This window comes from Mycolicibacter acidiphilus (genome assembly GCF_018455725.1).
Lineage (GTDB): Bacteria > Actinomycetota > Actinomycetes > Mycobacteriales > Mycobacteriaceae > Mycobacterium > Mycobacterium acidiphilum.
On record NZ_JAHCLR010000037.1, the window covers coordinates 1 to 57671 of the forward strand.

The 57671-nt window shown below is 69.5% G+C and carries 51 protein-coding genes and 1 pseudogene (1 of these 52 running past the window's edge); 22 read left to right on the forward strand and 30 right to left on the reverse strand.

All coding sequences use genetic code 11. The features are described 5' to 3' along the window. The 3 genes from KIH27_RS16185 to KIH27_RS16195 form a co-directional block, all read left to right on the forward strand. A partial coding sequence (locus KIH27_RS16185; RefSeq protein ID WP_284144762.1) for an FAD-linked oxidase C-terminal domain-containing protein occupies window positions 1-575 on the forward strand: 575 nt, incomplete at its 5' end. 142 nt (window positions 576-717) lie between these two features. Beyond that, entirely contained in the window at window positions 718-1908 is a 1191-nt protein-coding gene (locus KIH27_RS16190; protein ID WP_284144763.1) for a cytochrome P450, read from the forward strand. Next, the gene (locus KIH27_RS16195; protein ID WP_214093991.1) at window positions 1908-2504 is read left to right on the forward strand and encodes a TetR/AcrR family transcriptional regulator; all 597 of its coding nucleotides are present in this window, start codon (window positions 1908-1910) and stop codon (window positions 2502-2504) included. The genes KIH27_RS16190 and KIH27_RS16195 overlap by 1 nt, the downstream gene beginning before the upstream one ends. Here the strand turns inward: KIH27_RS16195 and KIH27_RS16200 are convergent. The 5 genes from KIH27_RS16200 to KIH27_RS16220 all read right to left on the reverse strand — a co-directional run bounded on the left by KIH27_RS16200 (window position 2476) and on the right by KIH27_RS16220 (window position 8751). After that, window positions 2476-3192: a siderophore-interacting protein gene (locus KIH27_RS16200; RefSeq protein ID WP_214093992.1), complete on the reverse strand. Its 717-nt coding sequence runs from the start codon at window positions 3190-3192 to the stop codon at window positions 2476-2478. The two genes, KIH27_RS16195 and KIH27_RS16200, sit on opposite strands and share 29 nt — an antisense overlap. A 51-nt stretch (window positions 3193-3243) precedes the next feature. Next, on the reverse strand, window positions 3244-4386 hold the full coding sequence (locus KIH27_RS16205; protein ID WP_214093993.1) for an acyltransferase family protein: 1143 nt from the start codon (window positions 4384-4386) through the stop codon (window positions 3244-3246). Continuing rightward, window positions 4383-6125, reverse strand: coding sequence for a DEAD/DEAH box helicase (locus KIH27_RS16210; protein WP_214093994.1), 1743 nt, complete (start codon window positions 6123-6125; stop codon window positions 4383-4385). Before KIH27_RS16210 ends, KIH27_RS16205 begins: the two co-directional genes overlap by 4 nt. 101 nt (window positions 6126-6226) lie before the next feature. Further along, entirely contained in the window at window positions 6227-7039 is an 813-nt protein-coding gene (locus KIH27_RS16215) for a hypothetical protein (protein ID WP_214093995.1), read from the reverse strand. Beyond that, window positions 7036-8751 (reverse strand): vWA domain-containing protein, encoded by a 1716-nt coding sequence (locus KIH27_RS16220; protein WP_250150245.1) that lies wholly within the window; start codon window positions 8749-8751, stop codon window positions 7036-7038. Before KIH27_RS16220 ends, KIH27_RS16215 begins: the two co-directional genes overlap by 4 nt. A gap of 109 nt (window positions 8752-8860) precedes the next feature. On the opposite strand from KIH27_RS16220, the gene KIH27_RS16225 reads away from it, so the two are divergent. Beyond that, entirely contained in the window at window positions 8861-9424 is a 564-nt protein-coding gene (locus tag KIH27_RS16225; RefSeq protein WP_214093996.1) for an LppP/LprE family lipoprotein, read from the forward strand. Window positions 9425-9491: 67 nt separating this feature from the next. Here KIH27_RS16225 and KIH27_RS16230 read toward each other — a convergent pair whose 3' ends face one another. Next, on the reverse strand, window positions 9492-11441 hold the full coding sequence (locus KIH27_RS16230) for an MFS transporter (RefSeq protein ID WP_214094037.1): 1950 nt from the start codon (window positions 11439-11441) through the stop codon (window positions 9492-9494). 348 nt (window positions 11442-11789) lie between these two features. Here KIH27_RS16230 and KIH27_RS16235 point away from each other — a divergent pair, with 348 nt between their 5' ends. From KIH27_RS16235 to KIH27_RS16245, 3 genes are all read left to right on the forward strand, one after another. Then, window positions 11790-12569: a hypothetical protein gene (locus KIH27_RS16235; RefSeq protein WP_214093997.1), complete on the forward strand. Its 780-nt coding sequence runs from the start codon at window positions 11790-11792 to the stop codon at window positions 12567-12569. 232 nt (window positions 12570-12801) lie between these two features. Continuing rightward, complete coding sequence (locus KIH27_RS16240; protein WP_250150248.1) at window positions 12802-16461, forward strand: multifunctional oxoglutarate decarboxylase/oxoglutarate dehydrogenase thiamine pyrophosphate-binding subunit/dihydrolipoyllysine-residue succinyltransferase subunit; 3660 nt, start codon at window positions 12802-12804, stop codon at window positions 16459-16461. Between the two features lie 279 nt (window positions 16462-16740). Beyond that, the gene (locus KIH27_RS16245; RefSeq protein WP_214093999.1) at window positions 16741-17571 is read left to right on the forward strand and encodes an SDR family NAD(P)-dependent oxidoreductase; all 831 of its coding nucleotides are present in this window, start codon (window positions 16741-16743) and stop codon (window positions 17569-17571) included. A gap of 36 nt (window positions 17572-17607) precedes the next feature. On the opposite strand, the gene KIH27_RS16250 is transcribed toward KIH27_RS16245, so the two are convergent. After that, the gene (locus KIH27_RS16250; RefSeq protein ID WP_307856905.1) at window positions 17608-18462 is read right to left on the reverse strand and encodes a glycine betaine ABC transporter substrate-binding protein; all 855 of its coding nucleotides are present in this window, start codon (window positions 18460-18462) and stop codon (window positions 17608-17610) included. A gap of 4 nt (window positions 18463-18466) precedes the next feature. Then, complete coding sequence (locus KIH27_RS16255) at window positions 18467-19654, reverse strand: NAD(P)-dependent malic enzyme (protein WP_214094000.1); 1188 nt, start codon at window positions 19652-19654, stop codon at window positions 18467-18469. 209 nt (window positions 19655-19863) lie between these two features. Here KIH27_RS16255 and KIH27_RS16260 point away from each other — a divergent pair. After that, window positions 19864-23072: pseudogene (locus KIH27_RS16260) on the forward strand (LuxR C-terminal-related transcriptional regulator). Between the two features lie 20 nt (window positions 23073-23092). Here the strand turns inward: KIH27_RS16260 and KIH27_RS16265 are convergent. Both KIH27_RS16265 and KIH27_RS16270 read right to left on the reverse strand, forming a co-directional pair. Further along, on the reverse strand, window positions 23093-23497 hold the full coding sequence (locus KIH27_RS16265; protein ID WP_214094001.1) for a hypothetical protein: 405 nt from the start codon (window positions 23495-23497) through the stop codon (window positions 23093-23095). A 209-nt stretch (window positions 23498-23706) separates the two neighbouring features. After that, window positions 23707-24696, reverse strand: a complete 990-nt coding sequence (locus KIH27_RS16270; RefSeq protein WP_214094002.1) for a malate dehydrogenase — start codon at window positions 24694-24696, stop codon at window positions 23707-23709. A 224-nt stretch (window positions 24697-24920) separates the two neighbouring features. Here KIH27_RS16270 and KIH27_RS16275 point away from each other — a divergent pair, with 224 nt between their 5' ends. From KIH27_RS16275 to KIH27_RS16285, 3 genes are all read left to right on the forward strand, one after another. Next, window positions 24921-26420: a PQQ-binding-like beta-propeller repeat protein gene (locus KIH27_RS16275; protein WP_214094003.1), complete on the forward strand. Its 1500-nt coding sequence runs from the start codon at window positions 24921-24923 to the stop codon at window positions 26418-26420. A 102-nt stretch (window positions 26421-26522) separates the two neighbouring features. Further along, on the forward strand, window positions 26523-27587 hold the full coding sequence (gene corA / locus KIH27_RS16280) for a magnesium/cobalt transporter CorA (protein ID WP_214094004.1): 1065 nt from the start codon (window positions 26523-26525) through the stop codon (window positions 27585-27587). Window positions 27588-27739: 152 nt separating this feature from the next. Beyond that, a complete protein-coding gene (locus tag KIH27_RS16285; RefSeq protein WP_214094005.1) occupies window positions 27740-28162 on the forward strand; it encodes a hypothetical protein in 423 nt (140 codons plus the stop codon). 104 nt (window positions 28163-28266) lie between these two features. Here KIH27_RS16285 and KIH27_RS16290 read toward each other — a convergent pair whose 3' ends face one another. The 6 genes from KIH27_RS16290 to KIH27_RS16315 are packed head-to-tail and all read right to left on the reverse strand — an operon-like array spanning window position 28267 to window position 33681. Next, on the reverse strand, window positions 28267-28875 hold the full coding sequence (locus KIH27_RS16290; protein ID WP_214094006.1) for a suppressor of fused domain protein: 609 nt from the start codon (window positions 28873-28875) through the stop codon (window positions 28267-28269). Further along, entirely contained in the window at window positions 28872-30020 is a 1149-nt protein-coding gene (locus tag KIH27_RS16295) for an ABC transporter ATP-binding protein (RefSeq protein WP_214094007.1), read from the reverse strand. Before KIH27_RS16295 ends, KIH27_RS16290 begins: the two co-directional genes overlap by 4 nt. A 4-nt stretch (window positions 30021-30024) precedes the next feature. Then, the gene (locus KIH27_RS16300; RefSeq protein WP_214094008.1) at window positions 30025-30876 is read right to left on the reverse strand and encodes a carbohydrate ABC transporter permease; all 852 of its coding nucleotides are present in this window, start codon (window positions 30874-30876) and stop codon (window positions 30025-30027) included. After that, entirely contained in the window at window positions 30873-31754 is an 882-nt protein-coding gene (locus tag KIH27_RS16305; RefSeq protein WP_307856906.1) for a carbohydrate ABC transporter permease, read from the reverse strand. The genes KIH27_RS16300 and KIH27_RS16305 overlap by 4 nt, the downstream gene beginning before the upstream one ends. Then, the gene (locus tag KIH27_RS16310; protein WP_214094009.1) at window positions 31751-33154 is read right to left on the reverse strand and encodes an extracellular solute-binding protein; all 1404 of its coding nucleotides are present in this window, start codon (window positions 33152-33154) and stop codon (window positions 31751-31753) included. The genes KIH27_RS16305 and KIH27_RS16310 overlap by 4 nt, the downstream gene beginning before the upstream one ends. Then, entirely contained in the window at window positions 33151-33681 is a 531-nt protein-coding gene (locus KIH27_RS16315; RefSeq protein WP_214094010.1) for a YflT domain-containing protein, read from the reverse strand. The genes KIH27_RS16310 and KIH27_RS16315 overlap by 4 nt, the downstream gene beginning before the upstream one ends. A gap of 150 nt (window positions 33682-33831) precedes the next feature. On the opposite strand from KIH27_RS16315, the gene KIH27_RS16320 reads away from it, so the two are divergent. Continuing rightward, a complete protein-coding gene (locus KIH27_RS16320) occupies window positions 33832-34368 on the forward strand; it encodes a DUF4190 domain-containing protein (protein WP_214094011.1) in 537 nt (178 codons plus the stop codon). 17 nt (window positions 34369-34385) lie between these two features. Here KIH27_RS16320 and KIH27_RS16325 read toward each other — a convergent pair whose 3' ends face one another. Then, window positions 34386-35354 (reverse strand): HpcH/HpaI aldolase/citrate lyase family protein, encoded by a 969-nt coding sequence (locus KIH27_RS16325; protein WP_214094012.1) that lies wholly within the window; start codon window positions 35352-35354, stop codon window positions 34386-34388. Window positions 35355-35378: 24 nt separating this feature from the next. Here KIH27_RS16325 and KIH27_RS16330 point away from each other — a divergent pair, with 24 nt between their 5' ends. From KIH27_RS16330 to KIH27_RS16345, 4 genes are all read left to right on the forward strand, one after another. After that, window positions 35379-36677, forward strand: coding sequence for a magnesium transporter MgtE N-terminal domain-containing protein (locus KIH27_RS16330; protein ID WP_214094013.1), 1299 nt, complete (start codon window positions 35379-35381; stop codon window positions 36675-36677). Beyond that, a complete protein-coding gene (locus tag KIH27_RS16335; protein ID WP_214094014.1) occupies window positions 36674-37213 on the forward strand; it encodes a DUF1003 domain-containing protein in 540 nt (179 codons plus the stop codon). The genes KIH27_RS16330 and KIH27_RS16335 overlap by 4 nt, the downstream gene beginning before the upstream one ends. A gap of 134 nt (window positions 37214-37347) precedes the next feature. Further along, complete coding sequence (locus KIH27_RS16340) at window positions 37348-38679, forward strand: lytic transglycosylase domain-containing protein (protein WP_214094040.1); 1332 nt, start codon at window positions 37348-37350, stop codon at window positions 38677-38679. A 76-nt stretch (window positions 38680-38755) separates the two neighbouring features. After that, on the forward strand, window positions 38756-39913 hold the full coding sequence (locus KIH27_RS16345) for an Mrp/NBP35 family ATP-binding protein (RefSeq protein ID WP_214094015.1): 1158 nt from the start codon (window positions 38756-38758) through the stop codon (window positions 39911-39913). A gap of 27 nt (window positions 39914-39940) precedes the next feature. On the opposite strand, the gene tatB is transcribed toward KIH27_RS16345, so the two are convergent. From tatB to sigE, 4 genes are all read right to left on the reverse strand, one after another. Then, entirely contained in the window at window positions 39941-40330 is a 390-nt protein-coding gene (tatB, locus tag KIH27_RS16350; RefSeq protein ID WP_214094016.1) for a Sec-independent protein translocase protein TatB, read from the reverse strand. Beyond that, window positions 40331-41818 (reverse strand): serine protease HtrA, encoded by a 1488-nt coding sequence (gene htrA, locus KIH27_RS16355; RefSeq protein WP_214094017.1) that lies wholly within the window; start codon window positions 41816-41818, stop codon window positions 40331-40333. It abuts the gene before it with no gap. A gap of 90 nt (window positions 41819-41908) precedes the next feature. Then, window positions 41909-42304 carry an anti-sigma E factor RseA gene (gene rseA / locus KIH27_RS16360; protein WP_214094018.1) on the reverse strand — a complete coding sequence of 132 codons (396 nt, stop codon included), beginning with the start codon at window positions 42302-42304 and terminating at the stop codon, window positions 41909-41911. A gap of 103 nt (window positions 42305-42407) precedes the next feature. Then, entirely contained in the window at window positions 42408-43199 is a 792-nt protein-coding gene (sigE, locus tag KIH27_RS16365; RefSeq protein WP_372451405.1) for an RNA polymerase sigma factor SigE, read from the reverse strand. Between the two features lie 189 nt (window positions 43200-43388). On the opposite strand from sigE, the gene KIH27_RS16370 reads away from it, so the two are divergent. From KIH27_RS16370 to KIH27_RS16390, 5 genes are all read left to right on the forward strand, one after another. Then, on the forward strand, window positions 43389-44051 hold the full coding sequence (locus KIH27_RS16370) for an O-methyltransferase (protein WP_214094019.1): 663 nt from the start codon (window positions 43389-43391) through the stop codon (window positions 44049-44051). 174 nt (window positions 44052-44225) lie between these two features. Beyond that, window positions 44226-44864: a TetR/AcrR family transcriptional regulator gene (locus KIH27_RS16375; RefSeq protein WP_214094020.1), complete on the forward strand. Its 639-nt coding sequence runs from the start codon at window positions 44226-44228 to the stop codon at window positions 44862-44864. Next, complete coding sequence (locus KIH27_RS16380; protein ID WP_214094021.1) at window positions 44854-45759, forward strand: ABC transporter ATP-binding protein; 906 nt, start codon at window positions 44854-44856, stop codon at window positions 45757-45759. The genes KIH27_RS16375 and KIH27_RS16380 overlap by 11 nt, the downstream gene beginning before the upstream one ends. After that, window positions 45756-47396, forward strand: coding sequence for an ABC transporter permease (locus KIH27_RS16385; RefSeq protein ID WP_214094022.1), 1641 nt, complete (start codon window positions 45756-45758; stop codon window positions 47394-47396). The genes KIH27_RS16380 and KIH27_RS16385 overlap by 4 nt, the downstream gene beginning before the upstream one ends. A gap of 9 nt (window positions 47397-47405) precedes the next feature. Then, on the forward strand, window positions 47406-48080 hold the full coding sequence (locus KIH27_RS16390; RefSeq protein ID WP_214094023.1) for a methyltransferase family protein: 675 nt from the start codon (window positions 47406-47408) through the stop codon (window positions 48078-48080). 12 nt (window positions 48081-48092) lie between these two features. Here the strand turns inward: KIH27_RS16390 and glgC are convergent, their stop codons facing one another. From glgC to log, 9 genes are all read right to left on the reverse strand, one after another. Continuing rightward, window positions 48093-49307, reverse strand: coding sequence for a glucose-1-phosphate adenylyltransferase (gene glgC / locus KIH27_RS16395; protein ID WP_214094024.1), 1215 nt, complete (start codon window positions 49305-49307; stop codon window positions 48093-48095). A 99-nt stretch (window positions 49308-49406) separates the two neighbouring features. Continuing rightward, window positions 49407-49574: a DUF3117 domain-containing protein gene (locus KIH27_RS16400; protein ID WP_003406247.1), complete on the reverse strand. Its 168-nt coding sequence runs from the start codon at window positions 49572-49574 to the stop codon at window positions 49407-49409. 160 nt (window positions 49575-49734) lie between these two features. Continuing rightward, the gene (locus tag KIH27_RS16405; protein ID WP_214094025.1) at window positions 49735-50340 is read right to left on the reverse strand and encodes a DNA-3-methyladenine glycosylase I; all 606 of its coding nucleotides are present in this window, start codon (window positions 50338-50340) and stop codon (window positions 49735-49737) included. Beyond that, on the reverse strand, window positions 50340-50645 hold the full coding sequence (locus KIH27_RS16410) for a DivIVA domain-containing protein (RefSeq protein WP_214094026.1): 306 nt from the start codon (window positions 50643-50645) through the stop codon (window positions 50340-50342). The genes KIH27_RS16405 and KIH27_RS16410 overlap by 1 nt, the downstream gene beginning before the upstream one ends. A 42-nt stretch (window positions 50646-50687) precedes the next feature. Continuing rightward, complete coding sequence (locus KIH27_RS16415; RefSeq protein ID WP_214094027.1) at window positions 50688-51635, reverse strand: glucosyl-3-phosphoglycerate synthase; 948 nt, start codon at window positions 51633-51635, stop codon at window positions 50688-50690. A gap of 61 nt (window positions 51636-51696) precedes the next feature. Continuing rightward, window positions 51697-52521: a dihydropteroate synthase gene (gene folP, locus KIH27_RS16420; protein WP_214094042.1), complete on the reverse strand. Its 825-nt coding sequence runs from the start codon at window positions 52519-52521 to the stop codon at window positions 51697-51699. A gap of 93 nt (window positions 52522-52614) precedes the next feature. Beyond that, window positions 52615-53598, reverse strand: a complete 984-nt coding sequence (locus tag KIH27_RS16425) for a beta-ketoacyl-ACP synthase III (protein ID WP_307856907.1) — start codon at window positions 53596-53598, stop codon at window positions 52615-52617. A gap of 75 nt (window positions 53599-53673) precedes the next feature. Next, a complete protein-coding gene (fadD6, locus tag KIH27_RS16430; protein WP_214094028.1) occupies window positions 53674-55452 on the reverse strand; it encodes a long-chain-acyl-CoA synthetase FadD6 in 1779 nt (592 codons plus the stop codon). A gap of 33 nt (window positions 55453-55485) precedes the next feature. Next, window positions 55486-56034: a cytokinin riboside 5'-monophosphate phosphoribohydrolase gene (log, locus tag KIH27_RS16435; protein WP_214094029.1), complete on the reverse strand. Its 549-nt coding sequence runs from the start codon at window positions 56032-56034 to the stop codon at window positions 55486-55488. Between the two features lie 47 nt (window positions 56035-56081). Between log and KIH27_RS16440 the strand changes: the two genes are divergently transcribed. Continuing rightward, window positions 56082-57671 carry the 5' portion of an AAA family ATPase gene (locus tag KIH27_RS16440; RefSeq protein WP_214094030.1) on the forward strand. It continues 528 nt past the right edge of the window, so only the first 1590 of its 2118 coding nucleotides appear in the window; the start codon lies at window positions 56082-56084; its stop codon lies off the right edge, out of view.

Here is a 57671-nt window from a genome sequence, read left to right on the forward strand (position 1 = left end):
TGGGCCTGGACCGCGATGCTGCCGCGATGCTGCTGGCCGCCTCCGATGAGCGCGGACCGGCCAGCGCCGACGACGTCGCACTGATCGGCACGGTGTTCACCGAACACGGTGCAAAAGACGTCTTCACCACCGATGATCCCGATGAGGCGGAGGCGTTCGTGGCCGCGCGCCGCTATGCGATCCCGGCGGTGGAGGCCAAGGGGCCGCTGCTGCTCGAGGACGTCGGGGTGCCGCTGCCGCAACTGGCAGACCTGATCATCGGCATCGAGGCGATCGCCGCGCAGCACGAACTGCTGATCTCGGTGATCGCCCACGCCGGCGACGGCAACACCCACCCGCTGATCGTGCACGACCCGACCGACCCTGACCACGCCCGCCGCGCGCAGGCGGCCTACGGCCAGATCATGGATCTGGCCATCGCACTGGGCGGCACCATCACCGGCGAGCACGGCGTCGGCCGGCTCAAACGCCCCTGGCTGGCCGACCAGATCGGCCCCGACGCGATGGCCCTCAACCAGCGCATTAAGACCGCCCTGGACCCACTGGGCATCCTCAACCCCGGCTCGGGAATCTAACCCCTTCCCCGCGACCGTGCAGAGTTGACCACCGCCACCTGGGACTTCGCCGGAGAGTTCTGCACCGTCGCGAAAAAAGGGGGTTGACACCGAATTCGCGATGTCGTACTTATGAGACATGACAGCAACGTTGTCTCATCCGATGTTCGTACCGTGCTCGGCCAGCACCTGGGCCGACCCGTACCCGATGTACGCGGCGCTGCGCGAACACGACCCGGTGCACCACGTCGTCCCCGAGGACGCGCCCGACCAGGACTACTACGTGCTGTCCCGGCACGCCGACGTCTGGGCGGCGGCCGCCGACCATGAGACGTTCTCCTCAGCCCAGGGCCTGACGATCAACTACGGCGAACTCGAGGCGATCGGCCTGGCCGAGAACCCGCCGATGGTCATGCAGGACCCCCCGGTCCACACCCAATTCCGCAAACTGGTGGCCCGCGCCTTCACCCCGGCGCACGTCAAGCGGCTGGAGCCGCAGGTCCGCGAGTTCGCCGCCGAGCGCATCGAGGGGTTGCGCTCGGCGGGAGGTGGCGACATCGTCGCCGCGTTGTTCAAACCGCTGCCGTCGATGGTCGTCGCGCACTTCCTCGGCGTCCCCGAGGACGACCGCACGCAGTTCGACCATTGGACGGAGGCGATCGTCGCGGCCAGCGCCAACGAGGCGGGGTTCGCCAGCGCCGGCGACGCCGTCACTCAGATGATGGGCTATTTCGCCGGACTCATCGAGCGACGCCGCACCGATCCCGGCGAGGACATCATCTCCCATCTGGTGGCCTCCGGGGTCGGCGCCGAGGGCGACCACGCCGGACTGTTCTCGATCCTGGCGTTCGCGTTCACGATGGTCACCGGCGGCAACGACACCACCACCGGGATGCTCGGCGGATCGACGCAGCTGCTGTTCCGGCACCCCGATCAACGCCGGCTGCTGGTCGACAACCCCGAACTGACCCATGAGGCCATCGAGGAACTGCTGCGGATGACGTCACCGGTGCAGGGGCTGTGCCGCACCACCACCCGCGACGTGACCATCGGCGACACCACCATCCCGGCCGGCCGCAAGGCGCTGCTGCTGTACGCCTCCGCCAACCGCGACGAACGCCAATTCGGCGCGAACGCCGCCGAACTGGATGTGCTGCGCAAACCGCGCCAGATCCTGACGTTCGGCTACGGCGCCCACCACTGCATCGGCAACCAGGCGGCGCGCATGGAATCCCGAGTGGCGCTGGAGGAGTTGCTGGCACGCTGCCCGGACTACACGATCGACGAGGCCGGCATCACCTACGCCGGTGGCAGCTACGTCCGGCGGCCGCTGACGCTGCCGTTCACCCCCTGATGGCCGGTCCCGACTGGCTGGCCGACGACCGCACCGAACTGGCCGCCGAGAAGATCCTCGACGCAGCCGCGCAGCTGTTCGCCGAGCGCGACCCCGCGTCGGTGGGCATGCATGAGATCGCCAACGCCGCAGGATGTTCCCGCGCCACGCTGTACCGGTACTTCGAGAGCCGCGAGGTCCTGCATCTCGCCTATGTGCACCGGTGGGCGCACGCGCTGTATCAGCTGTTGACCGAACGGCTTTCGTCCCTCGACGACCCGCATGAGCGACTGGTCACCGGAATCCTCGAGGCGCTGGCCATGATCCGCGAGAACCCGTCGCTGGCATCGTGGTTCGCCGAGGCGGGGCCGCCGATCGGCGGGACGATGGCCGAGCAGTCCGAGATCGTCGCGACGATGATCTGCCACTTCCTGATCGAATCGGGCTCACCCGGCGGCGAGGTGGTGCAGCGCCGGGCCCGCTGGGTGGTGCGGGTGATGACGTCGCTGCTGAGCTTCCCGGGACGCGACCGCGACGACGAGCGGATGATGCTCGAGCAATTCCTGGTACCCGTGGTGACCGGTCGCGTCAGATCATCCAGTAGGCCTGTGCCTTAATGGATTTCCGCGGTATCCGATAGGCGTCTCGCAGCACCTTGCTCACCGCGCGGGTGGTCTTGTTGTCGCAGGCCACCCAGCCGAAGTGGTCGTCGGCGTCGAACGCCGCCAGGCTGACCGCCTGCACCAGCGCCTCCCCGGCGTTCTTGCGGTCCACCCAACTGACACCGGCACTGCGCCGCACCGGCAGGTTGCGGTCGTCGTCGCGGTGCGCCTCCAGGAAGACCTGAGCGGGGGCGTCCCCGATCGCCGCGAGCAGCGAGTTGACCGCGGGCAGCGAGGCCCGGTCGCCGACGATGACGTAGCCCGCCGGCGCGGGTTCGGGAAGGGTGAACTTGCTCCCCAGCACGCTGGCCTCGATGACGTCACCGGGTTGCGCGGACTGCGCCCAGTGCGAGGCGATCCCGTCGTGCAGGGCGAACTCGATGTCCACGGTGCCGGCGGCGGGGTCGGGGTCGACGAGGGTGTAGGCGCGCTGGTGGATCTTGTCCCCGTCGGCGAACCACAACCGGATCCACATCGTCGGGTGCACCGACCGTCCGGACAGCAGATCCTCGGCGGCGAAGCTCAGCCGCAGGTACCCCGGGCCGATCTCCCGGCGGCCGGTCACGGTCAGCCGGTGGTCGCCGGCGCCCAGCAGTTTGAGCACGGCACCCTGCCAGCCCCGAGCAGCCTTCTGGTCGGCCATCCACCCTCCCTCGCCTTGAACTTAGGGCAGCGTAACCTATCTCGTTGCGGGTCAGTCGCGCACGCGGGTGAAGCGGTGCAGCAGCCAGGCCACCGGAATCGTCACCGCCAGCGTCGCGACGAACAGCTGCAGCATCGACCCGGTGTAGACCGGGCGGTGCAGCAACTCGACCATCACCACCTCCATCAGCACCAGGTGCACCAGGAATATCTCGTAGGAGATCTCCCCCAGCCACACCATCGGCCGGGTTGCCAGCGCCCGCGCGTACCAGCCCCGGTTGCCCAGTGCCAGCGGCGCCACCACCAGGGCGGAGATCACTACGTAGAACACCGCCTTGATCAGCGCCTCACCCAGCCCCGTGGGTGAGGTGGTGGGCGCCCCGGCGATCGGGGTGGACGCGATCAGGTAGCAGATCACCGCGAGCGGGATCGCGATGAACCCGGGGCAGCGCACCCCCATCTGCTGCAGCACCGTCAGCACCATCCCGCCGACGAACCAGATCAGGTAGGACGGCGGGAAGATCCGAGCGCCGCCGGGCAGCAGGTCGGGGATGTGCGCCAGCGTCAGCCACACCGGGCTGATCAGCGCCACCGCCGCCAGACCGACCAGCAGTCGGATCGGCCGCCACTGCCGCCGGCACAGCCCCACCAGCAGCAGGTAGGCCAGCGGCGGCAGCACCAGGTAGAACGCCACCTCCACCGCCAGGCTCCACATCTGGGTGAGGCCCTGGTGCAGGTAGCCGCCGTAGGGGTAGGTGGTGCTGTAGATCTGGGTCAGCGTCAGGTTGCGCAGCAGCCCGGTCCAGGTGTGCCCGGGGTTCGGCCCGGCCTCCCGGAAGTGGTAGATCAGGTAGGCCAGCAGCACCGTGACCACGTAGGGCGGCATGATCCGCCGGACCCGGTGCCAGGAGTAGCGGCGCAGGGACGGGGCCGGCCGCTGACCGGCGACCGCGCGCACCCAGGGCCGGAACAGCAGGAAGCCGGAGAGTACGAAGAAGATCGGCACCCCGATCTCCATCCGGGAGCCGACCAGCCCGGCGTAGCCATGGGTGTACTTGCCGGTGGTGTACGCGGCGTGGGTGGCCACCACCAGGATCGCCGCCACGGCGCGCACACCGGTCAGCGACGCGACCCGATCCACGTGGGCGACCGGTTTCAGCGCGCCCGGGGTGACCTCGCGCTGGGTCAGCGTCATTCCCGCTTCCGGTGCGGCCTGTCGTCACCGTGGCGGTTCGGTCTGCCTCCGGGCTTGCCACCCGAACGCTCACGTTCCAGGTTGATGAGCACACCCTGAATCCGGGTCTGCTCCAATGCCTTCCAGGTCTTGCCGGGGAGCTTCGCCGGCAACTCCACCAGGGAGTGGTCCACCCGGATGCTGATGTGGCCGAAGTCGCCGCGGTGCAGCCCGCCCTCGTTGGCCAGTGCGCCGACGATCGCACCGGGGTTGACCTTGTGCCGCTTGCCGACCGCGATCCGGTAGGTGGCGAACCCCTCCTTGGGCGCCTCGCGGGGGCCATCATGGGAACGCTCGTGGCTGCGTTTCCGGTCCTCCCGGCCGAAGCCGGCCCGCTCCGCCTTGACCCGTTCGCGGCGCTTGTCCGGCGGCGGCTCCACCATCAGGAACGCCTCGCCGTCGCGGGACTGCAGCGCCAGCGCTGCGGCGATGTCGGCCATCGGCACGTTGTGCTCGCGGCTGTAGTCCTCGACGAGGCGGCGGAACAGTTCGATGCCGGTGCCGTCGAGGTGGTCGGTGATGGCGTCGGCGAACTTGGCCACCCGCTGCGCGTTGACGTCGTCGATGCTGGGCAGCTCGGCCTCGATGAGCTTCTGTCGCGTCACCTTCTCGATCAGCTTGAGCAGGTGCCGTTCCCGGGGGCTGACGAACAGCAGCGCCGTCCCGGACCGCCCGGCCCGGCCGGTGCGCCCGATCCGGTGCACGTACGCCTCCGGGTCGTTGGGGATGTCGTAGTTGACGACGTGCGAGATGCGCTCGACGTCCAGCCCGCGCGCGGCGACGTCGGTGGCGACCAGGATGTCGATGCGCCCGTCCTTGAGCGAGGTGATGGTCCGCTCCCGCTGCGCCTGCGCGATGTCGCCGTTGATCGCGGCAGCGGAGAACCCGCGGGCGCGCAGCTTCTCGGCGACCTCCTCGGTGGCCTGCTTGGTGCGGACGAAGACGATCATCGCCTCGAACGCCTCGACTTCAAGCACCCGGGTCAGCGCGTCCATCTTGCGCGGGCCGGCGACCTCGATGTAGCGCTGGGTGATGTTCTCCGCGGTGGCGGTCTTGGCCTTGACCGTGACCTCCACCGGGTCGTGCAGGTACTTCGCGGTGATCCGGCGGATCGCCGGCGGCATCGTCGCGGAGAACAGCGCCACCTGCTTGTGCTCGGGGGTGTCGGCCAGGATGCGTTCGACGTCCTCGGCGAAGCCCATCTGCAGCATCTCGTCGGCCTCGTCGAGCACCAGGTAGTCCAGGTTCGACAGGTCCAGCGTGCCGCGCTCCAGGTGGTCGATGACCCGGCCGGGGGTGCCGACGACGACCTGCGCCCCGCGTTTGAGCCCGGACAGTTGCGCCGTGTACGACGAGCCGCCGTAGACCGGCAGCACGTTGACCCGCGGCAGGTGCGCGCCGTACCGGCCGAACGCTTCGGCGACCTGCAGTGCCAGTTCCCGGGTTGGGGCCAGCACCAGGGCCTGGGTGTTCTTACTGCCGGTGTCGATCCGGGACAGGATCGGGATCGCGAACGCCGCGGTCTTGCCGGTGCCGGTCTGGGCCAGCCCGACGACGTCGGAGCCCTCCAGCAGCGCCGGGATGGTGGCGGCCTGAATCGCCGACGGCTCTTCGTAGCCGACGTCGGCGACGGCCTGCAGCACCGAAGGGTGGATGTGCAGGTCGGCGAAGGTCGGGCTGGGGGCATCAGGCGAGGTCATAGCGGTTAGCAGTCTACGGGCAAAGACGGTGTCAGCTGTGCCACAACGGAGCGGTCCGCGCTGCCTCCGGCCGGTACCGGTGCACCCGCATCCGGAAAACGTTATGCCGCACCCTGATCCCGGCACTGAAAAGTTTGCGTGTGCGGATCGAAATTGTAGGAGAAATCACTGTCTGCCACGTTCTCCGATCCGGTCGGAGACCAGGCACCCGCTTCGAATGCGAAATGGTTCTCCTCGCGGATGCCGCCCCCCGGGATCGGTATTCCCTCTGCGGTAGGCGCCGACAACCTGATCATCGTCACCGCTGCGCCGTCTGCGCACGTCACCCACTCGTGCACACCGTGCGACGACCCGATGTACCACACCGTGGCCTCCGGCAGGTTCGCACTGGCCTCCGCCGGCTGACTCACCGGTGTCGGCTGACCGGCCGACCATCCGACAACCACGAACTGCTCCGAGTTCCCTTGGCCGAGTTGGGTGTGGAAGACCAGATCAGCACCGCTTTTGCGGCTGATCCGGTAGGCACCGACGTAAGGCGTGGGCGAGGCGTTCGACCCGGGCAGCATTCCCGGGCTGTGCACATCGATGCGGGCCACCCGGCTACCGGTCGCAACCAGGACACCGATGGTGGCCTCGCCGAACACAACCTGCGGCGGCGGCGCTTGCCGGGAGATCGTGATCCCGACCCGATCCGGGGCGCCGTCACCGTCGACGTCGACCTGGGTTATCTCGGTGCAGTCGCTGATGCCGGCGCAGGGATCGGTTGCCCGGACCGATCCGGTCTTGCCGGCACCGCTGGATCCGCCAGCGGAGTGCCGCCCTCCAACCGGTTGCGTCCCTTCGGTGCCGCCGGTACACCCGCTCATAGACACGGCAAGGACCACGGCGACGATGGTGCCCAGCTGACTTCTCATGCCACTCCTACGAGGTAGATCTTGGTGACCGACCGGGTGGCCAGCGGTTCACGGGAATCCCCGATGTGGACGGTCCAACCGTTCATCCCCCGTTCGATCCCGTCGGAACTTCCCGCAGGGGCCCAGATCGCCGGGAAGTAATCGGCCCGACCTCCGGAGCAGCTGTAGAAACCGACCCAGTCGGGTTGCTGAACCGGACTGGACCAGGAGCCGCCCACCCTGCTGCGGCACTGGGTGCCGTCGTCGAGTTCCAGCCCGATCGGCGTCGGCGGGCCAAGCGGTGCACGGAGGGCATCCGTGGCACCGGTGGCGGCACGCAGCATCAGCACGTTCTTGAACGGGTCGACCAGGCACAGCACGTAGGCGCTGCCGGCGGTCGGCCAGCAGGCATCGCCGGTGTCGACGCTGGCACCGCACTCCCGGACTCCCCGGGTGACGTCGTGGCGGGACGGAAAGCCACCGCTGCAATCGATCGGGGTATCGCGCATGCTGCTGTCCTTCAGATAACCCGCAGTGGTGCTCCCCCGCGCGTCAACGGGCTTCAGCACCACCGTCTCGGGTTCGCCGCCGGTGCCACCCTGCGCCGCTGGCCCGGCGTGCGGCGCGCACCGGCACAGCACGATCGTCTTGACGGTGCCCGAAACGGTGCCACCGGACTCGGAGTAGTCCTGCGCGGTCATCCGGTAACCGGCGTCGGTGTCCGGATCTGCGCGGTAGATCAGGCGGTACTCGCCCTGCCCGTCTGATTCGGTCGCGACCGGATCTCCGTACAGTTCCACGACCCGACTCAGCGGAGTCCCCGGGACCACTCCGTCGATGGTCCGCCCGCCGCCGTGCGGCTCGATGGAATCCAGCACCCCATCGACAAAGCCGAAGTCGCAATCCCGGTACACCACCCGCACCGACCCCGACGTCGACGCATCCGGGAAATCCGTGTGCGCCCTGCGAATGTCGGCCAGGCTCGAACCCAACTCGATGTCGCCGAAACCGTTGTTCGCCAACGAGTTCTGCGCCTCATCGAGGTTCCGGGTCGCCAGCAACCGAGCGGCCAGTTGATTGGCGTTGTCGGCCTGCACGAAAATTCCTCCGGTGGCCGTCGCAATGCAACGCAGTTGGTCACTGGCCGCACCCGCGGTCTTGAAGCCCACGGTCGAGACCGTCAGATTCGGACGGGACTGCTTGAGCTGTCCCGCGGTGTCACACGGTGGGGTATCGCAGGTGTCCTCACCGTCGGAGACCAGCACGATCGCCGACTGCTTAGCGCCGGCCGGCAACTGCGCCGCCGCCGTCTGCAATGCCAGACTGATCGGCGTGTACCCCGACGCGGTCAAAGCGGCGATCCGGGTTTGCATCTGGGCGCGGTCCAGCGGGCCCAGCGGGATCAGGACCTTTACATCCTGACAGCCCGCAGTCTTCTCGGCGTCAGCAGAACCGGTGCTGGTGCCGTAGGTCAGCAGCGACATAGCCGTACCGTTGGGCATCCCGTCGACCAATCCCTGCGCCGCTTGTTTGGCCGCATCCATCCGCGGACCCGGCGCATCGGCCTCGGTCATCGATCCCGACGCATCCACGATCAGCGCCGTCGGTACTGCCGACGGCGGGGTGGGGCGCTTGGCGGTCACCTGCTTTCCGCCCGAGTCACTGCACCCGGCCACCAGAATCACCATGACAACAGCCGCCGCGGCCGTACGCATCCAGTGCGTTCGCTGCATTCGCAGAGCGTATTGAGCGGACGGTCAGCACCACTATCCTCCGAACGGCCGACGCCGCGACGGCCCCGCCTACCCCGCGGGACACCGCCAGACCGGTACGGTCCCCGGTGTGTCGCGTGTCGCAATACCGTTAGCCGCTGTCACCGCACTCGCGGTGACGCTGGCCGGGTGCGGGTCCGGCGACTCCACCGTCGCCAAGACCCCGTCGGCGCCCAGCAGCACCGCCGTCGCGGCCGCTCCCCCGGAATCCGTCGAGACCGGCGCCGCAGCGCCGCCCGGCGCGCCCGCCGACCCGTGCGCGGTCAACCTGGCGGCGCCCGCGATCGCCAAGGCCGTCTCCGAACTGCCCCACGACCCGCGCAGCGGCCAGCCCTGGAACCCCGAACCGGTCGCCGGCAACTACAGCGAATGCACGGACCTGTCCGCGGTGATCGTCAAGGCCAACACCAACACCGAGCACCGCAACACCCGCGCGGTGCTGTTCCACCGGGGGCAGTACCTGCCGCAGACCGCACCGGACACCTACGGATTCAGCGGGATCGACCTCGCCCACTGCACCCCCGACACGGTGGCGTTGCAGACCACCAGCGGCATCGCCGGGCTGACCAGCACGGTGAGGTTCCACTGGAACGGCAGCGCGGTGGCGATCGTCGCCAATACCCCCACCGGGTAGCGAGGCTCGACGGAGGAGAGGCGAAGCCGGCCCGGCGCATCAACACCACCGGGAGCTCCAGGGCCGGTCAGGGCCGGCCGCCGCGGCGGGTGGACCGCTCGATCTCGTCGGTGTCGTCGGGGTCGCGCCGGTAGTGCCGGTTGCGGTGCGCGGCCACGTTGCGGATCCCGTACTTGGCCAGGATGTCCGGCACCGGTGAACCGTTGGGCGGCCGCTGGAAATGCCGCCCGCCCTCGACGTGGAAACCGTTGTGCGCTAACGGCTCGGGTTCGGGGTCCGGCTCCGGCGGGATGCGCTGGATGACGACCGTGAGCGGCTCGGTGACAGGCTCGGGATCCTCGCGGTAGCGGTGCCGCCGGCGCGGTTCCGGCCGGTGGTCGACGATCCTCGGGATCAGCTCGGTCGGCGCGTTGCAGTAGACAGCGTCGAAGGGGTCGGGCACCGGGTCGGGCTCGTCATCGAGCTCGTCGCCGAACTCGTCGTACCCGTCCCCGAACTCGTACGCGGCGACCTCGTCGTACCCGTCGAACGCATTGAACCCGCCCGGGTCGTCGAAGTCGTCCACATCGTCGATCGGCCCCGGGGTGTCACCGCCCGCGCCGGCCAGTGACCAGTGCGGCTGGTGCGCCGGCGAGATGACGAACCCGACCAGGAATATCGCCGCCAGCACGCCGAACAGCGTGATGAACGCCGGCAGCAACGTCGACTCCGACATCGCCGCCGCGAACGGCTCATGCAACTGCTCCGGCAGCCGCAGCACCGCCCCGACGGGCGGGCCGCCGGGCATCCGCGGCATGTCATCAGCGATCCGCGCCGTCATGAACGCCGCCATCCCGGCGCTGCCCAGCACCGCCCCGACCTGACGGGTCGCGTTGTACACACCGGACCCGGCCCCGGCCAGGTGCGGATCGAGGTTGCGGGTCGCGGTGGCAGCCAGCGGCGACCAGATGAACGCCATTCCGACGCCGATCGCGGCGAACACCAGCGCCAGTCGCCAGATCGGCGTGGTCGGCGTCATCTCGATCGACAGCCAGGTCAGCGCGATCGCCAGCACCGAGAACCCGAATCCGACCACCGAGCGCGGGTGGGCCCGGTCGACCACCTTGCCGACGACCGGCGCCAGCACCCCGGTGGCGATGGCCATCGGCGCGGTCAGCACCGCCGACCGGGTCGGTGACAGACCGCACACCGCCTGTGCGTAGAACATCACCGGCAGCACCATCGCGGTCGACGCGAACCCGATGACCGCCACCGCCAGATTCGCCAGGCTGAAGTCCAGATCGCGGAAGATGTGCAGCGGCACCAGCGGCTCGCGGGTGTTGATCGCCTGCCAGTTGACGAACACCGCCAGCAGTACGACGCCGCCGGCCACCATCCCCCAGATCCACGGCGGCCACCCCTTGGACTGGCCCTCCTGCAGGGCGAAGACCACCAGGAACATCCCGGCCCCGGACAGCGCGACGCCGAGCACGTCGAACCGGTGCCGGTGGGCGGGCAGGCTCGGGACCAGCACCGCCGCCAGGATCAGCCCGATGACGCCGATCGGGACGTTGACGAAGAAGATCCACTCCCACCCCAGCCCGTCGACCAGCACCCCACCGGCCAGCGGCCCGATCAGGGTCGCGACACCGGCGGTGGCGCCCCAGACGCTCATCGCCATGCCGCGGCGCTCGACCGGGAAGATCCGGGTGATCATCGTCAGCGTCTGCGGGGTCAGCAGCGCCGCGCCGACGCCCTGCACCGCACGCGCGATGATCAGCATCCCGACACTGCCGGACAGCCCGCACCACAGCGAGGCGCCGGTGAACACCACCAGCCCGATCAGATACAGCGTCTTCGGGCCGAACCGGTCGCCGAGTCGGCCCGCGACCAGCAGCGGCACCGCGTATGCCAGCAGGTAGGCGCTGGTCACCCAGATCACCGCGTCGTAGCCGATGTCCAGCGCCACCATGATGCTCGGATTGGCGACCGCGACGATGGTGGAGTCGACCAGGATCATGAAGAAGCCGACCATCATCGCCCACAGCGCACCCCACGGCTTGACCGGCAGCGCGGGGTCGCGGCGCGCAGCATCCAGCCGTCTGGCGCGGTCGCCGGTCTGCGCGGTGCTCAACTACCCCCACCTCGGGTCGGCCATGAATCCTGGGGACGAATCATCGGTGCGATTCGCGACGCCGCCGGGTCGCTGCGCTCGGGGCCGGGCGGCGGCCACCGCCTGCGACGCTACGGACAGAATGGGTTCCGAACAACTCGGGGACGACGGCGTGCGCGTTCGCTGCCGGACACCGGCCGGACCGGCGCAGCAGGGTAAACGACCGCCGGAGCATTAGCCTGACAGGCACGCGACGCCGAACGGGAGGCAACCATGGGCATCATCCGCCGACGCCGGACGGTCCCGGAGCCGACGGCTGACGGCACCGCGAAGCCCGGGGTGGCGGCGCGTGCACTGTCGCAGGTCATCGAGCGCAGTGCGCGGCTGCAGGGCCCGGCGGTGCGTTCCTATGTGGACCGGCTGCGCAGCGGCGCCCCCGGCGCCAGACCCGCCGAGATCGCAGCGCGACTGGAGAAGCACTACCTGGCCGCCGTCGCGGCCAGCGGCGCCGCGGTCGGTGCGACCGCCGCCGTCCCCGCGATCGGAACCCTGTTCGCGCTGAGCGCGGTCGCCGGGGAGACCGCGGTGTTCCTGGAGGCCACCGCGCTGTTCGTACTGGCCGTCGCCGAGGTGCACGGCATCCCCGCCACCGATCGCGAGCGGCGGCGGGCCCTGGTGCTCGCGGTGCTCGTCGGTGACGAGGGCAAGGGCGCGATGGCCGACCTGCTGGGTTCGGGCCGCACCAGCGGCGCGTGGCTGGCCGAGGGAACGGCGGCGCTGCCGCTGCCGGCGGTGTCGCAGCTGAACTCCCGGCTGCTGCGCTACTTCGTCAAACGGTTCACGCTGCGCCGGGGAATGCTCGCGTTCGGGAAGCTGCTGCCGGTCGGCCTGGGCGCGGTGATCGGCGCGATCGGCAACCGGCTGATGGGTAAGAAGATCGTGCGCAACGCGCGCAAGGCGTTCGGTCCGGCACCCGACCGCTGGCCCGTCGCGCTGCGGCTACTGCCCGCGCTGCCCGACGACGACGTCCGCCCGGTCCAGCCGTCCGCGTGATCCGGGCCCGTTGGGCAACCGCGATCCTGGCGGAATATCCGCGAGGGTCTAGCCTTTATGGGGTGCGTGCGCGGGCCGAAGCGTTGCAGCTGAGAGCGCAGAAACCGGTGAGACGCACAGCACAGGCAGGCGCGGCGAATTCGGTTCGCCGAACGACCAGGAATCGAGGCGAGCAACTGTCGTGAGCGGGATCAATTCAGCCTTCGGTCAGAACGAGTGGCTAGTCGAGGAGATGTACCGCAAGTTCCGCGAAGACCCCTCGTCGGTCGATGCGAGCTGGCATGAGTTCCTGGCCGACTACCACCCGGATTCGCCCCGGGAGACCCCGGGCAACGGCGGTTCCGCTCCGGCGGCGCCCAAGCCCGCCGCGGCCCCCGCACCGGCACCCGCCACCGCGGTGGCACCGCCCGCGGCGCCGTCGGCCGGACCACCCGCTGCGGTGGCACCGCCGGCCGCTGCCCCCGCGGCCAAGCCGGCCGGCCCGCCGCCGGCCGCCGACGACCAGTTGCAGGTGCTGCGCGGCGCGGCCGCCGCGGTCGTCAAGAACATGTCCAGCTCACTGGAGGTGCCGACCGCCACCAGCGTGCGCGCCATCCCGGCGAAGCTGATGATCGACAACCGCACCGTCATCAACAATCAGCTCAAGCGGACCCGCGGCGGCAAGATCTCGTTCACCCACCTGCTGGGCTACGCGGTGGTGCAGGCCGTCAAGGCGTTCCCCAACATGAACCGGCACTTCGCTGAGGTCGACGGCAAGCCCAACGTCGTCACCCCGGCGCACACCAATCTGGGTCTCGCCATCGACCTGCAGGGCAGTGGCGGCAAGCGCTCCCTGGTGGTGGCCGCCATCAAGGGCTCCGAGGACCTGCGGTTCGCCGAGTTCGTCAACGCCTACGAGGACATCGTGCGCCGGGCGCGCGACGGCAAGCTCACCGCCGAGGACTTCGCCGGGGTGACGATCTCGCTGACCAACCCCGGCACGATCGGCACCGTGCACTCGGTGCCGCGGCTGATGTCCGGCCAGGGCACGATCGTCGGCGTCGGCGCGATGGAGTACCCGGCGGAGTTCCAGGGGGCCAGCGAGCAGCGCATCGCCGAACTGGGCGTCGGCAAGCTGATCACGCTGACCTCCACCTATGACCACCGGATCATCCAGGGCGCCGAATCCGGTGATTTCCTGCGGACCGTGCACGAACTGCTGCTCTCCGACGGGTTCTGGGACGAGATCTTCTTCGAGCTGTCCATCCCCTACGAGCCGATCCGGTGGCGCACCGACAACCCGGACTCGATCGTCGACAAGAACGCCCGGGTGGTGGAGCTGATCGCGGCCTACCGCAACCGCGGTCACCTGATGGCCGACATCGACCCGCTGCGACTGGACAACACCCGGTTCCGCAGCCACCCCGACCTCGACGTACTGACCCACGGCCTGACGCTGTGGGACTTGGAACGCGAGTTCAAGGTCGACGGCCTGCCCGGCGGCGAGCGCCGCAAGCTGCGCGAGATCCTCGCGGTGCTGCGCGACGCCTACTGCCGGCACGTCGGGGTGGAGTACGCCCACATCCTCGAGCCCGAGCAGCAGCAGTGGCTGCAGGAGCGCATCGAGGTCAAGCACGTCAAACCGACTGTGGCGCAGCAGAAGTACATCCTGAGCAAGCTCAACGCCGCCGAGGCGTTCGAGACGTTCCTGCAGACCAAGTACGTCGGGCAGAAGCGGTTCTCCCTGGAGGGCGCCGAGACCGTCATCCCGATGATGGATGCCGCCATCGACCAGTGCGCGGAGCACGGACTCGACGAGGTCGTGATCGGCATGCCGCACCGCGGCCGGCTCAACGTGCTGGCCAACATCGTCGGCAAGCCGTACTCGCAGATCTTCACCGAGTTCGAGGGCAACCTCAACCCGGCCGAGGCGCACGGCTCCGGCGACGTGAAGTACCACCTCGGTGCCACCGGCGTGTACCTGCAGATGTTCGGCGACAACGAGATTCAGGTCTCGCTGACCGCCAACCCGTCGCACTTGGAGGCCGTCGACCCGGTGCTGGAGGGCATCGTCCGGGCCCGGCAGGACCTGCTGGACCACGGCAGCACCGACGAGGGCGGCGAACAGGCCTTCTCGGTGGTGCCGATGATGCTGCACGGTGACGCGGCGTTCGCGGGTCAAGGGGTGGTCGCCGAGACGCTGAACATGGCGATGCTGCACGGCTACCGGGTCGGCGGCACCATCCACATCGTCGTCAACAACCAGATCGGCTTCACCACCGCGCCGGACCACTCCCGCTCCAGTGAGTACTGCACCGACGTCGCGAAGATGATCGGCGCGCCGATCTTCCACGTCAACGGCGATGACCCGGAGGCCTGCGACTGGGTGGGCCGGCTGGCGGTGGACTTCCGGCAGAAGTTCCACAAGGACGTCGTCATCGACATGCTGTGCTACCGCCGTCGCGGGCACAACGAGGGCGACGACCCGTCGATGACCAACCCGTACATGTACGACGTGATCGGTCACAAGCGCGGTGTCCGCAAGACCTACACCGAAGACCTGATCGGTCGTGGCGACATCTCCACCAAGGAAGCCGACGATGCCCTGCGCGACTACCAGGGCCAGTTGGAGCGGGTGTTCAATGAGGTCCGCGAACTGGAGAAGCACACCGCGCTGCCCAGTGAGTCGGTGGAGTCCGAGCAGCAGGTACCGCGCGGGCTGAACACCGCGGTCGACAAGGCGATGCTGGCCCGCATCGGTGACGCGTTCATGTCCGCCCCGGAAGGGTTCGACGTGCATCCGCGGGTGCTGCCGGTGATGGAGCGACGCCGGGAGATGGCCTACGACGGCAAGGTCGACTGGGCGTTCGGCGAGTTGCTGGCGCTGGGTTCGCTGGTCGCCGAGGGCAAACTGATCCGGCTGTCCGGCCAGGACACCCGCCGCGGCACCTTCTCGCAGCGGCATTCGGTGCTGATCGACCACGTCAACGGCGCGGAGTTCACCCCGCTGCAGTTGCTGGCCACCAACCCCGACGGCACCCCGACCGGTGGCAAGTTCCTGGTGTACGACTCGCCGCTGTCGGAGTACGCCGCGGTCGGCTTCGAGTACGGCTACACCGTCGGCAACCCGGACGCGATGGTGTTGTGGGAGGCGCAGTTCGGCGACTTCGTCAACGGTGCCCAGTCGATCATCGACGAGTTCATCTCCTCCGGTGAGGCCAAGTGGGGGCAGCTGTCCAACGTGGTGCTGCTGCTGCCGCACGGCCACGAGGGTCAGGGACCCGACCACACCTCGGGGCGGATCGAACGCTTCCTGCAGCTGTGGGCCGAGGGTTCGATGACGATCGCGATGCCGTCGACGCCGTCGAACTACTTCCACCTGCTGCGCCGGCACGCCCTGGACGGGATCCAGCGGCCGCTGATCGTGTTCACCCCGAAGTCGATGCTGCGCAACAAGGCGGCGATCAGCGAGGTGAAGGACTTCACCGACGTGAAGTTCCGCTCGGTGCTGGAGGAGCCGACCTACGAGGACGGCATCGGCGACCGCAGCAAGGTCACCCGGGTGCTGCTGACCAGCGGCAAGCTGTACTACGAGCTGGTCGCCCGCAAGGCCAAAGACAACCGCGACGACGTGGCGATCGTGCGGATCGAGCAGTTGGCGCCGCTGCCGAAGCGCCGGCTCGGCGCGACGCTGGATAGCTACCCGAACGCCCACGAGTTCCGCTGGGTGCAGGAGGAGCCGGCCAACCAGGGCGCCTGGCCGAGGTTCGGTCTGGAGCTGCCGGAGTTGCTGCCCGACAAGCTGACCGGGATCAAGCGGATCTCGCGTCGGGCGATGTCGGCGCCGTCGTCGGGGTCGTCGAAGGTGCACGCCGTCGAGCAGCACGAGATCATCGAGGAGGCGTTCGGCTGAGGAACGAAGCCGAACGCTCGACGAGCCACAAGCAGCGAGGAGGCGTTCGGCTGAGGTCCGCCAGGACCGTAGCCGAACGCTCGACGAGCCACCAGCACCGCGGAGGCGTTCGGCTGAGGCCGCCCTCCCCGCGACCGTGCAGAGATGTTCGTCAAAGTCCCAGGTGACACCGAACATTTCTGCACGCTCGGCAGGTGGGTGGGCCAGTCCGATGCGGGTCAACCTGGTACCCGCGGTACTGGGTAAGCTCTAGCGATCAGCCGAGATCAGGGAGCGCGCATGCAGGGATTTGCCGGGAAAGTCGCCGTCATCACCGGTGCCGGGTCGGGCATCGGCCAGGCACTGGCCGTTGAACTCGCCCGCGCAGGTGCCCGGCTGGCGATCAGCGACGTCGACACCGAGGGCCTGGCCGAGACCGAGCGCCGGGTGACCGCCCTGGGCGTGCAGGTCAAGGCCGACCGCCTCGACGTCACCGAACGCGAGGCGGTCCTGCTGTACGCAGACGAGGTCAAGGACCACTTCGGGCGGGTCAACCAGATCTACAACAACGCCGGCATCGCGTACAACGGCGACGTCGAGGTCACCCCGTTCAAGGACATCGAGCGGGTGATGGACGTCGACTTCTGGGGCGTCGTCAACGGCACGAAAGCCTTTCTGCCGCACCTGATCGCCTCCGGCGACGGCCATGTCATCAATATCTCCAGCCTGTTCGGGCTGCTGTCGATGCCCGGCCAGGCCGCGTACAACGCGGCCAAGTTCGCCGTCCGCGGTTTCACCGAGGCACTGAACCAGGAGATGGCCATCGCCAAGCACCCGGTCAGGGTCACCACGGTGCATCCGGGCGGGATCAAGACCGCGATCGCCCGCAACGCCACCGTCGCCGAGGGACTGGACGCCGCCGCCCTGGCCGACTTCTTCGACCGGCGACTGGCCGCGACCAGTGCAGAAGACGCCGCCCGGGTGATCCTCGACGGGGTCAGCAAAAACCGAGCGCGCGTGCTGATCGGCAAGGACGCCCGGGCGCTGGACCTGCTGGTCCGCCTCACAGCCTCGAAATACCAGCGACTGTTCGCCTTCGGCATCCCCAGGCTGAAGCCGCGGTCGCTCTGACACCGGGCCGATACTCACGCCCGACGGCGGGCCCCGCTACCGTCCCAGCGGATGTTCGTCGAGGAACGCATCGGCGACGTGCCGCGGGTCGGCGCCGTCGGCCACCTGCCGGCGCATATCGGCCAGCGCGGCGGTGTCCAGCACTCCGGCCACCTGGTTGATCGCCAGTAGCTGCGGTTCGGCCAACTCGTTGCGGCGGTACAACGGCACCACGTTCTCGGCGCGCACCAGCGCCGGCGCCGGGTCGCTCAGCACCACCACGTCGTCAGGAATGCGAGGCGCGGCGGTGCTGGTCCACGCCGCGCTGATCTGCTTGGCGCGCAACGCCGAGAACAGCGCCGTGTCGTCGGGGAACTGCTGCGCCGTCGGCAGCCGGCAACCCCCGACCGTCGCCGGCGTACGCGCCCCCGACACGACGCCGAGTGTCAGTCCGCTGCAGTGCCGGGGCAGCTCGCCGAGGTTGGTCGCGTGCCATGTCGCGGCGGTCGCACGGGCCAGCGCCAACGCCGGCTTATCCGCTGCGGTCATGGCGTAGTCACCGGCGGCGATCCCCTCCGGCAGGGCGCCGACCATCGCCTTGTAGACCTGTCGATCGGATCGCCCGGCGGCGTCCGGCGCGAAGACCATCAGCAGTCGGCCGGTGAGCCCGGGCATCACCGTCACCGCCCCGGAATCCAACTGCGCCAGCGGGTCATCGCTGACCTCGACGTGCGAGACCACCCCGGAACCGCGCAGGGCAGCGGCGTAGACGTGCGCCAGCACCAGGGATTCCGCATCGGGTCTGGCGCCCACGAGCACCGGGGGTGGCGCCGGGGCGGCCCCACAGCCGGCCAGCAGCAGCACGGCCAGCCCCAGCGCCAGCCGGCGCAGTCGGTGCGTTGGCCGCCTCACCGGCTCAGGATGCGGATTCGGCCGCGGCGGCGACCGCGGCGGCCACCGCCGGTTCCACCCGGGGGTCCAGCGGGCTCGGCACGATCTTGTCCGGCCCCAACTCGTCGGCGACCACTGAGTAGATCGCTTCGGCGGCAGCAAGTTTCATCGCCTCGGTGATCCGCCGGGCACCGGAGTCCAGCGCGCCGCGGAACATTCCCGGGAATGCCAGGACGTTGTTGATCTGGTTCGGGAAGTCGCTGCGCCCGGTGGCCACGATCGCCGCGTACTTGGCGGCCAGGTCCGGGTGGATCTCCGGGTCGGGATTCGACAGGGCGAACACCACCCCGCCGGGCGCCATGGTGGCGACCAGTTCCTCGGGGATCACCCCACCGGAGGCGCCCAGGAACACGTCGGCACCGGCGATGGCCTCGACCAGCCCACCGGTGCGACCACCCGGGTTGGTGCGCTGTGCCAGTTCGACCTTGACGCTGTTCATGTCGGTGCGCCCGGAATGGACGATGCCCTGCGAGTCGAGCACGATCACATCCGAGATCCCAACGGACAGCAGGATATTGGTGCATGCCACCCCGGCCGCGCCGGCGCCGGAGACCACTACCCGCATCGCCGTCATGTCACGGTCGAGCACCTTGGCCGCACCCATCAGTGCGGCGAGCACGACGATCGCGGTGCCGTGCTGGTCATCATGCATGACCGGGCAGTCCAGCGCCTCGATCGCCCGACGTTCGATCTCGAAGCATCGGGGCGCCGAGATGTCCTCGAGGTTCACCGCGCCGAACGTCGGGCGCAGCCGCACCAGGGTCTCCACGATCTCGTCGGGGTCCTTGGTGTCGAGCACGATCGGGATGGAGTCCAGGCCGGCGAACGTCTTGAACAGTGCCGCCTTGCCCTCCATCACCGGCAGCGACGCCGCGGGGCCGATGTCGCCGAGCCCGAGCACCGCGCTGCCGTCGCTGACCACCGCCACCAGGCGGTGTGCCCACGTGTAGCGGGCAGCGAGGGTCTGGTCGGCGGCGATCGCCCGGCTGACCTGCGCCACTCCGGGGGTGTAGGCGATGGAGAGCGCCCGCTGGGTGTCCAGCGGCGACTTCAGGCCGACGTTGATCTTCCCGCCCTGGTGGGCCTCGAAGATCTCCTCGTCCCCGATGACGATCTGGGGGCTGTTCACGGGGTGTGTTGCGTTCTCAGACATCACCGGTCAGCCTACTGGCCTCGCGTTCGTGCACGTCGGCCGACCGGGAGGGGTCGGCATCCGGAGGCCGGTCGGCAACACAACCGGTGTGGTGACGTCGCGCAGACGATGAACCTGAGACTTCCATGCGGATTGTTGCGTTCGTCACTAGCATCAACGGTATCGATGCGGCACAACGGGGTGCCGTGTCGGACTGGAGCACCGTAGTTGTGAACGCGCTACCGTCGTCGCGGACCGTGACGTTGCTGTCGGCAGGTGTCGACGGATGTGCGCCGGGGTCGAAAGCGCCGACCCCGGCGCGACTTGGCCGCGCGATCACGGCCGTGGTCACGGCTCACCGCGGGGTGCACGTCGCGGAACCCGACCCGCACAGCGGAGAGTTCGTGGTCTGCTTCGCCTGCGCCAGTGATGCTGTCTCCTGCGCGCTGGAGTTGCAACGAGCACCGTCGGTGCCGCGTCCCTTGCACATCGGCGTGCACACCGGCGAGGTGCACGCCCGGGACGACACCGGGTACGCCGGCTCAACCCTCGACCGCGCGACGCGATTGCGGGACCTGGCGGATGCCGGCCAGACTCTGCTGTCCGGGGTGACGGCGGACTTGATAGCCGACCGGTTACCTGCGGATTCCTGGCTGACCGAGCTGGGCAGCTGTGCGACACGGAATCAACCACGCCTCGAACGGGTGGTGCAGGCGTGCCATCGCGATCTGCGCAGCGTGTTTCCGCCGCTGCGGGCGAGCGACGCGGCGGCCGGCGGTGCTGTTCCGGCGGCGCTGACGAGTTTCGTGGGACGACAGGCTGAGTTGGGCGAACTGCAGGCACTGGTGGCCGAGCACCGCCTGGTGACGTTGACCGGGTCCGGCGGGGTGGGCAAGACCCGGCTGGCAGCCGAGCTTGCCACCGGGTTCGGCGACGGGCTGGCCGCCGGGGCGTGCTGGGTGGATCTGGCACCGATCAGCGACGAGAACCTGGTGGCGGTGGCCGTGACCCGTGCCCTGGGGCTACCCGATCAGCCGAGCCGTTCGGCGACCGAGATCGTGATCCGGTTCATCGCCGGGCGGCAGATGCTGCTGGTGTTGGACAACTGCGAGCATCTGCTGGATGCCTGCGCGACGCTGGCTTCTGCGCTGCTGAGCGCCTGCCCGCACCTGACCGTTCTTTCCACGAGCCGGGAGCCGATCGGGGTCGCCGGTGAAGTCGTCTGGTGCACGCCGTCACTGTCGCTGGCCGACGAGGCCGTCGAGTTGTTCACCGACCGGGCTCGGCTGGCCCGGCCGGACTTCAGCGTCACCGCCGACAACGCGACGACTGTGGCCGAGATCTGCCGGCGCTTAGACGGTGTCCCGTTGGCGATCGAGTTAGCCGCGGCCCGGGTGCGGGCATGGTCGCTGCCTGAGATCTCCGACGGTCTGCGGGATCGGCTTCGGTTGCTCACCGGCGGGGCGCGCACCGCGGTGCCGCGCCAGCAGACGCTGCGCGCGTCGGTGGACTGGTCGCACGCCTTGCTGAGCGAACCCGAACGCAGGACGTTTCGCCGGCTGGCGGTGTTCGTGGGGGGCTTTGACCTTGCTGCGGCCACCGCCGTAGCCGATGTGGGATCGCAGCACGACCAGATCCTCGACGAGCTGACCCTGCTGGTGGACAAGTCACTGGTGGTGACCGACAACACCCGGCCGGTGACGCGTTACCGGATGCTGGAGACGGTGCGTCAGTACGCCCTGGAAAAGCTCGACGAGTCCGGGGAAACCCCGACGCTGCGCACCCGCCACCGTGACCACTACACCGGACTGTTCGACGTCCCGATCGCCACCGGCGTGCAGCAGCGGATCGAGCAGGCCGAAGTCGAGATCGACAATCTGCGGGCCGCGTTCGCCTGGAGCCGGGAACACGGCGATGCCGAACGCGCGGCACGACTGGCGTCGGCTCTGCAACCGCTGTGGCTGCGCGGCCGAATCGTGGAGGGGCTGGCCTGGTTTGACACCGTTCTCGCCGACGGCGCCGCACTGACGCCCGCGGTGCGGGCGCGGGCGCTCGCCGACAAGACGATCCTCGACCACTTCACCGGGGCGTTCGACGTCACCGATCAGATCGAGCCGGCGCTGACGATCGCCCGCGACCTCGACGACCCGACCCTGTTGGCGCAGGTGCTCACCGCCCGCGGCGCCATCAGTGCGTTCAGCCCCGACGTCGCCGTGCCGTACTTCAATGAGGGATCGTCCTCGCTCGCGCGGTGGGCGACGACTGGCGGTTGAGCCACGCCCTGGCCTGGCGGGCGTTGTCGGCCTATGTCGCGGGAGATCCGGTCGCGATACGTATCGCGGCCGACGAAGGCCGCGACCTCGCCGACGCGACCGGTGACGGGTTCTACTCCAGGATGTGCCGCTGGAACATCGCGATGGCGCAGTGGATGACGGCGGACCTGGTGGAAGCCGCTGCACAGTTCGGCGACGTGGCGGTCGAGGCCCAGGCCGCCCACGATCCGGTGTTCACCGCGTTCGGCCTTATCTGTGTGAGTAAAACGGTTGTGCACCAGGGTCAGCCGGATCGCGCACGTGCGTCGGCGGAGGCCGCTCTAGACGTCTCGGCGGGTACCACGGTCCTGCAACGAGGCGCGAGCCTCGGGGCGTTGGCGGATGCGTTGCTGACCGCCGACGATGTCGCGGCAGCGGCAGTCGCCGCCGATGCGGCGTGGCAGGCCTGTCCCCTGGTGGGGCAGTTGGCAATACAGTCCTATCCCATGGCCCGGGCCGCGCTGGCCGGCGGTGACGTACTCGCGGCGCGGCGCTGGGCCGATGACGCCGTCTCGGCGGCTTCCGGCGCGCACCGCATGGGGTTGTTGGCGACGAGCGTTCGGATCGCGATCGCTGAGGGTGACGTTGAGCGGGCTGAACGCGATGCCCATGATGCCCTGACGATCGCCTCGCAAACCAAGGCGCACTTGACGATTCCCGACGTGATCGAATGCCTGGCAGCGCTGTCCACCGGTTCAGGGCGGCACCGGGAAGCCGCGCGGCTCTTCGGTTCGGCGCAGGGCATCCGCGACCGCACCGGGCAGGTCCGCTTCGCGATCTACGACACGGACCACGAGACCTCGTCGGCAGCACTGCGTGCCGAACTGGCGACCGCGGACTTCGACACCGCCTGGGCCGAAGGTGCCGCACTCTCCACCGATGAGGCGATCGCCTACGCACGGCGCGGGCACGGTGAGCGCAAGCGACCGGCGAGCGGCTGGGGTTCACTCACGCCGACCGAACTCGACGTGGTGCGATTGGTCAGCGCAAGCCTGTCCAACAAAGACGTCGGCACAAAGCTTTTCATCTCACCGCGAACCGTGCAGGCCCACCTCAGTCACGTGTACGCCAAGCTCGGTGTCGGCTCGCGCATGCAGTTGGCGCAGGAGGCCGCCCGGCACGCCTGACCGCCGCAGCCACCCCACGGTCAGTACGGGCGGTGGCAGTCGCCGTCGAGCGTCCACACGTTGCCTGGCAGGTTCGGACACGGCCGCCAGTTGTCCGGCGGCGGCGCCACCGGCGGGCAGATCTTCCCCAGGACCATGTTGCGCCCCCAGCAGTTGAACGTGTAGGTGTCCGCCGCGGAGATGTTCCCGATGCATTTGTTCACATCGTCGAGCACGAAGTACAGCGTCTCCGAGGGACAGGCCACCCACCGGTCGCCCCACGGGGGAACCGGCGGGCACTGCTGCGTGTTCGGCACCAGGTGCGACCAGCAGAAGTAGGTACCGGGTGGAAGCGCCTCGGCAGGCGCGGCACGCACCAGCACCCCGGCGCCGAGCGTCGTGGCCACCCCCAGGGTGACGGCAGCCGCGGTATTGACCAGCTTCATCGGTGTCCTCCCTTCGGCGATGTGCCGATAGCGGCACATTCGGCTCCGATGAGTCGACTATCCGATGGGAGGCCCGGAAGAACATCGGCCAAAGCGCGTAATAAACGGCCCCGGCGGATCGCAGTCTGCCACCGCCCGCCGATCGGGGCGGGAAACGAATCGGCCTCCCGCGCGGATTGCGCGGGAGGCCGATTCGGTCAGCGTTCCGATCAGATGAGGCCGAGACCGGTGACCGCGTCGCGCTCCTCGGCGAGCTCAGCGGTCGAGGCGTCGATCTTGGCGCGGGAGAAGTCGTTGATCTCCAGGCCCTGCACGATGCTCCAGTCGCCGTTCTTGGTGGTGACCGGGAACGACGAGATCAGACCCTCCGGCACACCGTAGGAGCCGTCGGAGACCACGGCCATCGACACCCAGTCGTCGGCCGGGCTGCCCTGCAGCCAGTCCCGGGCGGCGTTGACGGTCGCCGACGCGGCCGACGCGGCCGACGAGGCGCCGCGGGCGTCGATGATCGCCGCGCCGCGCTTGGCGACGGTCGGGATGAAGTCGTTCTCGATCCAGGCCTCGTCGTTGACGACCTCGGCGGCGTTCTTGCCGTTGACCTCGGCGTGGAAGATGTCCGGGTACTGGCTGGCCGAGTGGTTGCCCCAGATCGTGACCTTCTTGATGTCGGTGACCGGTGCGCCGGTCTTCTTCGACAGCTGCGACAGCGCCCGGTTGTGGTCGAGGCGGGTCAGCGCCGAGAACCGCTCCCGCGGGATGTCGGGGGCGTTGCTCATCGCGATCAGCGCGTTGGTGTTGGCCGGGTTGCCGGTGACGCCGACACGGATGTCGGAGGCGGCGACGGCGTTGAGCGCCTTGCCCTGGGCGGTGAAGATGGCGCCGTTGGCCTCCAGCAGGTCACTGCGCTCCATGCCCGGGCCGCGGGGGCGCGCACCGACCAGCAGGGCCAGGTTGGCGCCGTCGAAGATCTTGTTGGCGTCCGAGCCGATCTGCACACCCGACAGCAGCGGGAACGCGCAGTCGTCGAGCTCCATGACGACACCCTCGAGTGCCTTGAGGGCCGGCTCGATCTCCAGCAGGCGCAGCTCGATCGGGCGGTCCGGGCCGAGCAGCGAGCCGCTGGCAAGGCGGAACAGCAGGCTGTAGCCGATCTGGCCGGCGGCGCCGGTGACGGCCACCTTGAGTGGGGTTGTGCTCACGTCGAGTGCTCCTTGGGCGGGATAGTACGGCGGTGGTCCGCAGTCGAAACTATCCCATTCGTACTGGCCCGTAACTTCGGGACCCCTGAACCCGGCGGAACCCCGCGACGGCCACCGAACCCAGCCTGGAGGCGGCCGGCCTGACTGCAGAAGTGACTGGACCGTCGATCCTTATAGTCTCGGCGAATGTCGCAGTCTCAGCGCGTTGACCGAGCAGGACACCCATGACGTATCCCGCCGGGGGATATCCCCCGAACAACGACCCCTTCCGGGAGATTCCGCCAGCGTGGCACACACCGGGCAACTCTCCGTTCGGCAACCCGCAGGCAGCGGGCGGGTATCCGTACGGCAGCCCGCCGCCTCCACCTGACCCGACGCCGCAACGCACCAGGACGGCGTTGGTGGCGGCACTGGCGATGACGGTCGTCGTTCTGGTGGCAGGTGCCGGGGTACTGGCGTGGAAGCTGACACCACGCGACGACGACGCCCCACCGACGGTTGCCGCTGCACCGGTTCCGGTCGAACCGGCGGCGCCGGTCGACGCTCGACCTCGCCCGTCGACCAGCCACCTCGTGCCGTCGCTCGAACAGCCGCCGGCGGCGCCGCGCTGGGTGTACGCAGCCGGGGGCAGTGGCAAGCGCTACCCGTTTGTGGCCGGGGGCAACGCGGCCATGGTCATCGTGGCAACCGATGTCGAGGGCGTCATCGCACTGGACGCCGCGACCGGCGCTCCACTGTGGCCACGACCAGCCTTACCGGCCGGTGCCGACCCGCAGTTCTATTCCGGCATGCAGTGCGCGATAGACCGCGCCAGCACGACCGTCGCGTGCGGTTTTGTAGCCCCGAACGGCCAAAACCGCATGACCGTGTTCTTCGACGCGACAACCGGTCGGGAGAAAAGTCACACCGCGGCAGACGGCGACAACATATACCGGGTCGGCGACGGTTTCGTCGTGACGGGTTCGAATTCCGCGACCGGTTATCGAGCCGACGGAACGCAAATCTGGAAGCTTGACACTGACTCGCCGCTTTCCGTCTACGGCGATCAGGGGATCGCGTTCTTGTATCACGACGTCGTTGATGCGACGACCGGGGAGATGATTGTCCGCGACGTGAAATATTCTTCGTACGTCGTGCACACCACTGGATTTGCACTTTTCAATGAATATACGGATATCATCGACTTCTACGACTTCACCGGCAAGAAACTCTCGACGATTGCGGGCCAAGGCTTTAAATTGGCCCGCAGCCCCGACTGGTCGGGACCCGAACGGACGCACCCGGGAGCAGCACAACCCATCGCTTTCAACGGGTCATCAGGCGAGATCCGGGGACTCGACGGTCTTTCCGGCCGGGTTGTCTGGTCCGAGCACACCCGGGAGCAGTTGGACTTCAAATCCTTGTCCTACCCAGACGTCACGGCTGTCGACCAGACATGCTTCTTCTACGTATCCCGTTCGGATCTGCCGGACAATCTGAGCCGGGTCAAGATGCAGACCTGCTCCACCGAAAGCGCCAATCCATTCGTCGACATAGCTGTGTCTTTCGACTACCTTGCCGGCTCGGATGGGCAGCGGATGCTGCTGAGGTTCACCGACGATGCGCGCTGTGTGGACAGCGCGACCGGCCGGGAATTGTGGCGAACAGACCAGATGACGAATCCGAGGTGGGTGGGCAACGGCGTTTACGCATCCCGTCACAAGGAAGTCGTTCGCTGGTTCTGATCTGACGGTTGCGCGTGCCGTGGCGCACCCGGCTACGACGGCCGCCCGCGCGTAGCATTGACCCGCACGAACCCCGACCCGCACCGCATTGGGAGGGCGGCCATGGCGGCCTCACGCGAACAGCCCAGCGGTCCCGCGCTCGGCCGCGCTTCGGTGGTGTCGGCGATGGTCGACTGCGGTGTCTACGCCGACGGGGTCCGGCTGCCGGGAACCTACGCTCCCGCCGAAGCGCTGACCGAGGTGCGCGAGGTCGAGGCGACGGGCCGCAATGCGTTCGTCTGGATCGGCCTGCATCAGCCCGACAACAGCCAGATGCAGGCCGTGGCAGACACTTTCGGGTTGCATGAGCTCGTCGTCGAAGACGCGGTGCACGCCCACCAGCGACCCAAGCTGGAGTTGTACGACGACACCCTGTTCCTGGTGCTCAAGACGGTCAACTACGTGCCGTTCGATTCCGTCCTGCGGGCTCGCGAGATCGTTGAGACCGGCGAGATCATGGTTATCGTCGGCAAGAACTTCGTCATCACCGTCCGGCACGGCGAGCACAGCGGCCTGGCCGACGTGCGCAAGCGACTCGACGCCGACCCCGAGCACATGCGGCTAGGCCCGTACGCCGTGATGCACGGGGTCGCCGACTACGTGGTGGACCGCTACGTCGAGGTGACCAACCTCATGGAAGCCGACATCGACGCCGTCGAGGAGGTGGCGTTCTCCCCCGGTGCGCGCATCGACGTCGAACCGATCTATCAGCTCAAGCGGGAGATCGTGGAGCTGCGCCGCGCGGTGGCCCCGCTGTCGGGGCCGTTTCAGCGGATACAGACCGAGCACCGGGATCTGATCGGCAAGGAGATTCGCCGCTACCTGCGCGACGTGGCCGACCACCAGACCCACGTCGCCGAACAGATCGCCAGCTACGACGAGATGCTCAGTTCTCTGGTGCAGGCGGCGCTGGCCCGGGTCGGCATGCAGCAGAACACCGATATGCGCAAGATCTCGGCTTGGGCGGCCATGCTGGCGGTGCCCACGCTGATCGCCGGCATTTACGGAATGAACTTCGACCACATGCCGGTACTGCACTGGGCGTGGGGCTACCCGATGGCGCTGATCGTGATGCTGTTCGTTTGCGGTGCCCTGTACCGCACCTTTCGGCGCAACGGCTGGCTCTGAGCGCGTCCGCCCCATTTACCCTCCACCAGTCACGAGCCTCCAACCCTCGGCTTTTTACGCGCTTTGGCTGATGTTCCCGGGCCGTGTCGTCGCATAGTCGGCTTAGTAGTGCCGGGCACGGAGCACCGACGCGCGGGTAAAAGGAGCCGATCATGAAACTAGTGAAGCTGGCAGGGGCTACCGCCATTGCAGCAACCGCAATCGGCGCGACGGTGGCATTCAGTGCGGCACCCGCAGCGCACGCCGACCACGAATGCACGCTCGGAGCGATCACGCTCGTCCACCCGGACTGGATTCCCTGCGTGCCGGGAGCCACCGATGTGCCCGTCCGTGACTTTATCCTCGCCGACCTAGACACGCAGCCTGTGGAAGCCATTCCGAACATCAACAAAGGTGGGCAGGTCGGTGTCAACGCACCGCCGCTGTCGGTGAACGTATTCAATTGTTGGGGCCAGGACATTCCGTTCGGGTACATGTGCCCGTCAGACCGGCCGAACCCCAGTGACTGGGTTGCCTGCAACACGTGGCCGCCGACTTCGGTGGTCCGGTCGCTCGCGGAGTGCCCACGCCTGTAGTGCCTGTTACGGAGGCTGTTTCCCGCCTCCGCGACCGTGCATAGTTGACCACCCCCACCTGCGGAAATGCCGGTCAACTATGCACGGTCGCGCAGAGAAGGAGATCAGCGCGGTTCGGACGCCGGCCGGTCGGGGTCGAACACGTCCACGCCGTCGGCACGCCAGGCGTCGCGCATCGCCTCGGCGCCCTTGAGCCGCACCCAGGCCGCCTCGGTCGCGGTGATCGGGATGGCCGACAGGAAGTGCACCGGTTCGCGTGGTTCGGCCAGCGGCAGATCGGCGATGTCGCTGTCACCGAGCAGCACCGCGGTGAACGGCACCGCGCCGGACTCCCGCATCCACAGCGGCTGCCCCAGATCCAGCAGCGCATCGGGCGCCAGCACCACACCCTCCACCATCGGTGCGGACGCCAGCGCCGCCAGGCTGCGGGCCAACCCGGTGTCGGAACCCGAAACCCGCAGCCGCAGAACCAGTTCGGCGCGCGGACCGTTCACCGGGTCGGCCAGGATCTGACTCGGATCCCCCATCGGCAGCCGAGCGCACCCCACCGATGCGTAGTGCATCATCCGGTCGGTGCCGGGGCCGAACCGCAGCACCTCGATCGGTTCGGCGCCGACGAACATGATGCGCGCCACCTCGGGGTCGGTCTCGATGCCGGCGGCGGCGAAATGCGCGCGCAGGTGCGCCCGCACCCTGGTCAGATCCTCACTCACGGAGCCTCATTCGATGGGACGGTCAGGTTCACCCCGGAGGCGGCATCGAAGACGACCACCTTCGCCGGGTCCAGTGCCAGTTCGATCGACTGGCCGCCGGTCGCCTTCGACTCGGCGGGCACCCTGGCCACCGGTGCCGCACCCTCGCGCGGGTCCATCGGTGCGTCCGGGGTGAAGTACACGTATTTGTCGGCGCCCAGCGACTCGACCAAATCGACCCGCGCCGGAAAAGTCAGCGCCGCGGCGCGCTGCGCGTCGTCGAGCAGGCCGGCGTCGCCGAGATGCTCGGGGCGCACGCCGACCACGACGTCATCGCCGCTCGACCCCGGGTGACTGTCGATCACGTCGCGCACCGGCCGGGTCAGGGCGACTTCGCCGAACGGCATCCGCACCCCGGCCGCGGTCAGTGTGCCGGGGAAGAAGTTCATCGCCGGGGAGCCGACGAAACCGGCGACGAACAGGTTCGCCGGCCGGGTGTACAACTCGTCGGGTGTGCCGATCTGTTGCGCCACACCGCCGCTCATCACCACCACCCGGTCTCCCAGCGTCATCGCCTCGGTCTGGTCGTGGGTCACGTACACGGTGGTGGTGCCCAGCCGGCGCTGCAACCGGGCGATCTCGCTGCGCATCTGTACCCGCAGTTTGGCATCCAGGTTGGACAGCGGCTCGTCCATCAGAAATGCCTTGGGATGACGCACGATCGCCCGTCCCATCGCGACCCGCTGACGCTGCCCGCCGGACAGTTGCGACGGCTTGCGGTCGAGCAGCGCGGTCAGGTCGAGGATCTCGGCGACCTCGGCGACCTTCTCGGCGATCTGCTTCTTCTTCATCTTCGCCAGCGTCAGCGGGAACGCGATGTTGCCCCGCACGGTCATGTGCGGGTACAGCGCGTAGGACTGGAACACCATCGCGATGTCCCGGTCCTTCGGCGCCTTGTCGTTGACCCGTTCACCGCCGATCAGCAGATCCCCCGACGAGATCTCCTCCAGCCCGGCGATCATGTTCAGCGTGGTCGATTTCCCGCAGCCGGACGGGCCGACGAGGATCAGGAACTCGCCGTCGCCGATCGTCAGCGACAGATCCTGCACGGCCACCGCACCATCCGGGTAGCTCTTGTTGACGTGCGACAGGACGATCTCTGCCATCGGTCTATCCCTTCACCGCGCCGGAGGTCAGGCCCGCCACGATCCGCCGTTGGAAGATTAGAACAAAGACGATGATCGGCACCGTGATCACCATCGCCCCGGCGGCGATGGATCCGGTCGGTTCCTCGAACTGCGAACTGCCGGTGAAGTTCGCGATCGCCACCGGTGCGGTGATCGACGCCTTCGTCGCGGTCAGCGACAGTGCCAGCAGCAGGTCGTTCCAGGCGAAGATGAACACCAGGATCGCCGCGGTCACGATGCCCGGCGCCGCCAGCGGTGCGATCACCCGGCGGAACGCCTGGCCGGGGGTGGCGCCGTCCATCTTGGCGGCCTTCTCCAGATCCCACGGGATCTCACCGAAGAACGCCGACAGCGTATAGATCGCCAACGGCAGCGCGAACGTGATGTACGGGATGATCAGCCCCGGCCAGGTGTCGAACAGCCCCACGGCCCGCTCGATGTCGAAAAGCGGTGTGACCAGCGAGATCTGCGGGAACATCGCGATCAGCAGGGCAGCGCCGACCAGCGCCTTCTTGCCGGCGAAGTCCAGGCGGGCCACCGCATAGGCCGCCATCGCCCCGATCGTCACCGCGATCACCGTGGTGATCAGCCCGATTCCGACCGAGTTGATCAGTGCCGAACCGAACGGTGACCCGGTGCCCCGGCCGGTGAAGATCGCCCGGTAGTTGTCCAGTGTCACCGACGCCGGAATCAGCTTGCCGTCCTTCACCGTTGACGTCGGTTTGAGCGACAGGGACAGGATCCACAGCACCGGAACCAGCGCGTAGACGATCACCGCGAAGTCGACGACCACCCAGAACGCGGCCCGACCTCCGGGGCCCCGATGCGCCGTCATCGCGGGTCCGTTCCCGGTGCGGCCGCGCCGAACACCTTGACGAAGACGACCGCGATGAGCGCGACGCAGAGGAAGATCAGCACCGAGATCGCCGATCCCAGGCCGACGTTGAAGCCCTTGAACAGGTTGTCGTAGCCCAGGATCGAGACCGACCCGGTGTTGTTCGAGCCGCTGGTGAGCACGTAGATGTTGTCGAAGATCCGGAACGCGTCGAGGCTGCGGAACAGCAGCGCCACCAGGATCGCCGGTTTCATCATCGGCAGAATGATCTTGACCAGTCGCCGCCACGGCCCGGCGCCGTCGACCTGCGCGGCCTTGAGCAGGTCGTCGGGGACCAGCGCCAGCCCGGCAAGCAGCAGCAGCGCCATGAACGGCGTCGTCTTCCAGACCTCGGCCAGCACCACGACCGCCAGCGCCGGGACCTGATGGGTCAGCGGCGCACTGCCGGCCGGCAGCAGGTTGGCCAGGTAGCCGGTCCCCGGGGTCCAGGCGTAGTACCAGCTGTAGGCCGCGGCCACCGTGACGATGCCGTACGGGATCAGCACCGCGGTGCGCACCGCCCCCCGGGCGAACAGCGTCCGGTGCATCACCAGGGCCAGCGCCAGGCCCAGCACGAATTCGATCGCCACCGAGACGACGGTGATCGCCGCGGTCACACCCAGCGCCGTCCACCAGTAGGAGTCGGTCAGCGTGGTCTGGTAGTTGGCCAGCCCGACGAACGCGGTGTCGTCCGGGGTGGCCAGGTTGTAGCGCAGCAGGCTCAGCCAGATGGCGTAGCCGATCGGGTAGGCCGTCACCGCCAGCATCAGGATCACCGCCGGCGCGACCAGGGCGACCGCCAGCCGCCGCTGCGCCCGGACGTCATCGGTGCGCGTCACGGGATCAGCCCCTTGCCGTCGACGGCCTTCTGCACCTGCACCGCCAGGTCGTCGGCGGTGCGCTCCGGGTCGATGCCGGTGATGGGCGCCAGGGTGGCCGACATCCGAGTGGACACCACCTGGTAGACCGGCGTCACCGGGCGCAGCGCGGCGTCGGTGAGCTGCCGGCGGATCACGGTGTGCTGCGGGTATTTCGCCTGGAACTCCGGGTCGGCGTAGACCGAGGCGCGCACCGACGGCAGCCCCCCGTCGATCGCCAGATATTTCTGGTTCGCCTTGCTGCGCAGACAGCGCACCGCTTCGAACGCCTCCGCCCGATGCCGGGTGGTCTTGGCCACCGCCAGGTTCAGCCCGCCGAGGGTGACCTTGGCCGGTTGCCCCGGCTGGACCGCCGGGTACGGCGCGTAGCCGAGCACCCGACGGCTGGCGTCGTAGGCGATCCGGAACTGCTGATCGGTGGGCGTGAACGCCCCGACCGAGTCGATGCTGCCGGCCAGGTCCGAGCGCCGATTCAGCGGCAGAAACGCCACCCCGCCCTTGACCGCGTTCTCCAGCATGGAGGGCAGCACGAACGGCCAGTTCACCTCCAGCGCCGCGTTGCCCTGCTCCAGCGCCAGCCGGGCGGTGCCCTCGTCGGTCTGGGTGACCGACGGGTCGGCGCCGGGCGCGTCGGCGACCGCCTTCATGATCCGCAGTGCCGCAACGGTTGCCGCGCGGTGCTGCGGGGTGTCGGTCAGGGTGACGGTCGTGCCGTCGTCGGCGAGCACCCGGCCGCCGGCGCTCTCCAGCAGCGTGTTGAACCACACCACCAGGCCCTCGTACTGCTTGGCCTGCACCGCGATCCAACTCGGCTCGCCGGCGGCGTGCAGTCGGGCCGCGTCGGCCAGCACCCCATCCCAGGTGGTCGGCGCCGTGCCGACCAGATCCGGCCGGTACCAGAGCAACTGGGTGTTGGTGGCGACCGGCGCGGCGTAGAGCCGCTGCTTCCAGCGTGCGGTGGCCAGTGGGCCGGGCAGGATGTCGGCGGTGACGTCGGCTTCGGCGCGCCCGGCCGGGTCCTCGGACAGCGGCAGCGCCCACCCGGCCTCGGCGAACTCCGCGGTCCACACCACGTCGAGTCCCATCACGTCCAGGGTGCGGTCGTTGCCGGTGAGCCGGCGGGCCAGTTGCAGACGCTGATCGTCGGCGGCGCGCGGCAGGCTGAACGGCCGGATCACGAACCGTCCGTTGGCCTCGGCGGTGCAGCGCTTGGCCAGCGCCCCGAACGTGGAGGCGTCGTTGGCAGGCGTGTACAGGCTGACCACCGGCCCACCGCCCACCGGCTCGCCGGTTCCGCACCCCGAAACCGCCGATGCGGCAACGAAAGCCGTCAGCGCCGCCGCGCCCAGCCGCCGGATCACAGCGTCAGTCGCGCCAGCAGATCCCGGCCCTGTTCGGCACTCTGCGGATCGCACAGCACGTCGTATCGTCCCGCGACCAGTTGCATGGTGGAACTGAAATCCCTTGTGCCGCGGGCCATCGCATACGGGACCGAGGAGGTGATCAGCCCGAAGAACACCCCGGCCACCAACCCGGTCACCAGCGCCTGCGTCGGGTTGGAGCTGAAGATGCCCAGCACCAGGCCGATGAACAACCCCAGCCAGGCACCGGTGATCACGCCGCCGCCGAGCACCTTGGGCCAGGTCAGCCTGCCGGTGACCCGTTCGACCTGCATCAGGTCCACACCGACGATCGTCACCTGCTGCACCGGGAACTGCTGGTCGGAGAGGTAGTCCACTGCGCGCTGCGCCTCGGCGTAGGTGGGGTACGACCCGATCGGCCAGCCCTTGGGCGGCGTCGGCAGCCTGGCGACGTCACGGCGGCGCGCGGCGATCGATGCCGCACCGAGTGGATCGGGCGCCTGTCCGGGCTGGAAGGGGCTGGTCATCGATCCTTCTCTCGTCGAGGGCCGGTACATCTGCGTCGCACCGCCCGGGCTGCCGGGTGTCTGCTGCCATCTTCCTCAACGCGGCGGGCCGCCGGTCGGCACCCCCGAAGAGCCCTTACGGCCGTCGTCACTTCCGCTAGGTTGAACAGCATGACAGTTCCCGGCGAGGGTCCTGGCGAGAATCCGGAAGGTGACGCGGATCAGCCCCGGTCGGACCCCGCCCCGTACCCGCCGAACCCGCCGGGCTTCGGGCCCTACCCGGCTCCCCCACCCGGATACCCGGCACCCGGATACCCCCCGCCGGGCTATCCGACACCCACGTATCCCCCGACTCCCGGCTACCCGCCGGCACCCAGCTACCCACCGGCTCCCGGTTACCCGCCTCCCGGTTACGGCGCGCCCACCGACTACCCCGCCCCGGGCTACGCAACGCCGTACCCGGGCAGTTACCTCCCGTCGGGCCCGCCACCAGGAGGCACGAACAAGACGGCCATCGCGTCGCTGGTGTTCTCCCTGCTCGGGCTGGTGCTCTGGCCGCTGGCGGTCGTGGGCATCGTGCTGGGTGGGGTCGCAGTCGCTCAGACCGGGAAACCCGGTGCCGTCGGTCGCGAACTGGCGATCGGCGGGACCGCCGTCGGCGTGTTCGCGATCGCTGCCGGCCTCGCCTACCAGTTGTGGCTTAGGTAGCTCACCGCCGGCGCCGGTCAGGCCGGTGGTGTGAACGGCGGCGCCTCCCGGCGCATCCCGGCGGCCCGCCCCTTACCCGCGATCACCAGCGCCATCTTGCGGCTGGCTTCGTCGAGCATCTCGTCGCCGAGCATCACCGCGCCCCGGGCGCCGCCGGCCTGCGAGGTGTGCCAGGCGTAGGCCTCCAAGATCAGTTCAGCGTGGTCGTACTCGGCCTGGCGCGGACTGAAGATCTCGTTGCCGGCCGCGATCTGATCCGGGTGCAGCACCCACTTGCCGTCGTACCCCAGTGCCGCGGACCGGCCGGCGACCCGCCGGAACGCGTCGACGTCGCGGACCCGCAGGTACGGCCCGTCCACGGCGGCCACCCCGTGCGCGCGGGCGGCGACGAGGATCGTCATCAGCACATGGTGGTAGGCGTCGCCCTCGGTGTAGCCCTCCGGCTGCTCACCGACCTCCAGGGTGCGGGTGTTCAGGCTGGCCATCAGGTCGGCCGGGCCGAGCACCAGCGCCTGCACCCGCGGCGCGGCGGCGATCGCGTTGATGTTCATCAGCCCGCGGGCGTCCTCGATCTGCGCGTCGATCCCGATCTGCCCGACCGGCAGGCCGTGAATGGTCTCCAGTTGGGTGAGCAGCAGATCCAGCGCCTGCACGTGCGACGCCTCCGACACCTTGGGCAGCACGACGACGTCCAGGCGCGCCTCCGGGGCGGCGCCGACCGCCGACACCACCTCGATCAGGTCCGCGTGGGTCCAGGGCGTCGTCCAGTCGTTGACCCGCACCCCCAGCAGCGGCGCCGACCAGCCCGGCATCGCCAGCGCCGCGGCCACCCGGGAGCGCGCCTGCGTCTTGGCGGCCGGTGCGACGGCGTCCTCGAGGTCGAGGAAGACCTCGTCGGCCGCGAGGCCCTTGGCCTTGTCGATCATTTTCTGGCTGCTGCCCGGCACGGACAGGCAGGTCCGGCGGGGGCGATAGGCGTTGGTCACCCAAATACTCCTACCCTTTCAACCATGGCGTCGGTCAACAGGGTTTACGCGGCACGGTTGGCGCGGATGCTGGTGCTCGGCCCGTTCGGTGAATCGGTCGGCCGGGTCCGCGACATCGTGATCAGCATCAGCATCGTGCGTCAGCAACCTCGGGTCCTGGGCCTGGTCGTCGAACTGCCGACCCGCCGGCGCATCTTCGTGCCGATTCTGCGGGTCGCTGCGATCGAGCCGAACGCGGTGACACTGAACACCGGGAACGTCTCGCTGCGCCGGTTCAACCAGCGGCCCGGCGAGGTGCTGGTGCTCGGGCAGGTGCTCGACACCAAGGTGCGGGTCAACGACCCGGAGTTGCCGGAGCTGGCCGGTGTGGACGTGGCCATCACCGACCTGGCCCTGGAGCAGGCCCGCACCCGGGACTGGCTGGTGACCCGGATCGCGGTGCGGCACTCCCGGCGGCTGGGCCGACGGGCGGCGGTGCACGTGGTGGACTGGCACAACGTGCAGGGACTGACGCCGTCGGCGCTGGCGATGCCCGGTCAGGGGGTGGCCCAGCTGCTGCAGCAGTTCGAGGGGTGGCGGCCGATCGAGGTAGCCGACGCGATCCGCGAACTGCCCCCGAAGCGCCGTTACGAGGTGTTCAACGCACTGGACAACGCCCGGCTCGCCGACATCCTGCAGGAGTTGCCGGAGGAGCGGCAGGCCGCGGTACTGGGCCAGCTGGGCACCGAGCGCGCCGCCGACGTCCTGGAGGAGATGGACCCCGACGACGCGGCCGACCTGCTCGGGGCGATGAACCCCACCGAGGCCGAACTGCTGCTGGCGCGGATGGACCCCGACGACTCCGACCCGGTGCGCCGGCTGCTGGAGCACTCCCCGGACACCGCGGGCGGGCTGATGACGTCCAACCCGGTAGTGCTCACCGCCGACACGTCGGTCGCCGAGGCGCTGGCCCGGGTGCGTGACCCCGACCTGACGCCGGCGCTGTCATCGCTGGTGTTCGTGACCCGCGCCCCCACCGCCACGCCGACCGGGCACTACCTGGGGTGCGTCACTCTGCAGCGACTGCTGCGGGTTCCACCGGCCGAACTCATCGGCGGGATCGTCGACTCCGACCTGCCGGCGCTGAACCCGGCGGTGTCGTTGGCGGAGCTGACCCGCTATTTCGCCGCCTACAACCTGGTCTGCGGACCGGTGCTCGATGAGCAGAACCACCTGCTGGGCGCGGTGACCGTCGACGACGTGCTGGACCACCTGCTGCCGGATGACTGGCGCGAAACCCCCGAGCCGGATCTGGGGCCGAAACTCGCCGGGAGGCCGTCATGACCGACCGCACGTCATCGCAGCGGCTGTCCACCCCGCGCACCTCACGGATCCCCAGCCTGCGACTGGATCCCGACGCGCTGGGCAAGTTCACCGAGTCCGTCGCGCGGTTCTTCGGCACCGGGCGCTACCTGGCCATCCAGACCCTGATCGTGGTGGCGTGGATCGTGCTGAACGTCTACGCGGTCCGGTTCCGCTGGGACCCCTACCCGTTCATCCTGCTCAACCTGGCGTTCTCCACCCAGGCCGCCTACGCCGCGCCGCTGATCCTGCTGGCCCAGAACCGTCAGGAGAACCGCGACCGGGTCAGCCTCGACGAGGACCGCCGTCGCGCCGCCCAGACCAAGGCCGACACCGAATACCTGGCCCGCGAACTGGCGTCGCTGCGGTTGGCGGTCGGTGAGGTCGCCACCCGCGACTACCTGCACCACGAACTCGAACGGCTGCGCGAGGTGCTCGAGGACCTGCGCCCCGACCCGCGCGAGTCCGACACGGCGACCGCCGAACCCATCACCCGGCAGTCGGCTCAACCCAACTGATCCACATGCAGGGCCGATAACCGTCACCGCCCGGTGTGACGTTAGGTATGGTGACCTAGTTCACGATGCGCTCGCGATGCGACACAGCGGCGCAGGACGTTTGACGACGGCGAACGACGGGGGGCGGTGACGTGCTGACAAGGCGCGCAGACACCGGGCGTCGATCCCGCACGGCCGGGTTGCGGCGGGCGGCTCGCGGCGCCCTGCGGCCGGCGTTCGGCCTGGCCTTCATCACCCCGCTGGTGTTCGCCGGCGCCGTCGGCGCAACCCCCCGCTCACCGACGCTGACACTGCCACTGCGCAACGCCGCGGTCACCCCGCTGGCAGCGGTGGCCTCCACCGGCGGACACTCGTCGGGTCCCGCCGTCGTCGCCGTTCAGCGCCCGCCGGTTGACGTCCACGTCGTCGCCGCGGCCACCTCGGCACTGCCCCCGGCCGCGGTGGTGTACGCCCCGGGCACGCTCGGGATTCCGAAGATGGCGCTGTCGGCCTACCGCAACGCCGAGCAGCGGATGGCGGTCGCCGCCCCGGGGTGCGGGATCACCTGGAATCTGCTCGCCGGGATCGGCCGCATCGAGTCCGGCCACGCCAACGGCGGCGCCACCGATATCCGCGGGACCGCGCTGCAGCCGATCTACGGGCCGGCCCTGGACGGCACCCTGCCCGGCAACGAGGTCATCGTGCAGGCCAGCGCGCCCGGCCGGGTGGTCTACGCCCGCGCGATGGGGCCGATGCAGTTCCTGCCCGGCACCTGGGCACGCTATGCCGCCGACGGCGACGGCGACGGCAAGGCCGACCCGCAGAACGTCTACGACGCGACCCTGGCGGCGGCCGGCTACCTGTGCAGCGGCGGATTGAACCTGCGCGACCAGTCCCAGGTCCTGACCGCGATCCTGCGCTACAACAACTCGATGGCGTACGCCCAGAACGTGCTGGGCTGGGCCGCGGCCTACGCGACCGGTGTCGCGCCGGTAGACCTGCCGCCGATCATCGGGGCGCCACCGCCGATCGCCGACATGCGCCTGGAGCACCTCGAACACCCCGAAGGCCTGGGGCCGGGCTCGCCACTGAACCTGCACGGCCTGACGCCGGGCGACCCGGCGGCGGCCACCCAGTTGATCACCCTGGGCCAGCAGGTGCCGGAGACCTCACCGGGGAACCTGCCCTGGACGCTGCCGTGGATGACACCGGCCGACACGCGCCCGACGATCACCTGCGGGGTGATCTGCCTGGAGCCGCAGACCCGGCCCGGGGTCGCTGCGCCGCCCTACGCGGTTCCGCCTGCACCGGACGCCGCACCCGCACCGATGCCGCCGTATGCCGTCGCACCGGCACCGCCTGTTCCGCTGGACGCACCGCCGCCCGCCCTGGGCCCGCCACCCGCGCTCGCCCCGGCCCCGGCCCCGGCCCCGGCCCCGGCCCCGATGCCGGCGTACGCCGTACCGCCCGCGCCACCCTCCCCCTAGCCGGAACGCTCCGGCCGGGCAAGTCGACCAAGATCACATTCGGCGGTCGCCGCGCGCTGCCTTAGACTCATCTGTGATGTCCGAGACGCCTGAAGACAACAAGGTCCTGCACGACAAGATCTACGCTGCCCTGGGCACGGTTCTGGACCCGGACATTAAACGTCCGCTCACCGAGCTGGGCATGGTCAAGAGCATTGAGATCGCCGACGACCACAGCGTGCACGTCACGATCTACCTGACGATCGCCGGCTGCCCGATGAAGTCCGAGATCACCAACATGGTGGTCAACGCGGTCAGCGACGTCCCGGAGACCGGGCCGGTCAAGGTGACCCTGGACGTGTTCAGCGACGAGCAGCGCGCCGAACTACGCAAGCAGCTGCGCGGCAACGACGCCGCCGAGCCGGTCATCCCGTTCGCCCAGCCCGGTTCGCTGACCAAGGTGTACGCGATCGCCTCCGGCAAGGGCGGCGTCGGCAAGTCCAGCGTGACCGTCAACCTCGCCGTGGCACTGGCCGAACGCGGCCTGTCGGTGGGTGTGCTCGACGCCGACATCTACGGCCACTCGGTGCCGCGGATGATGGGCGTCACCGGGTTGCCGACCCAGGTCGAGTCGATGATCATGCCGCCGCAGGGCTACAACGTGCGAGTGATCTCGATCGCGATGTTCACCAAGGGCAACACCCCGGTGGTGTGGCGCGGCCCGATGCTGCACCGCGCGCTGCAGCAGTTCCTCGCCGACGTCTACTGGGGCGACCTGGACATCCTGCTGCTCGACCTGCCGCCGGGCACCGGCGACATCGCGATCTCGGTGGCCCAGCTGGTGCCGCCCGCGGAGATCCTGGTGGTGACCACCCCGCAGCTGGCGGCCGCCGAAGTGGCTGAGCGGGCCGGGGCGATCGCCCTGCAGACCCGTCAGCAGGTGGTCGGCGTGGTGGAGAACATGTCCGGGCTGGCGATGCCCGACGGCAGCGTCATGCACCTGTTCGGTGAGGGTGGCGGCGAGCGGGTCGCCGACCGGCTGACCAAGGCGATGGGCCGCGACGTGCCGCTGCTCGGCCAGGTGCCGATCGACTCGCAGATGGTGACCGCCGGCGACTCCGGTTCCCCGGTGGTGCTCGACCCCGACTCGATCGCGGGCAAGGAGCTGCGTCGGATCGCCGACAGCCTGGCCACCCGTGGCCGCGGCCTGGTCGGCATGTCGCTGGGCCTGGACACCGGCAACACGAAGCGCTGAGCGCCGGCTACGACGGCGAGCCGCGGGCTAAGTAGCGTCGGTGTCGAACGGCGCCGGCGTACCCGGCGCCAGCCGTGCCGGAGCCGCCGCCGGCACCTGCATGGCGAGTGGGTCTTCGGCCAGCTGACTGACCGCACTGAACAGCGAGTCGTCGCCGTCCAGCAGATGCTTGGTCAGCGCGGCCCGCGGCGTCATCCCCCGCAGCTTCTGCAGTTCGCTCAGCGGCGCTCGCAGGTCGTCGAACTCGGGTCCGATCTCGTCGCGCAGCGCGCCGGTGGCGTTGGCCAGATAGTCGCGGGCCTGCCGCAGCGTCGTCGTCGTCCACCGGATCGCGCCCGGTAACCGCTCCGGGCCGAGGATCACCAGGCCGACCACCACGATGACCAGCATCTCGCCCCAGCCGACGTTGGCGAACATTTAGCCGTCGGCGGTCGGGGTCACGGTGAGCGTGACGTGGCGGCCGTCCCGGACGACCTCCACCGGCGCTTCCTTGCCGATCGTCAGCTGGCGCACCGCCACCACGAACTCGTCGGCGTCGGCGACCGTGCGGTCACCGATCTTGACCACCACGTCGTTCTCCAGCATCCCGCCCTTCTCGGCGGCACCGCCCACCTTGACGTTGGCGATCTGCGCGCCGGAGGCGACCGCATTGCTCACCGAGCGGGCGCTCACCCCCAGCGTCGGGTGCACGATCTTGCCGTCCTTGATCAGCGCCTGCGCCACGACCTTCATCTCGTTGACGGGAATCGCGAAGCCCAGGCCGCTGGCACTGTCGGACAGCGACTTACCGGCGGTGTTGATGCCGATCAGCTGGGAGTCCATGTCGATCAGCGCGCCGCCGGAGTTGCCGTGGTTGATCGAGGCGTCGGTCTGGACGGCGTCGATGACGGTGTCGGTGTCGGACTCCTCGCCGGACAGCGGCACGGGCCGGTGCACCGCACTGACGATGCCGTGGGTGACCGTGCTGCGCAGTCCCAGCGGGGCGCCGGCCGCGATCACCTCGTCGCCGACCCGGATCTTGTCGGAGTCACCGAGACGCACCACGCTCAGGTTGTCGACGTTGTCGACCTTGAGCACCGCCAGGTCGGTTTTCGGGTCCCGGCCGACCAGGTTGGCCAGCACCTCTTTGCCGTCGTTGAAGACCACGGTGGTCTTGAACTTGCTCGGGTTGCTGGCCGCTTCGGAGATGACGTGGTTGTTGGTGACGATGTAGCCCTTGCCGTCGATGACGACGCCGGAGCCCTGCATGCCGGTGTCGTCGCTGACGCACTCGATGGTCACCACGGAGTTGCCGACGGCGGCGGCGACCTTGGCGAACCGGCCGGCCGGCTCCTCGGCGTTGCCCTTGGTCGACAGCGTCACCTTCGAGTGGGTGATCGCCGCGACCGGCTGGGCCACCGCCCAGCCGACCAGGCCACCGAGGGCACCGGCCACCAGCGCGATTGCACCCAGGATGGCCAGTGCGATGTAGGACACCCGGCCGCCGAACAGCACGTCGCGCACACCGAGTCGGCCTTCGGCCGTGTTGACGATCGCCGGCGGCGGTGGGACCACCGCCGGTGCGCCCAGTGCGGCGCCGGCGGCGGGGTCCCGCCACGGGTCGGCGGCCGCCTCCGCCCCGTTCGGCTTGCCGTTGCGGTCCAGCGCGCCGGCGTCGGCGGGGTGGCGCTGCAGCGACGGGGCACCGCCGAACGGCCGGCCGAAGGCCTCCTTGAGCACCGGGTCCGGCGGCTGGTCGCGTGGTGCGAACTCGCCCTGCTCGAGGTGGTGCTTGGCGCGGCCGTCGGCGGGCGTGAACGATCCGCGCACACCGTCGGGACGGCCGAACGTCTTCTCGGAGGCACTGTCCACCGGCGGCCGGTAGACGGGCCGCGGCGCCAGGCGGGTTTCCTTGTTGGAGCTCACGTAATCCTCTCCCGGGTCTACCCGCGGGTCCGCACCCGGACGCTGGGGAAAGCGCGCGCTACGGGGCGCTGGCACTGCATCGCACCTACCTTACCGGCGCTTGCGACGGTCGTGCGGTTTGCCATCCGGGAATGGGCCCGGTGCCGGCGGCGTCGGCTCATCGGTCGGTGAGTCGGGGATCTGGGACAGCATCCCGAGCAGGTTGGCCGGAATCCGGATCGGATGCGAATCCCGCAGCACCGTCCGCGCCCGACTCTGGTAGTCCACCTCGGCCGCGCAGTCCGAGCACAGCGACAGGTGGTGAGCGGCGCGCAGGTGGGCGTTCATCCGCAGTTCGCCGTCGACGTAGGCGGTGATCGCCTCGCTGGACAGGTGCTCGGTGGACCCGAACTGCCGGGGCGCGCCGACCGGGGCGTCGCTTTGGGAGGCGAACTGCGACGGCAACCAGGAGAAAGCGCGGCGGAATACACCTCCCCGGTCCGTCACCACCGGACTCCTCTCCCGAATTCGCCAACACCGTCCACGGCTATCTAAAGAATGTAGCGCGGGATGGCGCAACGACGGGGAAACCGCCGGTGCGAACTGCGGATCAGCGCGCCGCGGTGTCGCCGACGCTCGCCGCCCCCTGCTGCCCCGGGCGAGCCGCCAGGTAGTCGCGCAGCGCCTGCCGGCCCCGGTGGATGCGGCTGCGCACGGTGCCGAGTTTGACGCCCAGCGTCGCGCCGACCTCCTCGTAGGACAGTCCCTCGATGTCGCACAGCACGACGGCGGCCCGGAACTCCGGCAGCAACGAATCCAGCGCGGCCTGCAGGTCGGGGTCCAGGCGCGCGTCGTGGTAGATCTGCTCGGGGTCGGGCTGGTCGGCCGGCACCCGGTCATAGTCTTCCGGCAGCGCTTCCATGCGGATGCGGCCGCGGCGGCGGACCATGTCCAGGAACAGGTTGGTGGTGATGCGGTGCAGCCAGCCCTCGAACGTTCCGGGCTGGTAGCTGTGCAGCGACCGGAACACCCGAATGAAGGTCTCCTGGGTGAGGTCCTCGGCGTCCTGCTGGTTACCGGCGAGCCGGTACGCCAGGCGGTACACCCGGTCCGCATGCTGGCGGACCAGTTCGTCCCACGACGGCATGGCCGCGACGTCACCGGTGGCGTCGAAGACCGCGGTCCCCTGCGGTTCGTCGGGTGACTCGACCCAGTCATCTCCCCGGTAGCGGTCCGGGTGGGTGGCCGGGTGCGACATCGCGACCGGGGGCAGCAGATTGGTTATGGCGTGATCCTCCACGACGGGGCCGCCGTCGGCTGACAGCAGCGCAACGTCGGGGACAACACGTGCCAGGCGCCTCGTATTCCGTGCGTTTCGAGGCTGGTTGTTACCTCGTTCCATGCGAATACCGTTGCCTACCGCCTTGTGTCCGCTCTGTGTCGCCACTGAACACGAACTGTGAACTTGTGTTCGAATGCGGGCGGCGCTGCGGTTATGCCCGCAGGTAACGATATGGACGCCGATCACAGCCCGGGCGTGTCGGGCCGACGCGCGGGGACTGCAACCGCCGGTGTGACCTACGCTGCGCACATGGCCGACGACACCCCCGACGGAGCGCCTGCCCGCAGCCGGGCCGACGCTCTCCTCGCGCACGCCGAGGGTTCGATGTCCGAGGACGCCGTGCTGGCGGCCGCCCGCGACCGCGCCGGGGAGATCGGCGTCGGCTCGATCACCGCCGCGGTGGGTGCCCTGCTGAGCCTGCTGACCAAGCTCAGCGGCGGCAAGGCGGTCGTCGAGGTCGGCACCGGTGCCGGCGTCAGCGGGCTGTGGCTGCTGTCCGGGATGGGCGAGGACGGTGTGCTGACCACGATCGACATCGAGCCGGAGCACCAGCGCACCGCCAAGCAGGCGTTCGGCGATGCCGGCATCGGGCCGTCGCGCACCCGGTTCATCAGCGGTCGGGCTCAGGAGGTGCTGACCCGGCTGGCCGATGAGTCCTACGACCTGGTGTTCGTCGACGCCGACCCGGTCGACCAGCCGGAATACGTGCTGGAGGCCGTTCGGCTGCTGCGTTCCGGCGGCATCGTCGTCGTGCATCGGGCCGCCCTGGGCGGTCGGGCCGGCGACCCCGCGGCCAACGACCCCGAGGTCGTCGCGGTGCGCGAGGCCGCACGGCTGATCGCCGAGGACGAGCGCCTCACCCCGGCACTGATCCCGCTGGGCGACGGCCTGCTGGCCGCCGTGCGCGACTGAGGTCAGACCCCTCCCCCTATAACCCCTTCCCCTGTAACCCCTTCCCCGCGAGCGTGCACAGCTCACCGGCAAAACCGCAGGTGGGGGTGGTGCGTTATGCACGGTCGCGAGCCGTTGGCGACGGTCAAACCCGATCATTGACAGCGTACTGAACATGCGTTTAACGTATTGAACGTGCGTTCAGAGGACTTGACCGCAACCGCCCGGATCCGCGACGCGGCCATCGACCAGTTCGGCCGGCACGGCTTTCGCGTCGGGGTGCGGGCCATCGCCGAAGCCGCCGGGGTGAGCCCGGCCCTGGTGATCCACCACTTCGGCTCCAAGGCCGGCCTGCGCAAGTCCTGCGACGACTTCATCGCCGAGGAGATCCGCTCCGGCAAGTCCGAGGCGATGCGGTCGGCCGACCCGGGGACCTGGTTCGCGCAGATGGCCGAGATCGAGAGCTACGCCCCGCTGATGACCTACCTGGTGCGCAGCATGCAGGAGGGCGGTGACCTGGCCCAGACCCTGTGGCGCCGGATGATCGACAACGCCGAGGGATACCTCGACGAGGGGGTGCGCTCGGGCACGCTCAAACCCAGTCGCGATCCGAAGGCTCGGGCGCGGTATCTGGCGATCACCGGCGGCGGGGGGTTCCTGCTGTATCTGCAGTTGCACGACAACCCCGCCGACCTGCGCGCCGTTCTGCGCGACTACGCCCGCGACATGGTGCTGCCGGCCCTGGAGCTCTACACCGAGGGCCTGCTGGCAGACCGCACCATGTACGACGCGTTCCTGACCCGAGCCGAGCAGGAGGACCCCGATGCGACCTGAAGGCAACCGCTTGGTCATCGACATCCGCTCGCTGACAAAACATTTCGGTGAGGTCAGGGCTCTCGACGGCCTCGATCTGACGGTGCACGAGGGCGAGGTACATGGCTTCCTCGGCCCCAACGGTGCCGGCAAGTCGACGACGATCCGCATCCTGCTGGGCATGGCCAGGGCGACCGGTGGGACCGCTCGGCTCTTCGGGCGCGACCCGTGGGACGAAGCCGTCGATCTGCATCGGTACCTCGCCTACGTTCCCGGTGACGTCACGCTGTGGCCGAACCTCACCGGCGGCGAGATCATCGACCTGCTGGCCCGGATGCGCGGTGGCGCCGACGAACCCCGGCGTGCCGAACTGATCGAACGTTTCGATCTCGACCCGCACAAGAAGGCCCGCACCTATTCGAAAGGCAACCGGCAGAAGGTCGCGCTGATCTCCGCGTTCTCCTCCCAGGCTCGTCTGCTGCTGCTCGACGAACCGAGCAGCGGCCTGGATCCGTTGATGGAGAACGTCTTCCAGCAATGCGTCGCCGAAGCTCAGCAGCGCGGCGCCACGGTGCTGCTGTCCAGTCACATCCTCGCCGAGACCGAGGCGCTGTGTCAGCGCATCACGATCATCCGGGCCGGTCGCACCGTGGAGAGCGGATCACTGGATTCGATGCGTCACCTCAGCCGAACCTCGATCAGAGCCGAGATGCTCCGTGACCCCGGCGATCTGCGGCGTATCCCCGGCGTCTACGACGTGCGCTTCGATCGCAACGTCATGCACGCCCAGGTCGACCGGGCCGGTCTCGGTGAGTTGATCCGGGTGCTCGGGGCGGCCGGCGTGGCCAGCCTGACCAGTCAGCCGCCGACGCTGGAGGAACTCTTCCTGCGCCACTACGACACCGCACGCGTATGACCACCGCGGCGCTGGCGCGGCGCCCGGCCTACCGGTTGCCCGCACCGAACCCGGATTTCGTCGGCACCCTGAACCTGCTGCGGTTGTACCTGCGCCGCGACCGGGTGATCCTGCCGCTCTGGGTGCTGTTGCTGTCGGTGCCCCTGGCAAGTGTCTACATCGGCGGCATCGAGAAGATCTACCCCACGCAGGCGGACCGGTCAGAGCTCGCGGCGTCGATCATGGCCAGCCCGGCGCAGCGCGCCGTGTACGGGCAGGTCTACAACGACACCCTCGGTGCGGTCGGCATCTGGAAGGCCGGGATGTTCCACCTGCTGATCGCGGTCGCGGTCATTCTCACCGTGATCCGTCACACCCGCGCCGACGAGGAGGCCGGGCGGGCGGAGCTGATCGACTCCGCCGCGATCGGTCGGTGCGCGAATCTGACTGCGGCGCTGCTGTTGTCGATGGGGGCATCGATCGCCACCGGAGCGGTCGGTGCGGCGGGCCTGCTCGGCACCACCGTCCCGCCCGCCGGATCGGCGGCGTTCGGGGCGGCCCTGGCCGGTTCCGGCCTGGTGTTCAGTGCCGTCGCAGCGGTCGCGGCGCAGCTGTCGGCGAGTTCCCGGGTCGCCCGCGGCACCGCGTTCACGGTGCTGGCGGCGGCCTTCACGCTGCGCGCCGTCGGCGATGCCGGTTCCGGCGCACTGTCGTGGCTGTCTCCGCTGGGCTGGTCGCTGCAGGTGCGGCCGTACGCCGGCGACCGCTGGTGGGTGCTGGTGCTGCATCTGACGGCGACGGCCGTGCTGACCGCGGCCGCCTACCGGCTGCTGGCCCGGCGCGACGTCGGCGACGGCCTGATCGCCGAGCGCCCCGGCCCCGGCACGGCGGCGCCCGCGCTGCGGGGCGTGTTCGGGCTGGCCTGGCGGTTGGACCGCGGGACGGCGCTGCTGTGGACGATCGGCTTGTGCGTGTACGGCCTGCTGATCGGCAGCGTGGTGCACGGCATCGGCGGTGAACTGGGCGGCGGCACCGCGGCCCGCGACATCGTCGCCCGGCTGGGCGGCACCGACGCACTGGAGCAGGCTTTCATCGCGGTCGCGTTCGCGATGCTCGGCATGGTGAGCGCGGCGTTTGCGGTGTCGCTCACGCTGCGGGCCCACCAGGAGGAGACCGCGCAGCACATCGAGGTGGCGCTGGCCGGTTCGGTGGGGCGAATCCGCTGGCTGACAAGCCATCTGGTGATCGCCCTCGGCGGCTCGGCTGCAGCGCTGTTGCTCGCGGGCCTGGTGGCCGGACTGGTCTACGGGGTCGCTGCCGGGGACGTCGGCGGCACCCTGCCGACGGTGCTGGGCAGTGCCGCGGTGCAGGTGCCGGCGATGTGGCTGTCGGCGGCGATGACGGTCGCACTGTTCGGCGTGCTACCCCGGTTCACCGCGGCGGTATGGGCGGTGCTGGTGGGCTTCGTCGCGGTATATCTGCTCGGTTCGCTGTCGGGGTTCCCGCAGTGGTTGCTCGATCTGGAGCCGTTCGCGCACGTCCCACTGGTCGGCGCCGGCGATTTCCACGCCGCACCGCTGCTGTGGCTGCTGACGATCGACGTCGTCCTGATCGCGGTGGGCGCCTGCGCTTTCCGCGGCCGCGACATCCGCAGCTAGGAGGAACCGATGAAAGTCGTTGTCAAGGGGGCACTCTCGGCGATTCTGGGGCTGGCATTCTTCGCCGTGCTGATCTTTCCACCGGCCGGCACGTTCGACTACTGGCAGGCATGGGTGTTCCTTGCGGTGTTCGCGATCTCGACGTGGATTCCCAGCGTCTACCTGATGCGGCACAACCCCGCCGCACTGGAACGCCGGATGCGAGTGGGGCCGCAGGCCGAAACGCGCACGGTGCAGCGCGTCGTGATCGCCGTGATCTTCGTCTGCTTCCCGGCCATGTTCGTCGTCAGCGCCCTTGATCACCGCTTCGGCTGGTCCACGGTTCCCGACGCGGCCTGCCTGGCCGGTGACGCCCTGGTGGCGATCGGACTGGGCACCACGATGCTGGTGGTGATCCAAAACGGTTACGCCGCAGCAAACGTCGTCATCGAAGAGGGGCAGAGACTGGTGTCGACGGGCCTGTACGCGCTGGTGCGGCACCCCATGTACACCGGCAGTGTCGTGCTGATGGCGGGGATCCCGCTCGCGCTCGGCTCCCTCTGGGGACTGCTGTTCCTCATTCCCGGCGTGCTCGTGCTCGTCGTGCGGATCGGCGATGAGGAGGCGCTGCTCAACGCGGAGTTAGCCGGCTACCCCGAGTACACCCGCAAGGTGCGCTACCGCCTGCTGCCAGGGGCGTGGTGATCCCAAGCGGCGTCAGATCCAGACGCCCTTGCCGACCGCGACCACACCGCCGGGGCTGATCGCGAACCGGTCCCGGTCGCGCTCCAAGTCAACGCCGATCATCTCCCCCGGCCCGACGACGACGTTCTTGTCCAGGATCGCGCGCCGCACCACCGCGCCGCGGCCCACCCGGGTCCCGGGCATCAGCACGCTGTCCTCCACGATGGCGCCGTCGTCGATCATCACGTTCGACGACAGCACCGAGTTGCGCACCGACCCGGCCGAGATGACGCTGCCCGCGCCCACCACCGACTCCTGCGCGGAACCGCCGTTGACGAACTTCGCCGGCGCCAGGTTCTCGGTGGCGCCGTGGATCGGCCAGCGCTTGTTGTACAGGTTGAAGATCGGGCGTGGGGAGACCAGGTCCATGTGCGCGTCGTAGAACGCGTCCAGGGTTCCCACGTCGCGCCAGTACCCGCGGTCGCGTTCGGTGGCGCCGGGCACCTCGTTGTCGGTGAAGTCGTAGACCGCCGCCATCCCGTCGGCGACCATACGCGGCATGATGTTGCCGCCCATGTCGTGCTCGGAGTGGTCGTCGTCGGCGTCGGCCCGGATCGCGTCGACGAGCACCTTGGTGGTGAAGACGTAGTTGCCCATCGAGACGTAGGTGCTGTCCGGATCCCCCGGGGCTCCGGGCGGATTGGTCGGCTTCTCCACGAAACTGCGGATCCGGCCGGACTCGTCGGCGTCGATGCAGCCGAACGATGACGCCTCGCTGCGCGGAACCCGCACCCCGGCCACCGTCGCACCGGCGCCGCTGTCGATGTGGAACTGCACCATCTGCTCGGGGTCCATCCGGTACACGTGGTCGGCGCCGAACACCACGATGTAGTCCGGGTCCTCGTCGAAGATCAGGTTCAGCGACTGATAGACGGCGTCAGCGGACCCGGTGTACCAGCGCGGCCCGAGGCGCTGCTGGGCGGGCACCGAGGTGATGTACTCCCCGGCCAGCCCGCTCAGCCGCCAATTCTGCGAGATGTGCTTGTCCAGCGAATGCGACTTGTACTGGGTCAGCACGCAGATCCGCAGATAGCGTGCGTTCACCAGGTTGGACAGCACGAAGTCGATCAGCCGGTAGGCGCCCCCGAACGGGACCGCGGGCTTGGCCCGGTCTGCGGTGAGCGGGTGCAACCGCTTGCCTTCCCCGCCGGCCAGGACGATGCCCAGCACGTGCGGCGCTTCCCTCATAGCCCAAACCTATCGGCCGCCCCCGACGTCTGCCAGTACGACGCGGCATTCTCCGCGATCTGACAGGTTGCCCGCCGACGGCCCGCGATGCGCCCGGATCTAGCTGGTGACGCCTTTGAGTTCGTCACCGAGCGCCGCGGCCTCATCGGGGGTCAGCTCGACGACCAGTCGGCCACCGCCTTCCAGCGGTACCCGCATCACGATGCCGCGCCCCTCCTTAGTCGCTTCCAGAGGACCGTCGCCGGTCCGGGGCTTCATCGCCGCCATCGAGTGCTCCCTCCAGGTTCTAGCCCGTGGGCTGTCGCGCCCATGATCTGCACCGGGTCTGCACCGCGGTCGCAGCATCCGGCGTCGAACTGCAAATTCACTCCGCTATTCTCCCCCATCGGCGCCGTATCGCGTAGGTGACCCGATTCCAGGAAGCATTTTAGTGGATTGCGGGTGCCACCGGCGGCACCCAGCAGCCCTGCAGGTGATCGTCGACCATCCCGGTGGCCTGCATCAGCGCATACGCGGTGGTCGGACCCACAAACCGAAAGCCGCGGCGTTTCAACTCGCGGGCCATCGCCGCCGACTCTCGCGTGGTTGCCGGAATATCCGACATGGCGGCCGGCCGGGACCGCGGACCCGGCGCGAACGACCACAGTAATTCGGTCAGATCGGTGGCCCCCAGCGCCTCGGTCGCCCGCGCGTTGGCGATCGTCGCCTCGATCTTCGCCCGGTTGCGCACGATGCCCGCATCGGCCATCAACCGGGCCACGTCGGCGTCGGTGTAGCGCGCGACGGTGGGGATGTCGAAGCCGGCGAACGCGCGCCGGAAGTTGTCCCGCTTGCGCAGGATCACCAGCCACGACAGGCCGCTCTGGAAGGCCTCCAGGCTGATCCGCTCGAACAGACCGGCCCGGTCGCGCACCGGCCGGCCCCACTCGTGGTCGTGGTAGTCGCGATAGAGCAGGCAGTCCGCACCCTGGTAGATCCCCTCCCAGCCGCACCGGACCAGGCCGTCATCGGAGGGTTCGGGCGTCGCCGTCATCACGCCTCCGATGCGCCGCTCACGGTGGTCAGGGCGTCGAGTTGCCCCCGCAGCAGGTCGATCTCGGCGCTCAGCCGGTCCAGCACCCAGTCCACCTCGCTGGTCTTGTAGCCGCGCAGCACCTGCGCGAACTTGACCGCGTCGACGTCGGCGCCGGTGACCCCGGAGGCCGGCAGCATGGTCGCCGTCGTCGCCCGCGGCAGCGGCGGCAGTTGCTCACCGCGGCCGAACAGCATGCTGGCGAGCCCGAACAGCAGCAGGGCCGTGAGGGTCAGCACGACGAGATACAGCAGCACCAGTGTCACGGCTTCGATAGTGCCTCATCGGCGGCCGCCCCGGGTGGCCGGTCAGCGCTGGCGCAGGGTGTTCATCGGCGGCCGGTCGACCAGCGACAGCGGCGTGGTGTGCGGCAGGTAGTCCAGACCGTCCGGGCCGTCAGCGAAGAACTGGGTCAGCCCGGCCCCGGAGTCCGGCACCCCGCAGCGCGACAGCAGGGTCGCGACGACCTGGCGGCTCATCACCGCCAGTTCCGACAGCGGACGGTTGCGGTGCGCCCGGACACCCAGGTTGACCTGGGCGATCGCGTCCAGCCCCAGTCGATCGTAGGTGTCGATCAGCAGCCCGATCTCGACGCCGTAGCCCGGCGCGAACGGCACCGACGCCAGCAGTTCGCGGCTGCCCGCGTACTCACCGCCCAGCGGTTGCAGCACCGCACCCAGTTCCGGCCGCAGCGCCGCCAGCAGGGGGCGCGCCACCAGTTCGGTGACCCGGCCGCCGCCGTTGGCGTCCTCGGTGCCGTTGACCTTCAGCGGCCGACGGTAGAACCCCTTGACCAGGTGGACGCCGTCGCCGGTGAGCAGCGGACCGACCAGGTTCGGGACGAACATCGGGTCGGGGTCGATCAGGTCGGAGTCGATGAACACCACGATGTCACCGCTGGTCGCCGCCAGCGACCGCCACAGCGCCTCGCCCTTGCCGGGCTGCGGCTCGACTTCAGGCACCGCCTGCTCCCGGCTGACCACCCGGGCGCCGGCCGCGATCGAGCGGATCTCGGTGTCGTCGGTGGAGCCGGAGTCCAGCACGATCAGCTCGTCGACCAGGCCGCCGACCAGCCCGGTGATGCTGTCGATGACCGACCCGATGGTCGCCTGCTCGTTCAGCGCCGGCAGCACCACCGAGACGGTGCGGCCGGTTTCGGCCTTGGCGGCCAGCAGTTCGGCGACCGTCCAGTCCGGACGGCTCCAGGTCCGGCCGGCCAGCCGGGTGTCGCCCAGTCCTGCGAACAGGTCGGTCATAGTTGCCACTCTCTCCCGCGCACGGGTGCTGCCTGCGCAGCGTCTGCGTCGTCGCCGGCGGTCATGCCAGCCCCCTTATTGTGCGCGCCGGCGTCCGAGTGCCCTGGATCGAGGCCACCATCTCCAGCACGCGACGGGTCTGGGCGACCTCGTGGACCCGGAACATCCGGGCCCCGGCCGCCGCCGCCAGCGCGGTCGCCGCCAGCGTCCCCTCCAGGCGTTCGGTCAGACCCACCCCCAGAGTCTCCCCGATGAAATCCTTGTTGGAGAGCGCCATCAGCACCGGCCACCCGGTGGCGACCAGATCCTGCGTGTGTCGTAGCAACGCTAACCCGTGATGGGTGTTCTTGCCGAAATCGTGGGTGGGGTCGATCAGCACCTTCTCCCGTGCGACGCCGGCGGCCACCGCCCGTTCGGCGGCGGCGGTGACCTCAGCGATCACGTCGTCGACCACGCCACGCACGCTGGTCCCGTAGCTCACCCGGAACGGGCGGGTGCGTGGGGCGGCGCCGCCGGTGTGCGAGCAGACCAGACCGGCGCCGCACGCCGCCGCCACCGCCGGCACGTCCGGGTCGACGCCGCCCCAGGTGTCGTTGATCAGGTCCGCCCCGGCCGCGCAGGCCCGCTCGGCCACCTCGGCGCGCCAGGTGTCGACGCTGATCACCACGTTCGGGTAGGCGCCGCGCAGCCAGTCGATGAACGGCACCACCCGGGCGGTCTCGGTGGCGGCGTCGACGGTCTCCCCCGGCCCGGCTTTCACCCCGCCGACGTCGATGACGTCGGCGCCGTCGGCCACCGCGGCGTGCACCGCCGCCATCGCCGCCTCGTCACCGAAGGTGGCGCCGGCGTCGTAGAACGAGTCCGGGGTGCGGTTGACGATCGCCATGATCAGCGCGCGGTCGGGCGCCACCGGACGGCCGCAGAAGGTGGACTGCACCGTTCTATGGTGCCCGGTGCGGGCCCGGTCGGCAGGATCGGCTCAACCGGCTGCCGCCGGCAATGTGACGACCTGTGCCGCGTAGCTCAGCCCGGCACCGTAGCCCAGCAGCAGCGCCAGGTCACCGGGCTGGGCGGCGCCGGTCGACAGCAGTTCCGCCATTGCCAGTGGGATCGACGCGGCAGAGGTGTTTCCGGTGTGGGCGATGTCGTCGGCGACCACGACGTGCGGCCCGAGGCCCAGGTTCTTGGCCAGCAGTTCGTTGATCCGGCCGTTGGCCTGGTGCGGTACGAACGCGCTCAGCTGGTCGGGGCCGATCTGTGCCGCGGCCAGCGCCTGCGATCCGACGCGCCCCATCTCGAAGGCCGCCCACCGGAACACAGCGGAACCCTCCAGCCGAAGGAACGGGCGAGCCCCGGCGGGTTTGCCGGTGTAGTCGATCCAGTCGATGTCCTGGCGGATGGCGTCGCTCTGTTCGCCGTCGCTGCCCCAGATCGTCGGCCAGATGCCGCGCTCGGCCGACGCACCCACCACCACCGCCCCGGCCCCGTCGCCGAAGATGAAGCAGTTACCCCGGTCGGTCATGTCCAGCGTCGGCGAGAGCTTCTCCGAACCGATCACCAGTACCGTGCCGACGCTGCCGGCCCGGACCAGATCGGCGGCGATGCCGAGTGCGTAACCGAAGCCCGCACAGCCGGCATTGACGTCGAAGGCCGGCACCCCACCGGCGCCGAGCGCGGATGCAACCGTCGGCGCCGCGGCGGGGGTCTGCACGAAATGCGTGCTGGTGGCGACGATCACCGCTCCGATATCGGATGCGGCGAGCCCGGCGCTGTCGACGGCCCGCCGCCCGGCCTCGATCGCCATCGACGCGGCGGACTCGTCGTCACCGGCGAACCGGCGGGTCTTGATCCCGGTCCGCGCGTAGATCCACTCGTCGGAGGAGTCGATGGTCGCGCAGATCTCGTCGTTGGTGACGACCCGATCGGGCCGGTAGGCCCCGACGCTGAGCAAGGCGGCTTCCACGGGGTTCGACGGTACCCTAAAAATAAGAAATATAAGTGCCCGTTGCAAGTCGATGGAACCGCCGAGAGTGGCGCGCTACCCCCGCGGTCGCTTACCGTCGGCCACTTCCGCCGGATAGTCGGCGTAGTAGGGCACGTACCCCTCGTCGCGCCCGGACAGCACGTACAGCGGGTCGGTCACCTCGGCCCCGTAGGCCTGCTCGCGCAGTTCCACCTTGCGGCTCTTGAACGTCGTGGTGTGCTCCAGCGACTCCACCAGCCGGACGAACAGCGGCACCGCGTACGACGGCAGCTGGTCGTAGACGGTGTGCGCCAGCGCAGCCCCGTCGAACGTCGCGCCGTCGTGCAGTTTGATCGCGGCCATCCCGGCCCGCCCACCGGTCTGCGGCACCTCGACGCCGTAGACGGCGCACTCCTCGACCGCACCGTCGGCGCCGACCGCCGCCTCCACCTGGGTGGTGGCGACGTTCTCGCCCTTCCACCGGAAGGTGTCGCCGAGCCGGTCGGCGAACGCGGCGTGCCCCAGGCCCTGCGGGCTCATCAGGTCACCGGTGTTGAACCAGCAGTCGCCGTCCTTGAACGCGTTGCGCACCAGTTTCTTCTCGGTGGCTGCCGGGTCGGTGTAGCCGTCGAACGGGGAGAACCGGTTCACCGGGCTCAGCAGCAGTCCGGGTTGCCCGGCCGGCACCCGCCGCACCCAGCCGTCCGGCCCGCGCAGCGGCAGCCCGCTGTCCGGGTCGTACTCCACGTAGGCCAGCGGCAGCGGGTAGACCCCGGCGCTGCGCGGCACGTTGAACACGTTGAGGAAGGCGGCGTTGCCCTCGCTGGCGCCGTAGAACTCGCAGATCCGCTTGATGCCGAACCGGGCGCTGAACTCGTCCCAGATCTCCGGGCGCAGGCCGTTGCCGCAGATCACCCGCACCTTATGCGCCCGGTCGGTCGGCTTGGGCGGCTGGTTGAGCAGATACCGGCAGACCTCGCCGATGTAGACGAACGCGGTCGCGTCGTAGGAGATCACCTCGTCCCAGAACCGCGACGCCGAGAACGAGCGGCCCAGCGCCAGCGTCGCACCCGCGTTCAGCACCGACGACACCGCGACGGTCAGCGCGTTGTTGTGGTACAGCGGCAGGCAGCAGTACAGCGTGTCGTCGCCGTGCAGACGCAAACCCAGCCCGCCGAACGCGGCGAGCGCCCGCAGCCACCGGTAGTGGGTCATCACGCTGGCCTTCGGGTAGCCGGTGGTGCCCGAGGTGAAGATGTAGAACGCGGCGTCCTTGGCCAGCACTGCCTGCACCGACGCCGGGTTGCCCGCGGGCGCGGTCTCGGCCAGCCGCTCAATGTCCTCGATGCTGGCCGGTTCGTTGGGGGCGCCGCTGTCGGTGACGGCACTAATCAGATCCGACTCGACGACCAGCAGTTTCGCGTCCAGCAGGCCGAGGCTGTGCGCCAGCACGTCACCGCGCTGGTGGTAGTTGACCATGCCGGCGACCGCCCCGCACTTGGCGACGGCCAGCATCATCAGCACCGCGTTGGGCGAGTTGCGCAGCATGATCCCGACGACGTCGCCGTGCCCGATGCCGCGGGTGGCGAGCACCGCGGCGTAGCGGTTGACGGTGGTGTTGGCCTCGGCGTACGTCAATTGCGTCGCGCCGAACTTCAGGAACACCCGGTCGCCGAACTTCCCGGCCCGGTCCTGGAACACCTTGCCGATCGACGCCGCCGAATCGGGCCGAGCCAGGAACCCGGTGCGCACGCCCCGCAGAATCGCAGGCGCGTCGGCGAGCACCCCCGGCAGTCGGGTCACGATATCGGCGATCCGCACCGTGGTGGCGGCGCCGGAGTTGTGATCGGACACGCTTTCCCCTCGCTTCGTGTGGTGGCCGCCAGCCTAGTGCGGGGCGCAGTCGCGCAGCGCGGCGTCCACGTCCGCGGTCACCAGCAGCCGGTCCATCGCTGCCTGCGGCACGTAACCGGGACCCACCAGAGTCTGCAGCCAGGTCCGCAGTCCGTCGTAGTGCCCGGCCGGGTCGAGCAGCACCACCGGCTTGTCATGCATGCCGAGGTAGCCCGCGGTCCACGCCTCGAACAGCTCCTCCAGCGTGCCGATGCCGCCCGGCAGTGCCAGGAACGCGTCCGAGCGGTCCTCCATCACCTGTTTGCGCTCCCGCATGGTGTCGGTGACGATCAGTTCGTCGGCGTCGACGTCGGCCAGCTCCCGGTGCATCAGCAGTTTGGGGATCACTCCGACGGTCCGGCCGCCGCGAGCCCGCGCCGCCGACGCCACCGCCCCCATCGCCGAGACGTTGCCGCCACCCCACACCAGCGTCCAGCCCCGCTCCGCGATCGCCAATCCGACCCGCGCGGCCAGGTCGAGCAGGCCGGGATCGGTCGGACCCGACGCGCAGTACACACACACCGCCCATTCCGTCGATCGCACAACCGAAAGGCTAACCGGCTGACGGTCCGGACCGTAAAATCGCGGCGATGCCGATGCGGTGGAACGTCCCGGATCACGCGGCGGTGCTGGCCCGGTTGGTCGACGCCCTCGACGGGGCGAAACCGGGTGCGGTGGTCCTCGGACCCGACGGCTGCGGCAAATCCACCCTGGCCCGGCTGGCTGCCGAACGCCGCGCCGTCGAACACCCGAAGACCCGACTCCGCTGGGTGATCGGCACCCCCGCCGAGCGGGGCGTGCCGTTCGGCGCGTTCAGCCACCTGGTGCGGGTCGCCGACGTGGGCAAGCCGGCCGCGCTGCTGCTGGCGGCCCGGGCATCGCTCGGCGACGACCTGCTGCTGGTTGTCGACGACGCACACCATCTGGATGTGCTGTCGGCGACGCTGGTCTACCAGTTGGCGCTGGCCGGTACGGCCCGGCTGATCGTCACCGCCGACGCCGCCGCCACGGAGGTTCCGGAGGCGGTTCGCGCACTGTGGGGCGATGGCCTGCTGGTGCGCCTGGACATCACGGCAGCCGTGCCGACCAGCCCGGACCGGGTCGATAAGTTCCTGGCCGACTTGCCGGCCGGCGCCCGGTCGGCGTTGGACTACCTGGCGGTGCAGGAACCGCTGCCGCTGACCGTCCTGACCTCTTTGACCGACGACGACGCCGTCACCCGGGCCGAGGAACTCGGGGTACTGGAGATCCGCACGCGCGGCGGCAGCGGACCGGATCCGGTGGTGTACACCGCGCACCCGCTGTTCGCCGACCGGGCCCGGCTCGCACTCGGCGATGGCGGTACCCGCCGGTTGCGCACCGAGGTGGTCCGGCGGCTTTCCGGGGAGTCCGGCGGAAACGTCGGCGACGAGTTGCGACTGGCGGCGCTGGCGATCGACAGCGACACCCCACAACCGGTCGAGGCGGTGACGGCCGCCGCGCAGCAGGCGCTGCGGCTGGGCGATCTGGCGCTGTGCGAACGGTTGGCGCGCAGTGCCGTGACACGGTCGGCGGGCCTGCCGGCGCGGCTGGTGCTGGCGCACGCCCTGGCCTGGCAGGGCCGCGGCCGCGACGCCGACGCCGTGCTGTCGGACGTGGACCCGGCGGCACTGTCGGAGCCTGAGTTGATGGCGTGGGCGTTGCCGCGGGCGGCGAATCAGTTCTTCATGCTCGGCGAACCCGAACGGGCCACCGCGTTCCTGCGGGGCACCCGCGACCGGGTCAGCGGCACCGGCCCGCGGACCACCCTGGACGCGCTGGGGGCGACGTTCGCGATGAACACCGGCAACCTCGACGCCGCCGTCGACTTGGCGGAGCAGGTGCTGGCCGACCCGGCGGCCGACGACACGGCCATGGCCTGGGCGGGCAGCGCCGCCGCGCTGTGCGCGGCACGGGCCGGCCGGTTCGCCGACGTCGGGCCGCTGGTGCGCCGGGCGCAGGACGCCGAGCATCCGGGCCTGCTGCGGTTCACCCTCGGGCTGGCCGAGCTCACCGTGCTGCTGGCCGACGGGCAGCTGACCGCGGCACAGCAGCTCGCGCAAGGGTTCACCGACTTCGCGGAGCTGCAGCAGCCGGGCCGGGCGATCGGCGAGGTGCTGGTAGCGCGGGTGCTGATCGCCGCCGGGGCGTTCGAGGAGGCG

Coding starts and splice junctions, on each gene's coding strand:
- KIH27_RS16190 (WP_284144763.1), top strand. CDS start 718: ATGTTCGTACCGTGCTCGGCCAGCACCTGGGCCGACCCGTACCCGATG.
- KIH27_RS16195 (WP_214093991.1), top strand. CDS start 1,908: ATGGCCGGTCCCGACTGGCTGGCCGACGACCGCACCGAACTGGCCGCC.
- KIH27_RS16200 (WP_214093992.1), bottom strand. CDS start 3,192: ATGGCCGACCAGAAGGCTGCTCGGGGCTGGCAGGGTGCCGTGCTCAAA.
- KIH27_RS16205 (WP_214093993.1), bottom strand. CDS start 4,386: ATGACGCTGACCCAGCGCGAGGTCACCCCGGGCGCGCTGAAACCGGTC.
- KIH27_RS16210 (WP_214093994.1), bottom strand. CDS start 6,125: ATGACCTCGCCTGATGCCCCCAGCCCGACCTTCGCCGACCTGCACATC.
- KIH27_RS16215 (WP_214093995.1), bottom strand. CDS start 7,039: ATGAGAAGTCAGCTGGGCACCATCGTCGCCGTGGTCCTTGCCGTGTCT.
- KIH27_RS16220 (WP_250150245.1), bottom strand. CDS start 8,751: ATGCAGCGAACGCACTGGATGCGTACGGCCGCGGCGGCTGTTGTCATG.
- KIH27_RS16230 (WP_214094037.1), bottom strand. CDS start 11,441: ATGATGGTCGGCTTCTTCATGATCCTGGTCGACTCCACCATCGTCGCG.
- KIH27_RS16235 (WP_214093997.1), top strand. CDS start 11,790: ATGGGCATCATCCGCCGACGCCGGACGGTCCCGGAGCCGACGGCTGAC.
- KIH27_RS16240 (WP_250150248.1), top strand. CDS start 12,802: ATGTACCGCAAGTTCCGCGAAGACCCCTCGTCGGTCGATGCGAGCTGG.
- KIH27_RS16245 (WP_214093999.1), top strand. CDS start 16,741: ATGCAGGGATTTGCCGGGAAAGTCGCCGTCATCACCGGTGCCGGGTCG.
- KIH27_RS16255 (WP_214094000.1), bottom strand. CDS start 19,654: ATGTCTGAGAACGCAACACACCCCGTGAACAGCCCCCAGATCGTCATC.
- KIH27_RS16265 (WP_214094001.1), bottom strand. CDS start 23,497: ATGAAGCTGGTCAATACCGCGGCTGCCGTCACCCTGGGGGTGGCCACG.
- KIH27_RS16275 (WP_214094003.1), top strand. CDS start 24,921: ATGACGTATCCCGCCGGGGGATATCCCCCGAACAACGACCCCTTCCGG.
- corA (WP_214094004.1), top strand. CDS start 26,523: ATGGCGGCCTCACGCGAACAGCCCAGCGGTCCCGCGCTCGGCCGCGCT.
- KIH27_RS16285 (WP_214094005.1), top strand. CDS start 27,740: ATGAAACTAGTGAAGCTGGCAGGGGCTACCGCCATTGCAGCAACCGCA.
- KIH27_RS16295 (WP_214094007.1), bottom strand. CDS start 30,020: ATGGCAGAGATCGTCCTGTCGCACGTCAACAAGAGCTACCCGGATGGT.
- KIH27_RS16300 (WP_214094008.1), bottom strand. CDS start 30,876: ATGACGGCGCATCGGGGCCCCGGAGGTCGGGCCGCGTTCTGGGTGGTC.
- KIH27_RS16315 (WP_214094010.1), bottom strand. CDS start 33,681: ATGACCAGCCCCTTCCAGCCCGGACAGGCGCCCGATCCACTCGGTGCG.
- KIH27_RS16320 (WP_214094011.1), top strand. CDS start 33,832: ATGACAGTTCCCGGCGAGGGTCCTGGCGAGAATCCGGAAGGTGACGCG.
- KIH27_RS16330 (WP_214094013.1), top strand. CDS start 35,379: ATGGCGTCGGTCAACAGGGTTTACGCGGCACGGTTGGCGCGGATGCTG.
- KIH27_RS16335 (WP_214094014.1), top strand. CDS start 36,674: ATGACCGACCGCACGTCATCGCAGCGGCTGTCCACCCCGCGCACCTCA.
- KIH27_RS16345 (WP_214094015.1), top strand. CDS start 38,756: ATGTCCGAGACGCCTGAAGACAACAAGGTCCTGCACGACAAGATCTAC.
- tatB (WP_214094016.1), bottom strand. CDS start 40,330: ATGTTCGCCAACGTCGGCTGGGGCGAGATGCTGGTCATCGTGGTGGTC.
- sigE (WP_372451405.1), bottom strand. CDS start 43,199: ATGGAACGAGGTAACAACCAGCCTCGAAACGCACGGAATACGAGGCGC.
- KIH27_RS16370 (WP_214094019.1), top strand. CDS start 43,389: ATGGCCGACGACACCCCCGACGGAGCGCCTGCCCGCAGCCGGGCCGAC.
- KIH27_RS16380 (WP_214094021.1), top strand. CDS start 44,854: ATGCGACCTGAAGGCAACCGCTTGGTCATCGACATCCGCTCGCTGACA.
- KIH27_RS16385 (WP_214094022.1), top strand. CDS start 45,756: ATGACCACCGCGGCGCTGGCGCGGCGCCCGGCCTACCGGTTGCCCGCA.
- KIH27_RS16390 (WP_214094023.1), top strand. CDS start 47,406: ATGAAAGTCGTTGTCAAGGGGGCACTCTCGGCGATTCTGGGGCTGGCA.
- glgC (WP_214094024.1), bottom strand. CDS start 49,307: ATGAGGGAAGCGCCGCACGTGCTGGGCATCGTCCTGGCCGGCGGGGAA.
- KIH27_RS16400 (WP_003406247.1), bottom strand. CDS start 49,574: ATGGCGGCGATGAAGCCCCGGACCGGCGACGGTCCTCTGGAAGCGACT.
- KIH27_RS16405 (WP_214094025.1), bottom strand. CDS start 50,340: ATGACGGCGACGCCCGAACCCTCCGATGACGGCCTGGTCCGGTGCGGC.
- KIH27_RS16415 (WP_214094027.1), bottom strand. CDS start 51,635: ATGACCGACCTGTTCGCAGGACTGGGCGACACCCGGCTGGCCGGCCGG.
- folP (WP_214094042.1), bottom strand. CDS start 52,521: ATGGCGATCGTCAACCGCACCCCGGACTCGTTCTACGACGCCGGCGCC.